Source organism: Halobacillus sp. ABR2_026, from assembly GCF_056158545.1.
Genome location: NZ_JBSWTM010000001.1, coordinates 2099455 through 2157125 on the forward strand (window position 1 = coordinate 2099455; position 57671 = coordinate 2157125).

At 45.6% G+C, this 57671-nt stretch carries 53 protein-coding genes, 2 pseudogenes and 1 riboswitch (2 of these 56 only partly in view); of the genes and pseudogenes, 20 read left to right on the forward strand and 35 right to left on the reverse strand.

The annotated features are described in order from the left end of the window. The 3 genes from ACXADE_RS10870 to ACXADE_RS10880 all read left to right on the forward strand — a co-directional run. Nucleotides 1–869: the 3' portion of a glycosyltransferase family 4 protein gene (locus ACXADE_RS10870; protein WP_474980488.1), read on the forward strand. It extends 277 nt beyond the left edge of the window; only the last 869 of its 1146 coding nucleotides appear in the window; its start codon lies off the left edge, out of view; the stop codon is at nucleotides 867–869. An 18-nt stretch (nucleotides 870–887) separates the two neighbouring features. Continuing rightward, the gene (locus ACXADE_RS10875; RefSeq protein WP_474980489.1) at nucleotides 888–2180 is read left to right on the forward strand and encodes a UDP-glucose dehydrogenase family protein; all 1293 of its coding nucleotides are present in this window, start codon (nucleotides 888–890) and stop codon (nucleotides 2178–2180) included. Between the two features lie 624 nt (nucleotides 2181–2804). Further along, entirely contained in the window at nucleotides 2805–4250 is a 1446-nt protein-coding gene (locus tag ACXADE_RS10880) for a DHA2 family efflux MFS transporter permease subunit (RefSeq protein WP_474980490.1), read from the forward strand. A gap of 100 nt (nucleotides 4251–4350) precedes the next feature. Here the strand turns inward: ACXADE_RS10880 and ACXADE_RS10885 are convergent, their stop codons facing one another. After that, nucleotides 4351–5460 carry an NAD(P)/FAD-dependent oxidoreductase gene (locus ACXADE_RS10885; RefSeq protein WP_474980491.1) on the reverse strand — a complete coding sequence of 370 codons (1110 nt, stop codon included), beginning with the start codon at nucleotides 5458–5460 and terminating at the stop codon, nucleotides 4351–4353. A gap of 72 nt (nucleotides 5461–5532) precedes the next feature. Continuing rightward, complete coding sequence (locus tag ACXADE_RS10890) at nucleotides 5533–6840, reverse strand: cytochrome P450 (RefSeq protein WP_474980492.1); 1308 nt, start codon at nucleotides 6838–6840, stop codon at nucleotides 5533–5535. A 1531-nt stretch (nucleotides 6841–8371) separates the two neighbouring features. Here ACXADE_RS10890 and ACXADE_RS10895 point away from each other — a divergent pair. Further along, entirely contained in the window at nucleotides 8372–8560 is a 189-nt protein-coding gene (locus ACXADE_RS10895; RefSeq protein WP_474980493.1) for a hypothetical protein, read from the forward strand. Between the two features lie 54 nt (nucleotides 8561–8614). On the opposite strand, the gene ACXADE_RS10900 is transcribed toward ACXADE_RS10895, so the two are convergent. The 3 genes from ACXADE_RS10900 to ACXADE_RS10910 all read right to left on the reverse strand — a co-directional run bounded on the left by ACXADE_RS10900 (nucleotide 8615) and on the right by ACXADE_RS10910 (nucleotide 11104). Further along, nucleotides 8615–10093, reverse strand: coding sequence for a UDP-N-acetylmuramoyl-L-alanyl-D-glutamate--2,6-diaminopimelate ligase (locus ACXADE_RS10900; RefSeq protein WP_474980494.1), 1479 nt, complete (start codon nucleotides 10091–10093; stop codon nucleotides 8615–8617). A gap of 245 nt (nucleotides 10094–10338) precedes the next feature. Next, nucleotides 10339–10644, reverse strand: a complete 306-nt coding sequence (locus ACXADE_RS10905; protein WP_474980495.1) for a hypothetical protein — start codon at nucleotides 10642–10644, stop codon at nucleotides 10339–10341. A 19-nt stretch (nucleotides 10645–10663) separates the two neighbouring features. Then, nucleotides 10664–11104 carry a hypothetical protein gene (locus ACXADE_RS10910; RefSeq protein WP_474980496.1) on the reverse strand — a complete coding sequence of 147 codons (441 nt, stop codon included), beginning with the start codon at nucleotides 11102–11104 and terminating at the stop codon, nucleotides 10664–10666. 114 nt (nucleotides 11105–11218) lie between these two features. On the opposite strand from ACXADE_RS10910, the gene ACXADE_RS10915 reads away from it, so the two are divergent. From ACXADE_RS10915 to ACXADE_RS10940, 6 genes are all read left to right on the forward strand, one after another. After that, entirely contained in the window at nucleotides 11219–11668 is a 450-nt protein-coding gene (locus ACXADE_RS10915; protein WP_474980497.1) for an ASCH domain-containing protein, read from the forward strand. Nucleotides 11669–11932: 264 nt separating this feature from the next. Continuing rightward, nucleotides 11933–12931, forward strand: a complete 999-nt coding sequence (gene sppA / locus ACXADE_RS10920; RefSeq protein ID WP_474980498.1) for a signal peptide peptidase SppA — start codon at nucleotides 11933–11935, stop codon at nucleotides 12929–12931. 12 nt (nucleotides 12932–12943) lie between these two features. After that, the gene (locus ACXADE_RS10925; RefSeq protein WP_474980499.1) at nucleotides 12944–13486 is read left to right on the forward strand and encodes an RDD family protein; all 543 of its coding nucleotides are present in this window, start codon (nucleotides 12944–12946) and stop codon (nucleotides 13484–13486) included. Between the two features lie 368 nt (nucleotides 13487–13854). Beyond that, nucleotides 13855–15237, forward strand: a complete 1383-nt coding sequence (locus ACXADE_RS10930; protein WP_474980500.1) for a spore germination protein — start codon at nucleotides 13855–13857, stop codon at nucleotides 15235–15237. Continuing rightward, a complete protein-coding gene (locus ACXADE_RS10935; protein WP_474980501.1) occupies nucleotides 15230–16324 on the forward strand; it encodes a GerAB/ArcD/ProY family transporter in 1095 nt (364 codons plus the stop codon). The genes ACXADE_RS10930 and ACXADE_RS10935 overlap by 8 nt, the downstream gene beginning before the upstream one ends. Further along, a complete protein-coding gene (locus ACXADE_RS10940) occupies nucleotides 16314–17462 on the forward strand; it encodes a Ger(x)C family spore germination protein (RefSeq protein ID WP_474980502.1) in 1149 nt (382 codons plus the stop codon). The genes ACXADE_RS10935 and ACXADE_RS10940 overlap by 11 nt, the downstream gene beginning before the upstream one ends. Nucleotides 17463–17509: 47 nt before the next feature. On the opposite strand, the gene ACXADE_RS10945 is transcribed toward ACXADE_RS10940, so the two are convergent. Further along, on the reverse strand, nucleotides 17510–17809 hold the full coding sequence (locus tag ACXADE_RS10945; RefSeq protein ID WP_474980503.1) for a hypothetical protein: 300 nt from the start codon (nucleotides 17807–17809) through the stop codon (nucleotides 17510–17512). A gap of 120 nt (nucleotides 17810–17929) precedes the next feature. On the opposite strand from ACXADE_RS10945, the gene ACXADE_RS10950 reads away from it, so the two are divergent. Then, nucleotides 17930–18652 (forward strand): 3-ketoacyl-ACP reductase, encoded by a 723-nt coding sequence (locus ACXADE_RS10950; RefSeq protein ID WP_474980504.1) that lies wholly within the window; start codon nucleotides 17930–17932, stop codon nucleotides 18650–18652. A gap of 303 nt (nucleotides 18653–18955) precedes the next feature. On the opposite strand, the gene ACXADE_RS10955 is transcribed toward ACXADE_RS10950, so the two are convergent. After that, on the reverse strand, nucleotides 18956–20287 hold the full coding sequence (locus tag ACXADE_RS10955; protein WP_474980505.1) for an NAD(FAD)-utilizing dehydrogenase: 1332 nt from the start codon (nucleotides 20285–20287) through the stop codon (nucleotides 18956–18958). A 4-nt stretch (nucleotides 20288–20291) separates the two neighbouring features. After that, nucleotides 20292–20864: a GNAT family N-acetyltransferase gene (locus ACXADE_RS10960; protein WP_474980506.1), complete on the reverse strand. Its 573-nt coding sequence runs from the start codon at nucleotides 20862–20864 to the stop codon at nucleotides 20292–20294. 127 nt (nucleotides 20865–20991) lie between these two features. Between ACXADE_RS10960 and ACXADE_RS10965 the strand changes: the two genes are divergently transcribed. Together ACXADE_RS10965 and ACXADE_RS10970 are read left to right on the forward strand one after the other, a co-directional pair. Next, nucleotides 20992–21900, forward strand: coding sequence for a DMT family transporter (locus ACXADE_RS10965; RefSeq protein WP_474980507.1), 909 nt, complete (start codon nucleotides 20992–20994; stop codon nucleotides 21898–21900). A 57-nt stretch (nucleotides 21901–21957) separates the two neighbouring features. Further along, entirely contained in the window at nucleotides 21958–22269 is a 312-nt protein-coding gene (locus tag ACXADE_RS10970) for a hypothetical protein (RefSeq protein ID WP_474980508.1), read from the forward strand. 30 nt (nucleotides 22270–22299) lie between these two features. Here the strand turns inward: ACXADE_RS10970 and ACXADE_RS10975 are convergent, their stop codons facing one another. Next, nucleotides 22300–22866 (reverse strand): hypothetical protein, encoded by a 567-nt coding sequence (locus tag ACXADE_RS10975; protein WP_474980509.1) that lies wholly within the window; start codon nucleotides 22864–22866, stop codon nucleotides 22300–22302. Further along, on the reverse strand, nucleotides 22866–23747 hold the full coding sequence (locus tag ACXADE_RS10980) for a hypothetical protein (RefSeq protein WP_474980510.1): 882 nt from the start codon (nucleotides 23745–23747) through the stop codon (nucleotides 22866–22868). The genes ACXADE_RS10975 and ACXADE_RS10980 overlap by 1 nt, the downstream gene beginning before the upstream one ends. 129 nt (nucleotides 23748–23876) lie before the next feature. Here ACXADE_RS10980 and ACXADE_RS10985 point away from each other — a divergent pair, with 129 nt between their 5' ends. Then, nucleotides 23877–24449, forward strand: coding sequence for a hypothetical protein (locus tag ACXADE_RS10985; protein ID WP_474980511.1), 573 nt, complete (start codon nucleotides 23877–23879; stop codon nucleotides 24447–24449). Nucleotides 24450–24456: 7 nt separating this feature from the next. On the opposite strand, the gene ACXADE_RS10990 is transcribed toward ACXADE_RS10985, so the two are convergent. The 8 genes from ACXADE_RS10990 to ACXADE_RS11025 all read right to left on the reverse strand — a co-directional run bounded on the left by ACXADE_RS10990 (nucleotide 24457) and on the right by ACXADE_RS11025 (nucleotide 29999). Next, nucleotides 24457–24681, reverse strand: a complete 225-nt coding sequence (locus ACXADE_RS10990; protein ID WP_474980512.1) for a hypothetical protein — start codon at nucleotides 24679–24681, stop codon at nucleotides 24457–24459. Beyond that, complete coding sequence (locus tag ACXADE_RS10995) at nucleotides 24678–25136, reverse strand: hypothetical protein (RefSeq protein ID WP_474980513.1); 459 nt, start codon at nucleotides 25134–25136, stop codon at nucleotides 24678–24680. Before ACXADE_RS10995 ends, ACXADE_RS10990 begins: the two co-directional genes overlap by 4 nt. 22 nt (nucleotides 25137–25158) lie before the next feature. Then, nucleotides 25159–25410 carry a hypothetical protein gene (locus tag ACXADE_RS11000; protein ID WP_474980514.1) on the reverse strand — a complete coding sequence of 84 codons (252 nt, stop codon included), beginning with the start codon at nucleotides 25408–25410 and terminating at the stop codon, nucleotides 25159–25161. Between the two features lie 82 nt (nucleotides 25411–25492). Next, nucleotides 25493–25879, reverse strand: a complete 387-nt coding sequence (locus ACXADE_RS11005) for an ectoine synthase (protein ID WP_474980515.1) — start codon at nucleotides 25877–25879, stop codon at nucleotides 25493–25495. Nucleotides 25880–26220: 341 nt separating this feature from the next. Then, the gene (locus ACXADE_RS11010) at nucleotides 26221–27054 is read right to left on the reverse strand and encodes a GGDEF domain-containing protein (protein ID WP_474980516.1); all 834 of its coding nucleotides are present in this window, start codon (nucleotides 27052–27054) and stop codon (nucleotides 26221–26223) included. 118 nt (nucleotides 27055–27172) lie between these two features. Further along, nucleotides 27173–28084, reverse strand: a complete 912-nt coding sequence (locus ACXADE_RS11015; protein ID WP_474980517.1) for a methyl-accepting chemotaxis protein — start codon at nucleotides 28082–28084, stop codon at nucleotides 27173–27175. A 161-nt stretch (nucleotides 28085–28245) separates the two neighbouring features. Beyond that, nucleotides 28246–28764 (reverse strand): N-acetyltransferase family protein, encoded by a 519-nt coding sequence (locus ACXADE_RS11020; protein WP_474980518.1) that lies wholly within the window; start codon nucleotides 28762–28764, stop codon nucleotides 28246–28248. Nucleotides 28765–28784: 20 nt separating this feature from the next. Then, nucleotides 28785–29999 (reverse strand): EAL domain-containing protein, encoded by a 1215-nt coding sequence (locus tag ACXADE_RS11025; RefSeq protein ID WP_474980519.1) that lies wholly within the window; start codon nucleotides 29997–29999, stop codon nucleotides 28785–28787. A gap of 201 nt (nucleotides 30000–30200) precedes the next feature. Between ACXADE_RS11025 and ACXADE_RS11030 the strand changes: the two genes are divergently transcribed. Then, on the forward strand, nucleotides 30201–31892 hold the full coding sequence (locus ACXADE_RS11030) for an N-acetylmuramoyl-L-alanine amidase (protein ID WP_474980520.1): 1692 nt from the start codon (nucleotides 30201–30203) through the stop codon (nucleotides 31890–31892). A gap of 1325 nt (nucleotides 31893–33217) precedes the next feature. Continuing rightward, nucleotides 33218–34219, forward strand: a complete 1002-nt coding sequence (locus ACXADE_RS11035) for a tRNA dihydrouridine synthase (protein WP_474980521.1) — start codon at nucleotides 33218–33220, stop codon at nucleotides 34217–34219. Nucleotides 34220–34625: 406 nt separating this feature from the next. On the opposite strand, the gene ACXADE_RS11040 is transcribed toward ACXADE_RS11035, so the two are convergent. The 3 genes from ACXADE_RS11040 to ACXADE_RS11050 all read right to left on the reverse strand — a co-directional run bounded on the left by ACXADE_RS11040 (nucleotide 34626) and on the right by ACXADE_RS11050 (nucleotide 36217). Further along, a complete protein-coding gene (locus ACXADE_RS11040; protein WP_474980522.1) occupies nucleotides 34626–34892 on the reverse strand; it encodes a hypothetical protein in 267 nt (88 codons plus the stop codon). Between the two features lie 203 nt (nucleotides 34893–35095). Then, nucleotides 35096–35857 (reverse strand): aminoglycoside adenylyltransferase domain-containing protein, encoded by a 762-nt coding sequence (locus ACXADE_RS11045; protein ID WP_474980523.1) that lies wholly within the window; start codon nucleotides 35855–35857, stop codon nucleotides 35096–35098. A gap of 12 nt (nucleotides 35858–35869) precedes the next feature. Further along, the gene (locus ACXADE_RS11050; protein ID WP_474980524.1) at nucleotides 35870–36217 is read right to left on the reverse strand and encodes a DUF4260 domain-containing protein; all 348 of its coding nucleotides are present in this window, start codon (nucleotides 36215–36217) and stop codon (nucleotides 35870–35872) included. 1221 nt (nucleotides 36218–37438) lie between these two features. Between ACXADE_RS11050 and ACXADE_RS11055 the strand changes: the two genes are divergently transcribed. Next, nucleotides 37439–38290 (forward strand): hypothetical protein, encoded by an 852-nt coding sequence (locus ACXADE_RS11055; RefSeq protein WP_474980525.1) that lies wholly within the window; start codon nucleotides 37439–37441, stop codon nucleotides 38288–38290. Nucleotides 38291–38335: 45 nt separating this feature from the next. Then, entirely contained in the window at nucleotides 38336–39463 is a 1128-nt protein-coding gene (locus ACXADE_RS11060) for a toxic anion resistance protein (protein ID WP_474980526.1), read from the forward strand. A 66-nt stretch (nucleotides 39464–39529) separates the two neighbouring features. Here the strand turns inward: ACXADE_RS11060 and ACXADE_RS11065 are convergent, their stop codons facing one another. The 13 genes and pseudogenes from ACXADE_RS11065 to ACXADE_RS11125 all read right to left on the reverse strand — a co-directional run bounded on the left by ACXADE_RS11065 (nucleotide 39530) and on the right by ACXADE_RS11125 (nucleotide 51551). Beyond that, a complete protein-coding gene (locus ACXADE_RS11065) occupies nucleotides 39530–40522 on the reverse strand; it encodes an Ltp family lipoprotein (protein WP_474980527.1) in 993 nt (330 codons plus the stop codon). A gap of 175 nt (nucleotides 40523–40697) precedes the next feature. Further along, nucleotides 40698–41717, reverse strand: coding sequence for a thiazole biosynthesis adenylyltransferase ThiF (locus ACXADE_RS11070; protein ID WP_474980528.1), 1020 nt, complete (start codon nucleotides 41715–41717; stop codon nucleotides 40698–40700). Continuing rightward, on the reverse strand, nucleotides 41714–42481 hold the full coding sequence (locus ACXADE_RS11075; protein WP_474980529.1) for a thiazole synthase: 768 nt from the start codon (nucleotides 42479–42481) through the stop codon (nucleotides 41714–41716). The genes ACXADE_RS11070 and ACXADE_RS11075 overlap by 4 nt, the downstream gene beginning before the upstream one ends. A 1-nt stretch (nucleotide 42482) precedes the next feature. Further along, nucleotides 42483–42686, reverse strand: a complete 204-nt coding sequence (thiS, locus tag ACXADE_RS11080; RefSeq protein ID WP_474980530.1) for a sulfur carrier protein ThiS — start codon at nucleotides 42684–42686, stop codon at nucleotides 42483–42485. Continuing rightward, nucleotides 42683–43810 carry a glycine oxidase ThiO gene (gene thiO, locus ACXADE_RS11085; RefSeq protein WP_474980531.1) on the reverse strand — a complete coding sequence of 376 codons (1128 nt, stop codon included), beginning with the start codon at nucleotides 43808–43810 and terminating at the stop codon, nucleotides 42683–42685. Before thiO ends, thiS begins: the two co-directional genes overlap by 4 nt. Continuing rightward, nucleotides 43807–44421: a thiamine phosphate synthase gene (locus ACXADE_RS11090; protein WP_474980532.1), complete on the reverse strand. Its 615-nt coding sequence runs from the start codon at nucleotides 44419–44421 to the stop codon at nucleotides 43807–43809. The genes thiO and ACXADE_RS11090 overlap by 4 nt, the downstream gene beginning before the upstream one ends. 3 nt (nucleotides 44422–44424) lie before the next feature. Further along, the gene (gene tenA, locus ACXADE_RS11095) at nucleotides 44425–45123 is read right to left on the reverse strand and encodes a thiaminase II (RefSeq protein ID WP_474980533.1); all 699 of its coding nucleotides are present in this window, start codon (nucleotides 45121–45123) and stop codon (nucleotides 44425–44427) included. Between the two features lie 156 nt (nucleotides 45124–45279). After that, nucleotides 45280–45388: riboswitch (TPP riboswitch) on the reverse strand. 190 nt (nucleotides 45389–45578) lie between these two features. Beyond that, nucleotides 45579–46646: a PQQ-dependent sugar dehydrogenase gene (locus ACXADE_RS11100; protein WP_474980534.1), complete on the reverse strand. Its 1068-nt coding sequence runs from the start codon at nucleotides 46644–46646 to the stop codon at nucleotides 45579–45581. 70 nt (nucleotides 46647–46716) lie between these two features. Next, entirely contained in the window at nucleotides 46717–48051 is a 1335-nt protein-coding gene (locus ACXADE_RS11105; protein WP_474980535.1) for a D-serine ammonia-lyase, read from the reverse strand. A gap of 798 nt (nucleotides 48052–48849) precedes the next feature. Further along, nucleotides 48850–49059, reverse strand: coding sequence for a hypothetical protein (locus ACXADE_RS11110; RefSeq protein ID WP_474980536.1), 210 nt, complete (start codon nucleotides 49057–49059; stop codon nucleotides 48850–48852). 203 nt (nucleotides 49060–49262) lie between these two features. Continuing rightward, a pseudogene (locus ACXADE_RS11115) lies at nucleotides 49263–49500 on the reverse strand (thiaminase II/PqqC family protein); the annotation flags it as partial. 222 nt (nucleotides 49501–49722) lie between these two features. Beyond that, nucleotides 49723–50460, reverse strand: a complete 738-nt coding sequence (locus ACXADE_RS11120) for an HNH endonuclease family protein (protein ID WP_474980537.1) — start codon at nucleotides 50458–50460, stop codon at nucleotides 49723–49725. A 665-nt stretch (nucleotides 50461–51125) separates the two neighbouring features. After that, complete coding sequence (locus ACXADE_RS11125) at nucleotides 51126–51551, reverse strand: DUF262 domain-containing protein (RefSeq protein ID WP_474980538.1); 426 nt, start codon at nucleotides 51549–51551, stop codon at nucleotides 51126–51128. A 654-nt stretch (nucleotides 51552–52205) separates the two neighbouring features. On the opposite strand from ACXADE_RS11125, the pseudogene istA reads away from it, so the two are divergent. Further along, nucleotides 52206–53438, forward strand: a pseudogene (istA, locus tag ACXADE_RS11130) (IS21 family transposase). Next, the gene (gene istB, locus ACXADE_RS11135) at nucleotides 53435–54196 is read left to right on the forward strand and encodes an IS21-like element helper ATPase IstB (RefSeq protein ID WP_474980539.1); all 762 of its coding nucleotides are present in this window, start codon (nucleotides 53435–53437) and stop codon (nucleotides 54194–54196) included. The pseudogene istA and the gene istB overlap by 4 nt, the downstream one beginning before the upstream one ends. Nucleotides 54197–54431: 235 nt before the next feature. Here istB and dptH read toward each other — a convergent pair whose 3' ends face one another. After that, nucleotides 54432–57671, reverse strand: partial view of a DNA phosphorothioation-dependent restriction protein DptH gene (gene dptH, locus ACXADE_RS11140; protein ID WP_474980540.1) — the 3' portion only. 720 nt of this gene lie beyond the right edge of the window; 3240 of the gene's 3960 nt are visible here — the last part of the coding sequence; its start codon lies off the right edge, out of view — the gene reads right to left on this strand; the stop codon is at nucleotides 54432–54434.

Consider the following 57671-nt stretch of genomic DNA (forward strand, 5'->3'; position numbering starts at 1 on the left):
CCCCCTTCAACATTGGACTTGCGGGCCATTATTTCGGAAAAAAGATGGACATTCCACTGGTGGGTTCTTATCATACGCACTTCGATCAGTATTTAGACTATTACAAACTCTCTTTCCTCTCCCCTTTCATCTGGAAATTCATGCAGTGGTTTCATGAACCATTTAAAAAAACACTGGTCCCCTCTCTCCATACGAAACGCGAACTGGAACTCCACGGCCTCCGTAACATCGGTTTATGGCAAAGAGGCGTCGATCATCAGCTCTTTTCCCCCGGACAGATCGATCATGACTTAAAAAAGCGGTACGCGATTAAAACTCGTTATCTATTAACCTATGTCGGTAGGCTCGCACCTGAAAAAGGGCTGCACACATTGATGAATACAGCCCAGAGCCTCCCCCCTTCTCTTCAGAAGGAGGTTCACTGGCTTATCGTCGGGGACGGGCCTTTGCGAAACGACCTGGAAAGTAGGGCTCCTGCGAATATGACCTTTACAGGATATAAAGAAGGCATCGACCTTGCAGCCGTTTACGCCACTTCCACGTTATTCATTTTCCCTTCTGCGACAGAAACATTCGGAAACGTCGTACTCGAGTCCTTATCTTCAGGTACTCCTGTAGTAGCAGCTAATGCAGGAGGCGTGAAAGAAATCGTGACACATGGAAAAACAGGCGTGTTATGTAATCCCCATGATCATCATTCTTTCGCAAAAAACATTACAGATCTACTGACGGACACAGCGAAACGTGAAGAGATGAGAATGCAGGCCAGGGAGGAAGCACTCCAGAGGTCCTGGGAGGCTATCTTTGAACAGCTCCTCCAAGATTATAAAGAAGCGATCGGTGAACTTGAATTCGCCTCCTTCGCTTAGGGACGGGAGAGAATATATATGAAAAAAATCGCAATTATCGGCACAGGGTATGTCGGTCTTGTCACTGGCACTTGCCTTTCCGATATTGGTCATGAAGTCACATGTGTTGATATCAATGAAAAAAGAATCTCCCTACTGCAGGATGGACACTGCCCTCTCCATGAGCCTGGACTTTCAGCCATCATCGAATCCAATATGGAGGAAAAGAGGCTGCGATTCACGTCAGACGTAAAAGAAGCGGTCCGGACGGCTGATGCCATCTTCATCGCGGTCGGTACTCCAGAAAAAAATGACGGTTCCGCAGATCTCACCTATTTGAAAGCAGCTGTCATAAGCCTTTCAGAATCGATCAAAGATGGAGCGTTGGTCATTATTAAAAGTACCGTTCCTCCAGGCACGAACCGGAAAGTGCGGGAATGGCTATTGTCAGAAACGGAGTCTTCTTTCCATGTGTTATCCAATCCGGAATTCCTGAGAGAAGGATCGGCCGTCAATGATTTCTTTTATGGCGACCGAATTGTGATTGGCGGGACACATGCAGAAGCCTCGCAGAAGCTTGAACAGATATACAGCAGCCTTCACGTCCCCGTCCTCCACACCGATCCAGTCAGTGCAGAAATGATCAAATACGCATCCAATGCCTTTCTGGCGACCAAGATCAGTTTCATCAATGAAATCGCAGGTGTATGTGAAAGGTTAGGTGCAGACATCACTCAAGTCTCTCAAGGGATGGGGATGGATAAACGGATCGGAGAACAATTTCTTCGCGCAGGTATGGGATTTGGCGGGTCCTGTTTCCCGAAAGATTCGAAAGCATTGATCCAAGTTGCCACCGACGCGGGATTACCCTTCCCCCTTGTTTCAACGGTCCTGGATGTGAATGAAAGGCAAAAACGAATGCTTGTGGAAAAGGCTAAGCAGCGTTTCGGAACGTTGGAAGGAAAAAAGGTGGCGGTGCTCGGGCTCGCCTTCAAGCCGAATACCGATGATATCCGGGAATCACCGGCGGTCGCCGTCATCCAACAGCTCTTACAGGAAGGGGCTGTGCCGGTCGCCTATGACCCCGTCATCAAGCATTCGCCGTTCGGTCCGGTTACCGATTCAATCCGTGATGCGTTGTCTGGTGCAGATGCAGCGATGATCTGTACCGAATGGCCCTCGATCAGTGAGCTGCCTCTCGATGTTTACGCCACATGGATGAAAGAACCGATCGTTTTCGATGGACGGAATTGTTACAGCAGGAATGATTGGGAAGGGAAAAAACTCGAATACCATTCGATCGGTCGGGAGACCTACCGGGGATGTCTTTAGAAAGCAGGAGGTGATGAACCCATCACCTCCTGTTTTTGGCAATGGTAACGTTTGTTGTTGATTTTAAAACGAGACAAGTGCCTTTTATTTATTGGCTCTGTTAAAGTTTAGTGTTGATATTTGCATCAACGGATGGAAGGGACAATGAATGATAGGTTGGTAAAAAGGGATATATTCCCAAGTGATGAAACCTTTAGATACTCTACTTTCACGATCCAACCCTTGAATCTTGTTGAATTATGATTTCGAAACGGAATTTTTAGCTAAATGGCAGGATGTTGAAGACTTGATTTCGAGATGTTTTTTGAGTGGATGGGGCTGCGCGGAATCGCTCGCTTTCCGCGGAAGCGCGGTGAGACTCCTATGGGAGGAGGCTCACCGCCCGCCCCATGGAAAGCGAACCTTTTCCTGGAGCCCCCAGAATCACACAAACATCTCGAAGCTGAGTCTTCAAAAAAAGGGAGTTTTAGTGAAACTGCTATTTCGGAATGTGTCTTTGTTGTTCCAACAACGACAGTTTGAGTTTACATAATATATTTATAGATAACTGAGTTGGATGAGTTGTCCTCTATTGAAAAGGAAGCGTATAATATGAAATTAGTTGATTCATAGGAGGACGAAGACGTGACATCCCAAGTTCCAAACAAAGTTTTAATTGCCGCCCTGCTCCTTGCCGGTTCTTTTATTACGATTTTGAATCAGACACTGATGATCACCGCGATTCCTCCGATTATGGATGAGATGAATGTGACAGCCAATTCAGCTCAGTGGCTGACCACTGTATTCATGCTCGTCAACGGTGTCATGATCCCGATCAGTGCGTTTTTGATTGAACGATTTACGACGCGTCAACTCTTCATCTCTGCGATGAGCATCTTCGCTGTAGGGACTGTCATCGGAGGCCTTGCCCTCAACTTCCCCCTTCTATTATTAGGCAGGGTCGTTCAGTCGGCCGGCGCCGGAGTGATGCTCCCATTGATGCAGACGGTGTTCCTGATGATTTTTCCTGTCAACAAACGGGGGGCCGCCATGGGCTATATCGGTTTGGTCATTTCCTTCGCTCCAGCCATCGGCCCGGCGCTCAGCGGATATATTACTTCCGCCTTTTCGTGGAGATACTTATTCTGGATGATTCTTCCATTGGCGATTATGATCATCATTCTTGCTTCCTTCATCCTGAAAAATGTGACCGAACTCTCCTATCCGAAAGTGGATCCGGTATCCATCATCTTATCTTCCATCGGATTTGGCGGCCTGCTGTACGGCTTCACCTTAGCCGGGAATGAAGGATGGACAAGCATAGACACGATAACCGTCCTTTCGATCGGTGCGATCACTCTCACCTTGTTCATTTTGAGGCAGTTACGGATGCGCCATCCGATGCTCGAATTCCGCGTTTTCAAATATCCTGTGTTTGCCATTACGACCGTCATCGCCATGATCACTTTTCTCGGGTTGATTGGTGCGGAAACGCTCATTCCTTTATACATGCAGGATATGAGGGAATTCACCGCTTTTGAATCAGGGCTTGCGCTCCTCCCAGGGGCTGTGATTACAGCGTTCATGTCCCCGATTACCGGAAGGATTTTTGATAAAATCGGTGCCCGGCTGCTCGCCATCACCGGGCTTTCTATTATCACGGGGGCATCGCTCGCCTTTTCCTTTTTGGATATTGAAACGACATTTACGACCATCACTGTTCTTTATGCCATCCGGATGTTCGGCTTATCCATGGTCATGATGCCGGTGACGACGGCCGGTCTGAACCAATTGCCGAAGAAACTCATCCCACATGGAGCGGCTATGAGCAATACGATGAGGATGGTTGCTGCATCTGTTGGAACTGCGATCCTCGTTACTGTGATGACGACGACGGCTCAAACCGCTCAAAACGATCCATCGGTCGATTATCCTTCCATTCATGGAGTGAACATCGCCTTCTTCATCGTCACAGCATTATCACTGGCCGGCCTTTTCCTCGCCTTCTTCGTCAAGCGGACGTATCCGCCGGATGAAGTGGCTGAAGACTCGGAGGAACCTTGGGAGCAGCAACAAGCGGAAAACCAATAATGATAGAGCTAAACGAAAAAGCGTCCCTCACACCGATGGTGAGGGACGCTTTTTCTTTTGTTTTAGATCGTATTCCCTGCTACATCCCTGTTAAGGTTTGTTACATACGGAATAAAGGGTCGGCTTTATAATTCGAAAAGTCCAGTTCGGTTTCCTGTCCCAGCAATTCATTGGCAAGCTGCGCGCCTACGTATGGACCGCTCGTCAATCCAGAGGCACCTAATCCATTGGCAACCACTACATGATCCATCCCGGGGACGGAGCCGATGACCGGTGTGCCGCCCGGAGTGAAGGGGCGAAAGCCTACGTTTGTCTTTACATAAGTAGCATCCGAGAGCCCGGGAGCTACACGGAGAGCCTTGTCCATCAATTGATGAACAGATCCTATCGTCACCCTGGCATCTGGTTGTTTCTCTTTAGTGGCGCCAATGACGATGCGTCCGTTTCCGAAGGTGAGGATGTAGTGATTGAAAGGCGGAAGCATGACCGGCCAGCGATCCGTATCGTAGTTCTTCATATCTACGTGGATGATTTGGGCTTTTTCGAAAGTGATGTCCGGTTTCATTCCGATCTTTTGGAACAACGGCTTCGTCCATGCTCCGTTCGCAACGACGACCCGATCCGCATACAGCTTTTCTCCATTTACCCAGACCCCTTCTACCTTTCCGTTCTCATATAAAAGTTCTGCGTCTCCACCGATGAAAGCCGCCCCGTACTTTTCGGCCGCACGGAGGAGAGATGAAGTCACATCCCTCCCCTTCACGCGGGCACCGCCTGCTATATGAAGCGCACGGTAATGGTCGGCTACCGGGGGAAAGAGCTTCTTCGTCTCCTGTGGAGTAAGACTTGAGATTTCTCCCATTTCGGGAGCGTGCTGTTTCCTTTCAAGAGCGACTTTCCGTTTCTTCTCCAATTTTTCTTCCGTGTCGAAAATATTGATGGCCCCCACCCGTTTGTAGCCGGTTTCTTTTTCTCCCAAATCCGCCAGCTCTTCCATCAGCTGCGGATAGTATTTGGCACCACCTGTCACTAATGGATACCAGATCTTATTGGTCCGATTCGTCAACCAGGGACAGATAATCCCTGCTGCATTCCTCGTCGCCTGACCAGGGTCATTCCTGTCAATGATGACGACTTCCCCGCCTTTTTTGGCAAGATGGTAGGCTGTTGAAGTTCCTAAGATTCCCGCTCCGATTACGATCGTTTTCATATGAACACCTGCATTTCCTGTCATTTCTACTGTTGTCATTGTACACGATTGCAGGTAGTGGGTATACGGTCCCTACTGTTTTTTCGACAAGCGTACGTTCCATCCGTGTTTCATCCGAAGGGTAATCAATGGGTTCGGGACCACTGGTGAAGGATAAGGAACGTTTTTAATCCTGAAATTTTTAATGATGGAAGAAAGGATGACGAGCATCTCCAGCATCGCGAAATGCTGCCCGATGCAAACGCGGGACCCGCCGCCGAAAGGCAGATACAAGTAGTCCGGGGCTCCGATTAACCGTCCATCTTCGAACCGCTCCGGAAGAAACTCTTCTGGAAAATCAATGTACCTGCGGTGCCGGTGCATGACATATGGACTGATTAAAACCGTGGATCCTTTTTTGATGAACGTCGAACCTAGGTTTACGTCTTCACTGGCCCGGCGCCCGAACATCCATGCGGGCGGATAGAGACGCATACTCTCAAGGATGACCTTTTTTGTGTACGACAAATATCCGCTTTCTTCCAGAGATGGCGTATCACTTGTAAGAACCTGTTCCACTTCACTTTCTACTTTTTGATAACAATCAGGATGGGAGATCAGCAAATAGAGGGTCCACAAAAGCGCGGCTGCAGTTGTTTCATGACCGGCCAGAAAGATAGTCATCACTTCATCTCGAAGCTGACGGTGGTCCATTTTCCTGCCAGAGGCATCTTCGGCATCGTTCAGGACGCCGAGAAGATGGTCGCCTCCTTGCTGTTGTTCGATGATGGAATAGACGACCTCATCAAGTTTTGTGACCGCATCATCAAACAGCCGATTCCGGACGGTTTTCAGGGACCGGGGCGATTTTGCGAAACTGCGGATTCTTTGGGTTGCGATTTCCATAGCCGTATCCAACTGTTGGCCGACCACATCATGATCACTCTGCCGTTCTGTACCGAACATTGTTTCTGTAATGATATGGAGCGTCAAACTCCTCAGATCCTCTGTAAAAAGACGTTCGCCATCCTTCCATTGATCCTGGTGGTGCCTGACGACCGATCTCATCGTCTCACAATAGCGGTTGATGTGTGATGGTGTGAAGAACGGCTGAATGTTCTTCCGCTGCTGTTTATGAAAGTCTCCTTCACTTAATAACAACCCTTTACCGAGAAGCGGCGACAACTCTTGAAAAGGCTTGGATTTATAAAAAGAATCCGCTTTACGTACGAGTGCTTCCTGGATCAAAGCGGGATGCATGAGCAGATAAACAGGCTTATGGGCAAACCTGAACTTCGTGACTGGTTTTTGTGTCGCTTCCATTTCCATGAGAAATGCGAGTGGATCCTTTTTGAATGCCGGTAACTGTCCCAGCGGTGAATGACTCTTCCATTTTTGCATAAGGTACCCCCTTCCCTTTCTATTAGAGGGTACTAGTTTCAAGAAGAATTTATTCGTTCGATCTTATATAGAAGGCTCTGTTGAGGTGTCGCATTGATCTTTGTCACATAAAACTCATTTCGAGATGTTTGAAGCTCCACGTCAGGATTCGCTTCCCACGGGCCAGGCCCTGACCCTCTTCGGGATCCACCTTCCAGGGTGTCCCCTTTTTCCTCTGCCCTTCACTATACTGGACCCTTGAAAACGACTGCTTTTGTATGGAAGACTTCATCTTGATTAGCGGGGAAGAATGAATCTCTATGCCAAGTGTAACTGCCTACTAAAAACACTGTTTTTAGAACGGGGCCATCTACGAAAATTCCTCTTGCGGGGTCACGCAGAAGCAGGTGATGCACAGCCCTAAACCTTTCGAACTAACACTTGTACAACTTTGTCTTTGGCTCTGTTAAAGTTTAATGTTAATAGTACTGCAAAAAAGGAACTTCGAATTTTATGGAGGTTCTTCATTTTAATAATTATCTTATTCAACTAAAGCTCCCATTTCTTGAAGACTCAGCTTCGAGATGTTTGTGTGGGAGTTAGGGGCTGCGGGCGATGACTCGCTTTCCGCGGGAGCGCGGTGAGCCTCCTCAGGCTTACGCCTTGCGGGGTCTCACCCAACACTCTTTTCCTCGTAGATATCCGGTTTCTGCGCCTAGCGGCTAGTGAGACTTCCCTCGCTTCTGTACTAGGCGCCTGCACACTTAAGATAGGAGTCTCGCCATCCCCCTCCGCCCCTTGACTAGATCAGGTTCTCGAAGCCCCTTCATGAATCATCAGCTATTCTAGTTGGTGAGAGGATAAGGATTATACGCCCAAACCGAGATGATCGAACCTTGAAATCTTGATACATAGCGTTTTATGCTTACAACAACCGGGGTAATGGAAGACCATCCAACGTTGGTAAAGGGGTTCGTTTTTCGCATGATCGAATGGGGTGGTTGGGAAGCTGCGAGACTCCCGTGGGAGAAAGGAGATCGGCGAGATCCCGCAGGGCGATAAGCCCGAGGAAGCTCGCCACTCCCCCACAGGAAAGCGAGTAGCTTCCCAGTCACCCCTGGCACTCAACACAATAACGAACCCCGAATCCTCTCGAAACGGAGTCTTAAACAATCCTGCCATGTAGCGAAAGGCTCCGTTTCGAAATCATAATCCAACAAGATTCTAATGGTTACATCGTGAAAGGAGATCATCTAAAGGTTTTGATACTTTGAAATTAATCCACTTTCACCTTTCCTATCATTCATTGTCCCTTCCATCCGTTGATGCAAATATCAACACCGAACTTTAACAGAGCCTTGTCTTTAATAAGACAAGCTCAGGATTCCGTTTGAAAATCAACAACATACGTTAACAAAGGTTTATAGACATCCATAGCTCTTCTATGGATCAAAAGGAAGAGCGTTTCATCATCCCCCGCTCCCCCCTTAGTACATGAACGTATGACGGGTAGTGTGTTAGTCTAGTAGAGATAGAAAAGGAGGTCTTTGATATGAATGAAGAAATGAAGACAGGCATAGCCTTGATCGGAAGTTTTATCATCCTGATGGTCGGATGTTTCCGGTTGTTTACAGCACAGCTCGAAGATATCCCTCTCATCGTCGCTTACATACTGGCTGCTTCAGGGTTGGTGGGAGTCATTACGAACGGCTGGAAATGGAAAAAACGGGAAAACAGATAATTCCTTTATTCCCCCTTAAAATCAGACGAAAAAAGAACCTGTTAAGAAACAGGTTCATGCAAGAATGTCAGTTTTCATAACTTCTTCTTTTTTCTGCTGTACATGCTGGACCAGGTCTTTGTCGGAATCAAAAGGGTGATGATAGGTCTGCTGATAGGATTCATGGCCTTTGCCGGTAATGACGACCCAGTCTCCCGGTCCGCTTCGTTCGATAGCTTCTGTGATGGCAAGGGTACGATCGGGGATGATCGTGCCTGATCGTGCGCCATACGACTCCTGAAGCGTTCCGAGATCATCGACCATGGTTTCATACGGAACGGAGTTCAAATCATCAAGCGTCAAAATATAGGCATCCGTACGCCTGGCGGAAGCAGCCAACATTTCTGCCCGCTTCGACTCATCACGATCTCCCCGGAAACCGAACACGTGGGTCAAGGATACCGCCCCCTGCTGTCTGGCGGTATCGAGAACGTGTCCGATGCTGTCTGCCGTATGCGCATAATCAATGACCACCTGTGGGCCATTCGGAATGGCTAATCTTTCAAAACGACCGCGAATGCCGGACAGATTCTGGATGGAATCAATCATATTCGAAAAAGTCAATCCGATTTTCCTGCCCACGAGGAACGCCTGCATCGTGTTATACACATTGTGAGTCCCTTGAAGTGGAGAAGAAATATTCCACGCTTCTCCCTCATAATAAAGGCTCCCGGTAAAGTTGCGGGTATCAATATCCTGAATTTCCCCATCATTTCTTTTGTGCTTCCCAATATTGGTAACAGGGATGCTTTTTTCTTTCAACAAACAGGAAAGTTTCTCCCCCCACGCATCGTCCGTATTGACAATCGCTTCTCCTCCAGGTTTTAGCATATGGAATAACTTGGCTTTCGCTTGAAAGTAGGACTCCATGGAATCATGGTAGTCCAAATGATCTTTATATAAGTTCGTGAAGACGGCATAGTCAAACGTCACTCCTTCAAGACGGTACTGATCGAGGCCATGGGAGGATACTTCCATGACGATGACCTTATCAGAGCTTTCCGATAGGAGTTTTTGCAGCATTGGGGCACCTGGAGTCGTCTGAGTTCCAGGAACAGCGGTGCCGTTCACACTATAATCGATGGTGCCTAATAGGCCGCATGACCAGCCGTTTTCCTCACACAAATGCTTAATCATATGAGTCGTCGTCGTTTTTCCGTTCGTTCCTGTTACGCCGATGACGATTTTATCTGCAGAGGGGTGTCCATAAAAAGCACTGGCAATCTGGCCAAGCGCCCGGCGGGTATTCTCCGTCTGAAGAAAGACCACTCCCTCGTAGTCCCCGGCCTCTTCAGATACAATGACGGATGCTCCCTTGCTGATGGCTTCCTGGATGAATTCATGGCCGTCCGCATGATAACCTTTCACAGCAACGAATACGTTCCCCTCCTCCACTTGGCGGGAATCGTCGGTGACACCGGTGATAAGTTGATGGTGATCGATGTGTGTTTTCTGATCTTGTTGAAGTAGTTGTATGAGCTGTTGTACATTCATCGTCAGGCTCTCCTTTGAGATAGGTTACACGTTTCACGACCTATTCTAATAGAAAAGACCGTGGACTTGGCGGAATGTCGATGAGATGTAAATGAATTTTAATACTACAGCCATTTACTTGGAAATCTCCTCCTATTTCTCTTTCCTCTTATTCTCCTGCCAGCACCAGCTGCAAATCAATATCTTCCGCTTTCTCTGTTTGAAGAAGCAACGTATAGCTTCCTTTTTTCATCGTCATACGCAGCTCACTCTCTTCGTTTCCACCTAAACGATGTTCTTTGAACGTCCCCCCCGTTTTTTTCAATAATCAATGTGACATCTCCTTCTCCAATTTCAGAAGCATAGGGAACAGCCACTTCCTTCTCTTCATCCATCGTATATGTATCTATTTCATAACGGCCTTTTAAGGAACGGATGTTGAGAGATAATTCTCCGTCCTTATAAACCCGACTGGTTCCAACGGCTGCATTCCCTTCTTTCAAAATGAAAGCAAACGCGCCACCGATGATAAAGATAGACAGGAGAATGCCGCTCCACATCCATTTTTTCATATCCACACCTCCAAAACGATCAAGCTGAACGTTCTTCTTTTCGTTTCTTTCCTTCAAAAACCGCCCGGTAATTTTTACGTTCTTCCAAATGGACCTGGTTTTCCTCAGCAAACCGCTCGACATCTGAAAGGAGTGCTACAGAATGGTAGTTCACAAGCCGCACATTCCACCCATTTATTCTCTTAATGGTTCCAGCAGGCTCTCCCCATCCTCCAACTCGTAAAATGATCGTTTTGATATCAGATGGGGCGAACTTCCTCTTGTAAACCGTAAATTTGAACCAGCGAATTTCATATGTGATAAACGTCCCCACCGTCATTTGGAAAGAAACAGCAAAAAACAGAAAAGCAGTAACGGGCGGAATCAGCGCCCACAAGCTCGTCTCAGATATACTTAACGATCCCAAAAAAAGAGGGGCGAATAGCGAAAAGATCCAGCGTGGCGGTTTAGCTTGATACACAGAATTCCTCCTTCCCTCCCCGTTTATGTAATCCTCGCGTGCATGGATTTCATTATAACATCCCATAATGAGAGTAGAGACCATCCGAAAACGGATAAAAAGGAGTGTATGTTCATGAATGAGTCAGCGGAAGCATATTGGAATCTTTATTGGCAGGGAAAAGATAAACCTACGAAGGTCAAAGCATGGGCTTTCGGCACAGCACCTGATAGAATGGCACGGTTAGTGATGGATGGAATGAAAACAGCCACCTGCTCCGCGCGTCAGGCGTATGAGATTGAGAACGAACCTCTTCCGGAAGTCGGAGAATACAACATCATTCTGAATGGGGAATACGAACCTGCAGCCATCATTCAAACGACAGAAGTGGACGTGATTCCTTTCAATAAAGTCGACGAAGACTTTGCCCGCGCCGAAGGAGAAGGCGACCTGTCTTATAACCACTGGCTAAAGGTCCATCAGGAGTTTTATCAGAAAGAAGCAGATGAACTCGGTTATGAATACAAGGAAGACATGGACCTCGTGTGCGAAAGGTTCCAACTGGTCCATGTGAACCCAGATTAAAGGACGGAACACCCTTCCGTCCTTTAGTCATTTTCCAAAACAAAGGCCTGCCGACTTCCTCTGGAGGACTCTGTTCTTTGTCATGGGCAGTCATGCGCAGGAAAGTACAAATTCAAAATAAAAAAACTTTCCAAAACTTGAAACTTCTATCCCCTTCCCCTCGTAAAACAGAGGTCAGAACGATAAAAGGGTTCTTCAGTATTTGAAACGACCATACATATGGTATGGTTGAAATCTGAGTAAAGGAAGGAAAGGAGCTTACATATGAGTAAAAGAGTTACAGCCAGCATCATTGCTGTCGTCATTTTAATTCTTGCCCTCGTCACGCAGCTGATCGGAACGGTCTTCGAAAGTGATGAAGCCGAGAATGAAGCCATGGGACTATTCACAAACAGCGAGAAATTGGAAGAGAAAGTCATCGAACGAGGATCTGGGAGCCAGAGAATTGTTGAGTTAAGCTTAGAAGGAGCGATCATCGATAACCCAAGCTCCAATACGAATCCATTCAGTGGTGGCGGCTACCAGCATGATCGATTCCTGAAGAAGCTGGAGACGATCAAAGAAGACGCATCGATCAAAGGCGTTCACCTATACGTCAACTCACCGGGTGGAGGCGTTTATGAAAGTGCGGAAATCCATGACAAATTGCTGGAAGTGAAAGAAGCCGGCAAAAAGATTTACGTCTCTATGGGGAATATGGCTGCTTCCGGCGGTTATTATGTATCCACGCCTGCGGACCGCATTTTCGCGAGTAATGACACGTTCACAGGTTCGCTTGGTGTCATTATGGAAAGCGTCAATTATCAGGAATTGGCCAATGAATATGGTGTGAAATTCAATACGATCAAAAGTGGCGAATTCAAAGACATCATGAGCCCGACCAAAGAGATGACCGAAGCGGACCGTGAGATTCTGCAAACGATCGTCGATGAATCGTATCAACAATTCGTCAATGTCATCGTCGAAGGCCGCGACATGTCTGAAAGCCGCGTGAAAGAGCTTGCTGACGGGCGGATCTATTCAGGTAAACAAGCCGTCGAAAATGGATTAGTGGACGACATCGGTTTCCGTGAAGATACGTTGAAGGCCTTGAAAGAAGAAATCGGCGGCGATCCACAAGTGTTCCAATACAAAAATACAATGGCATCCTTCTTCAACCTGCCGCTTGCTGAAAGTTTAATGCCGAACAGTGAAATCCGTTACATCGAACAATTGATCAGCCAGCGTCAAGGTCCGCGGATGATGTACATGTACACAGACTAAGGAGGGATATGTATGGATCACATCAATCATAAGGAAAGCGAAGAACCTTTGTCTTCACTGCTCCATGAGCAGAAAAAAGACCTCCAAAAGCTGTTGTACGCAGGTTTCGGATCCCGTTTCCTCGCCTACATCATCGACCTCATTGTGATTTGGAGCGTCAATACCATCGTGACCCGACCGTTACTGAGGCTTCTGAACCTTGAGAATGCTGAGCTTTGGGTTCCATTGTTCAGTGCGGTGAATATTACAACGTCTTTGATCTTCTTCGCTTATTTCATCCTGATGACGAAATATTTCCGTTCCACATTAGGAAAAATGATTCTCGGGTTGTCGGTCGTTTCCTTGAAAGGCGACACCTTGACGACTGGTCAAATCATCTTCCGTGAGTGTATCGGACGTTATATCAGCATGGCTGTATTCGGTATCCCTTATCTTGTCGTTGCGTTCACTAGACGCCACCAGGGGATCCACGATCTGTTTGCGGATACGTCCGTCATCAAAAACAAATTCAAAACACTGAATGATACGATCGAACACCCGCCGCAAACGGTGTAAGCGAGAATAGAAACGCCTGACTCTTAGGAGGTCAGGCGTTTTTTCATATTATCGGGTTGGATCTTGTTTGCCCGTACCGTTTTTCTCCCCTTTTTCACGACGGAGAGCATTCAAATCTTTTTTACTTTTGTTCTTCGCTTTTTCACCCATCCATGATACCTCCCTTCTCCTCTATTGTGTGAAAGAAGGAAACATTCCATGTAATGGACTGCTTTCAATTTCATCATAGGTGAGAAAGAAGTGACAGTCAGATGTGAAGCCCCTCATTCGAACGATCTAAATCCATGCTCCTTGGTATGTCTTCCTCCGAGTAATCCCCATGCAACTGCACATACTAGGCCTAAACGATCAATGAACGGAGGGAGACCATGGATCAACCGTTGAATATTGAGCAGATCCTTCTTGATAAACGAAAAAATCACCACGTGACCATCAAGGAACTGGACCTTGCTGAACATACGGTCCATGTCCTCTACATACCAGCAATCACGGATATCAAACAAATACAGGACGCGATTCTCCTGCCTCTTCAGGAATGGAAAGGAAAGGAGTCGACCGTCCTCCTTCATGCTTTTTCAGCGGACCCGCTGCTTGAACTGCAGAACCAAGATGACGTCGATCAATATCTGCTTGATGGGTATACGTTGTTGATCGAACAGGAGACAGTGTATGCCATCGACACCGCTCAGTTCGCCTATCGGTCGATTCAGGAACCCGTTTCTGAAATGACGCTGCGCGGATCGCGCGATGGATTCATTGAATGTTTGGAACAGAACATCGCTCTTCTGCGCGTCCATTTGAGAACAACCGATTTAAAATTTGAAGAATTCACGATCGGCACCCGTTCGTTCACCAACGTATCGATCGCCTACATCGATCAATCGGTCAATGCCTCCCTGCTTGATGATGTTCGTTCAAGGATTCTCGCCGTCCAGGAAGATTACATTCCTGATGGTGGGGTTTTGGAGCAGTTGATTGAGAAAAACAATTATTCTCTCTTTCCGGAAATTCAGGAAACAGAAAGACCGACAAAAGTATCAAGTGCCCTCGTCGAAGGGAAAGTCGCGATTTTCATCGATGGGTCTCCTTCTGTCCTGCTCTGCCCGACGACTTTAAACAGCTTGTTCCAACAGGCGGACGACTACAACTTCAAGTGGATCCCCGCGTCTCTTATCCGGTTGATGCGGTATATGGCTGCACTGATGTCCGTTATGCTTCCGTCGATCTACATATCTCTGATCTCTTATCACCATGGATTGATCCCGACGGACCTTGCCATTTCCATTTCAAAAACGAGAGAAGGCGTTCCCATTCCATCATTCATGGAAGCACTAATCATGCAGGTCACCATTGAAACTCTGAGAGAAGCAGGCATCCGGCTGCCGAAACCCATTGGTCCTGCCGTCAGTATCGTTGGAGCGATCGTGCTTGGCGAAGCAGCTGTAACGGCCGGAATCGTCAGTCCACTGATGGTCATCGTCGTTTCATTCGCTGCCATCTGTTCGTTCACGATCGCTGACTATGCGCTGAGTCTGGCATTCAGGACGATCAGCTTCGTCATGCTGTTTGCAGCAGCGTTTCTCGGCATTTATGGACTGATTCTGGCCATCTTTATAGTCAGCATACATCTTATCCACCTGCAAAGTTTCTCGGTCCCTTACTTGGAGCCGTTCGCTCCTTTCTATCCGAAACGCTGGAAGGATTCATTGATCCGCTTCAAATTGAAAAAAGGAGGAGGACGCGTTGAGTGATTTGAAACAACTGACAATCCTGCAATTGATCGTCGTCTTCATTTCTTCGATGATCGGCATCGGGATCATTCTCATGCCTCGTGATCTCGCTAAGGCCGTCGATTCTCCGGATTTATGGTTGAGCATCATTTTTGGAGCGCTTGCGGTATCAGTCATCTCCTGTATTTACGTAGCACTTGCCATCCGTTATCCCGGTCTGACCTTCTATGAAATGAGTTCACAGATCATGGGAAAATTCATAGGTTTTTTGTTCAACTTCCTTTTCACGGCTTACAGCCTGATTACAGCAGCTTATATTCTGCGGGTCACAGCCGGAATCATCAACAATTACCTGCTGGATACGACCCCGCTGTATGTTGTCATTGGAACCTTTCTGCTTGTGAGCATGTACTTGATCTACAATGGAGCAGGTGACATCGTCCGCTTTTTCCAACTTTATTTTCCGATCATGATGTTCATGTTCATCGTCCTTTGTTTATTAAGTATTAAGAACTTTGACCTCAATAACGTACGGCCCATTTTACGAAGCAATGTATGGACTACGGTCACCGCTGCCCAGGTCACTTTTTTTTCCTATCTCGGCATGGAACTCCTGTTGATTTTCTCCAAATTGATAAAAAAGAAGAAAGCCAAGGATCTGCTCATCACCATGTGGACGAGTATCGGCGTGACAGCGATTATTTATGTTGTCTTCCATATGATTTCGATTGGTGTGTTAGGTGTCGGAGAGCTGAAGGAAATCACCTTTCCGACGATTGAAATGGCCAAAAGCATTGAATTCCAAGGATTCTTTTTTGAACGGTTTGAACTCGTCTTCCTTTTCGGATGGCTGACGACTGCATTCACATCGTTCACGGCTTACATGTACACGATGACGCTCGGCCTTAAAAATATGTTCTCGACAAGCCGGTGGTTTTTACTTGTCGCTGCTGTTCTGATTTATATATTGACGTTAGTTCCTAAAGGTCTGACGGAAGTGTTCAGCTATTCCGTTCATATCCAATTGATATCTGTAGCAGCGATTGTCGTCCTTCCCGCTCTGCTGCTTACCGTATCTTTAATCAGGGGGAATACGTATGCCGCTTAAACGACTCTTCCTACTCCTGTGCACTCTGCTGATGCTCTCGGGATGCTGGGACATCAAGGAGATCGAGGATGTCGGGATCATCACGGGCCTCGGGTTGGATGTCAATGAAGATAACGATGATTTGACGATGATCAACCAGTACGTCGTTCCTGGAAAAATCCCTACCCAGCAGGACAGTTCACCGCAGAGCGTCCCTTTTCAGAACATCTCCCAATCCGGAAAGACATTTTTTGAAATCATCCGCAATAACTCTTTGGAAAGCAATCGACCGCCGAACTACACTCATTTGAAATCGATTCTAGCCTCTACAACACTTCTTGAAAAGGAGCGCGTGGATCAGGTCATCGATTTATTCATCAGAGATCATGAATTCAGACGGACGACCCTTGTTTTCATGACAAGAGAACCCGTCCTCGATGTTCTCAACACGGAACCGGAGAAAGAGCTCTTCCCTGCCATCCAGATTAAATCGCTCAGTGAAAATTATCAGAAGAACAACGCCAATCCGAAAAACTTATCCATCGGCGATATGAGCCAGTTCATTTCTGAACAAAAAAGCTTCATCATCCCGGGCATCACGTTAAACGAAGGAAAAATCAAATCATCCGGGGCAGGCATCATTGAGGCGAAAAGCTCGAACTATGTAGGGTGGATCGAGGTCGAGGATATGGAAGGCGTCCGTTATATGCACAATACCGTCCTTGGAGGCTTTATTTATCTAGATGAAGATGACATTGAAGATGGTCCAATCATTCTTGAAATCAAAGGATCGAAAACGAAGTTCAAAACAAAAACAACCAACGATCAATTGGAAATGACCGTCCAGATCAAAACCTCCACGGTGCTTGCAGAGGATTGGAGTACGGGAAGAGATGTCTATAAGAAAGGCTGGAAACAGGAGATTGAAAAAGCGGCAGACGAAGCCATCAAGAAGAAAGTCCAGCGTGTGCTAGAGCTTGCTCAAAAAGAATACAAGATCGATTTTCTGAATGTTTCCCAATGGGTGCAGATCCATGAACCCCGCTACTGGAAGAAACATGAGAATGAATGGAGCGAAGAATTTCCTAATGTCCCCTTTACCATCGAAGTCGATGTGGATATTACGGATTTCGGAACTCAGAATTTCAATACCGAATGAACAGGAGGACCTTCAAGAGGTCCTCACATTCTTGCTCTCCTATCCATTCACGAATCCGTGGGACGTGCAGGTTTGAAGCAGTAGATCAGAACATTCAGCAGACTGACCGGGAACAACGCCAGATAAAGATAAAAGGACATGGGGTCTCCACCCATAGCGAACTCATCGACGATGGATCCACTCGCATAGAGACAGACGCTCCCGATCGTGAGAATTGTCGCTGTCATGATAAAAACGGTCCATCCGTTCACTTTTTCTCTTTTCAGGATGACCAGTGATAAGGAGAATATAGCCGAAGCAACTATCAATACCATGAATACAGGCCTTAAATGAATGAACGTTTCCATATCACCCCTCCTCTCTCGTTAGTGTATCAAAAGAAAAGTTTACCATGTAGAGGCTTTCTTTTTGATTTCAAACGAGCAAACCCGTACACTTTGAACTAACAGTGAAAAGGAGTGGTATTCATGGGTCAGGAAATCAGTGGAAAGATCGCCTACATCACAGGCGCCGGGCGCGGAATCGGACGATCAACCGCCTTGCAGCTTGCAAAAGAAGGGGTTCATGTCGGGTTAATCGCCAGGACTGAAAGCAAGCTTGAACAAGTGGCGGAAGAAGCAAAATCTTACGGAGTCCAGGCATCCATCGCCCCTGCAGACATTTCCAATCTTGAGGAAGTGGAAGCGGCCATTCAACATCTGCAGGAAGATCTTGGAGATGCCGATATCCTCATTAACAACGCAGGCATCGGGGTGTACGGAAAGTTTTTAGAACTCGAACCGGAAGAGTGGAAACGCACGTTTGAAGTGAACGTATATGGTACATACCACGTCACTCGTACGGTGCTCCCGTCGATGATCAAGAAAAATCAAGGGGACATCATCAACATTTCTTCGAGCAGTGGTTTGAAAGGGACAGCGGGATCCACCGCTTACAGTGGATCGAAGTTCGCGATCCAAGGCATGACGGAAGCGCTCATGCAGGAAGTGCGCAAAGAAAATATCCGTGTGTTCACTTTGAACCCGAGCCTTGTCGCGACAGAGCTTGCATTCGGGGAAGATATGGATGGTCAGAATGAAGAGAAATACATGCAGCCGGAAGACCTCGCGGAATACATGGTGTCCCAACTCAAACTTCACCCGCGGATCTTCATCAAACAGTCTCTCCAATGGGCTACCAATCCTTTTTAAAAAGGGGCTCTTACTTAATAGGAATGATCCTCTTTAAGGGCGCGGAAGCCCACTCTTCCTGCCTCAGGATTTGCGGGAATTGATCGGTGGAATGATCTGCTTTCCATAAGATGCTCTCTACATCCCATAGGAGTCTTGCCATGCCCCCGGTAACCTTAGTTTTATTGGAGAACCGGAAAGACGTCACATAGATGATGATTTTGTGCTTTGATGAGCGAGCATTTTTTGCTCCCGGCTTCTTCCTTATGTGGCCAAAAGACTAAGAGGATCATGAATCAGAACAAAAGCGTAACCTCCTTGAGGTTACGCTTTTATTTGCCGGGCGAGATAGATGCCGCTGGCGGCGGCTTGAGATAAGGAATGGGTCTCACCGGAGCAGTCTCCAACGAGATACAAGCCGGGAACGTCCGTTTCGAATCGCACATCCGTCATGAACTTAGGTTCGTAAAACTTGCTGTCAAGACCATAGAGGACCGTATCCATATCAACACGCTCGCCAATCAGTCCTTCCAACGCTTCTATAAACTCCATCAGCGCATCCACATAAAATGCGGGCACTTCTTTACGCAGGTCCCCGGCATCCGCCTCCAAGGAAGGAACGACTTTTCCTCGGGAAAGATCGCTGGTCGCTTTTCCTTCCAGCAGATCCCCGTAGGTTTGGGCGACGACCTTGTCTTTTCCACCATTGATAGACCCGATTGTCTTTTTCGCTTCAGTCATCGCCTCGTGTTGGCTGTCAAAATATTTCGGTATGAAAAGGGTGAAGTTCAAATTGCTGCTCGGGGACTGCTCGTTCTGATTCTGTCCGTCCGCCATCACCAATCCGTGTTGATATTTGCGAATGACTCTCCCGTTCGGGTTCATGCAATACGTCGTTGCTGAAAAGTGATCGGTCCGGTAATGGAGCTTCGTTTCAAAGGTTTCCTGAAGGATGCTGTCCAATTGATCGCCCTTCATTTCCACCCGGATGCCTAAGTCTAGCCGCGTACGTCCTGGGACAAGTCCCATGGACGCCGCCACCGGTTTCAGCCAGTCACTGCCGCTCATCCCTGTAGCGATAACGACATTCCGGCTCCTGAACTCCCCTTTATTCGTCTCGATGGAAAAGGAGTGATCCACTTTCGAAATCCTTTGGACTTCTGCTCCGAATGTAAAGGTCATTTGCTCATGCATGCGATCATACATTTGTTGAAAGATTTTACGGGCAAGCCGAGAGCCTAAATGGCGAACCTCTGTGGAGAACACTCGCAAACCGTAAACTTCCGCCTTGTTTGATAAGCTCTCATTTTTTGTGCTGTATTTTTCAACGGTTCGGGCGCCGTAGGAACAAAGAAGGGCATCGACCTCTTCCATCAGCCCGAGCGCCTTTTCCTCCCCGATTTTTTCACCGAGAACACCGCCGAAATCATTCGTATAGTTGAATTTCCCTTCCGATTTCCCTAAACCGGCAAAACCTATGTAACGATCGCAGGGTCCCACACAGGAACACCCCTCATCTTCCTCCCCGCAGGTTCTCTCCGCAAGAGGTTTTCCTTTATCAAGGACATGTATCTTCAGGTCGGGACGTTCTTCCGCTAATGTATGCGCAAGGAATACGCCGCTGACACCCGCGCCGATAATCGTCATATCATTCAATCGATCACTCCCTTTTGTCACGGACTTTAGCGTAAATGCAAGTATCCGTCAAACGCTTTCCATCCACCGACAAGTCTTCATTGCGGAGAATCCCCTCCAGCTCAAACCCGAGAGACTCAGGGATTTTCCTGCTTCGACTGTTTTCCGATTCACAGCGGATTTCCACGCGGGCCGCTCCCAAGTCGTCCAGGGCATACCGGGTGAGCGCATCGACCGCTTCCCGCATATATCCTTTCCCAATGTAGGTCGTATCCATCCAGTACCCTATTTCAAATTTAGGCACGTCCCAGTCCATCCGGTGGAAACCTGTGGAACCGACGAACGTTTCGTCATCTTTCAAGTAGACGAGGTACCTCAAGTTCTGACGGAGCAGAAATTTGGCATGCGCTTCCCTCGCATTCGCCTCCGTATCCTCTACAGTCGGTGTTTCCTGGACGAACCCGAGCCATGGTTTCAGCTCATTCATCGACCGCCGGATGGACGCATTGACAGCTTCTCCGACACCGGGCTCCGGCATTTTCAGGACGAGTCGTTCGGTTTCGATACGTGTTTGGATCTCTTGCATGACTGGATTCATTTCTCTTCCCCCTGTCTGTGGCTTATCCTCTATCAAACAAGATTTTCTATTTTTTTGCAAGACCTATATTCAAACCTTTCCGAATTTTTGTATAATGGATGGATATTGTACAAGGAGGTGGGATCTTATGACGAGAAACCGTGCGTTTTTCATGATATTCCTCGGGGCTTCCCTTTGGGGGATCATCGGACTGTTTGTCAATGAGCTGTACGCCTATGGATTCAGTCCGATCCAGGTCGTCGCCTTACGCGTGACAGCCGCGATGTTCCTGTTATTCTTTTATCTGGTGACCGCTCGCCCGGTTCTATTCACCATCCGACCGGTGGATACGCGGTATTTCATCGGGACCGGGGTGATCAGCATCGCTTTATTCAACTGGTGCCTGTTCAGTGCGATCGAGACAGCCTCGATGTCGATTGCCTTTGTACTGCTCTATACGGCTCCTGCCTTCGTAACCATTTTCTCGAGAGTGTTTTTCAAAGAACCATGGACCGGAAGAAAGCTGTCCGCTCTCGTCGCGACACTGATCGGTTGTGCACTCGTCATCGGGCTGCTGCCACAATTCCAAGCGTCTTTATCCTGGGCGGGTCTCTTTTTCGGACTCGGGTCCGGACTTTTTTATGCGTTGTACAGCATTTTCGGAAAAGTCGTCCTGAAAAAGTACCGCTCTTTGACCGTCACCTTCTACACGTTCGTCTTCGCCTCGGTCGCGGTCGTCCCTTTCAGCGGCCTCTGGCAGGATTGGAAGATGCTTCTTGATGTGCGCGTCGGTCTGTTAATCCTTGGACTTGGCCTGATCTCCACTGTTCTTCCATTCCTTTTGTATACGAAAGGGTTGGAGCATGTCGAGTCGAGCCGGGCTTCCATCGTCGCTACCGTCGAACCTGTCGTTGCGACCCTCGTCGGGTACTTCGTCTATGCAGAGATGATGACGGTTTACCAATATGCAGGCGTTGTGATCGTTCTGTTATCAGTCGTCATCGTCCAGGATACGAACAAGAAACCCACCCCACAAAAGGAGCAGTCCGCATCCTGACGGCGTTCTAAAAGAGCCAGCTTCATAATACATTGAAGAAGAAGCGGAGGTGATCGTATGTCAGCTGCCCGCGTACTCATGTGGGTGACAGCGGCTTTTGAAGCGTTTTTAGGCGTTCCGTTTGTCGGCGGGACGTTCGTCCTCTCTTTATTATGGACACCCCTCGCCGTGATGCTCATCCTCCATATCATCACCCTCATCCTTTCGACGCAAAAAGGTCGGGAAACGAGAGGAAGTGTCCTTGGAATCGTCACTTCCTGCGTCGGCTGGGTGCCGTTCGTCGGTATGGTCATGCACATTTTGACGGCAATTTTCCTGTTCATCGATGCCGTGGAACAAGATCCTGCAGAGGAAAAACTGCCCGCATAGAAAAAAGCGCCTCAGGACGAGGCGCTTTTCTCATTCGATGGTGATTTTATATCGCTCATGATGGTAGGTCCGGAACAGGACGAGCAAGGTGGTCTCCATGATTAATACAAAAGCGAGCGCAAGGAAGTAAAGCGGATAGACCACCTGGTCATTCATATTCATCGTAAACGGAAGGAACGTGTAATAGATGAGATGACCGGTGATATAAATGATGAACACTTTGTTCGTCCGCTTCATCAGCTCCTCGAATCCTTTTTTACCGGCCCAGTCAAGGAGCATCCGGAAAAGATAGTAAGATAGGATGACCTTCAAAAGTCCGAGCGCCTGATGATAAACCATGACGGGATCGCCATACAGCTGCCAGCTGCCCGGATTCCCGGCCGCCTGACCGAGGAACATCTGTGGAAGAGCGGCCATGGTGAGCATCAACGCCAGCAGGCGGGCGCTCTTTATGCCTGCCAAGTGGTCCTCCAACCCTTTTAGTCCGTACAGGATAAGGAGGTAGCCGGCAAAATCAGGCAGAACTTCAATACTCCCGAGGTGAATATCAATCAGAATGAGAAGCAGTCCTGTAAGAATGCGTTGAAAGGGATGCATCAATCCCCCCTCCTTTCAATCAGCAGGTCCATCTGCTCAGGAGTGAACTGCGGATGATTCGCGACGAGAATATAGTGTGTGAACGGTTGCCCGTTCCCTGTCTCTCCTTTTACAATCATAGGATAGGAATACGAATAGAGCACATCCGGCTTTTCATGAGTCACAACCCTCAGCCGTTCCCCACGCTCCATGGAGAAAGGAAATGGGATCTGTTCAAGGCTCCCTGCGACTTTCTCATCAGATTCATCCTTAATGACACTCTTCCCTTCCTGATGGTTGCCGGGTCTTTGCAGGGAAGGACTATACCATTTCATTTCAAAAGCTTGCTGTGCTTCAGGAAAAGCCGGTGTGATCGACTGGATCGTCACATCCTCCTTAACGGAGACGGTTTTTGCTGACCGGCCGTTACTGCTTCCTGAACTGCTCTGAAAATGGAAGAGGCTGTCCTTCTTCCTCTCAAGGCCACCCTTCACTTTGCCAATATCTGCAGTGAAGGTTTTCCCATCATTAAAATGAATGATGGCTTCCCCTTCATGATTGACTCCACGTACTTGTAATTGCTGCTCATGGAATCTAACCATCTTCAATAAATGATGATTCGAGCGGCTTTGGACATTTGACGCATAGGCAGGATCTCCAGCTGGGAATTGATCATAAGCACCATCAGGATGCAGCTTCGTCCCATCACTGAGCTCGACGCTTACTACCCGGGAAGAGTCGTCCCGGTTCGCTACATAATAGAGATTGAACACACCGCCCCCTCCGTAATAATGTTTAAGAAATATCGGTTCTTCCAATTGATTCGATTGATAGAACCATAGATTGCCGCCCCAGCTGATCGCAATGATCCCCAGGGCGATGATCAAGTATCTGCCATTCATATGTAATCTTCCTAACGTCTATACAATTTGTAGTCCGCCCTCTACCTTCATAATCTTTGAGAAAAATTGAAACCTCTCCCCCAGTTGTCCGTACAGGAGGGAATACCAAAAAATGAAAGGAGAACGATTATGTTATGGACTTCTGATTCTTACACGCTGCAAACTGAAACGATACATACCCATCAAAGCAAACAGTACCGGATCACCGATGCGGGGAGCCGGAAGGTCGCCTCATTTGAAGAAGATGCTTCCACTTCGAAAGATTGGTTGAACCATGTGCTCAAGACCTTCAACCTTCGTTCGTTTTCAAGTTTACATATCAAATTGTTGTCAAAGAGACAGGAGGTCATCGCCACCATCCATCGAAAAAAAGGATTCTCTGATGATGCCATGATCACAACCGGTGATACTACCTACATGCTCTGCTTCAAAGGAACGATGTCCCAGCGGATTACTGTCAAACAGAATGGAACCCTCCAGTTTGTGGTCAAAGGCAAAAATATGGCCGCCGACTTCCTCGCCCAAACATCCGACCAGGAAATTGGAGGCATCAAAAAAAGATCGATTCCAGTCCCTTCCACGAAAGAAACCCTTGTTGCCGGTGACCTCTACCATGTCAACGGAAGCTGCTGTAAGAAAGAACAGCTGACTTTGCTCTTATGTATAGCCCTGTTGATTGATGTGACGTACCACCAGCGGTGATGCCGTGCTACACAATCATCAGCATATGAACAAGCGCGAGGAAAAAATACAGGGCTGCATACTTTTTCCGATTTTCATACCAGTCATCGATGCCAAGCAACATAAACATGACCAGGAGGAAGGCCGAGTTGATCTCCACGGAAGGATTGAACCCGCCATGGAACAGGCTCGCTGTAAGCCATACAAACGTAAAAGCTCCATACGTGACTTGGATGATTCTGAATACCTTCATGCAGCCATCCCTCTCGCTTCCATGTATTCCTGGTAGTAATGTTCTTTCGCTTTCCACTTCTTCTGTCCATTCCGGAAACCTACTCCGAGGGCAATGGCCATGAAGACGATGAAAAACGTCCAGGACACATTGGACCCGATAATTGCCGGGAACAGGTTCCCCACGCTGTTGGAGACAGCTTCACGCACCTGGAACAGCGTCCTCCGCTCCCGCCAGCGTTCCTCCCAAAGTCTCCATAATTCTTCGTTCGATTTTCTGCTCATATACGTTTCATAGAGAAACGCACCGTACATAATGACTGTACCTAAATAGAAGAGTCCCAGCAGTTTTTCAAAGAAAAGCTGGGAGAATCCGACGCACAGGACCATCAAAAGGAACAGGTGCCACGTCGAACGACGCGACTTGTCCCTCACCAGACGTTGATCGATGCTCTCTTTTTCCAATTCATCTTCCATACGAACCCCTCACAATGCACATCTATTCTACAATCAAAATCGCGACAGAAAGACAAAAAATCAACAGAGACATAGCGATCATCACAACCGGTCCCGCTTTCTTCCCTGTCTCCCTCATGTCGAGGACACGTACGATGATGACAGAAGGTGCCAGAAAAATCCAGACCCACTCTGTTGGGACGGTAAGATCCGTCATGAACTTCAAAACTATCAATACGACCCCTGCCGCGAATAAAAGGCGGCTGGACCACCGGAGTCCTTTCAGCAATTCCATCCCCCTCTCTCTACACGTCCCCCATTGTAACAAAAATTTCCGTAATTATGGAAAAAAATTACCCTTCCTGTAAAAGGAAAGGTCAGGATTTATCGGGTGGATAAACGCCGTTTTCATCATGGACTTCATCGCCGCTGATTGGCGGATTAAATACGCAGATCATCCGCATATCAGTTTCCGCGCGTAGCACGTGTTCATCATTTTCATCAAGGGCATACAAGACCCCCGCCTCGATCGGCCATGTTTTCTGATCTTTGAGGGTGACGACTTCCCCTTTCCCTTCTATACAGTACACAGACTCCAGGTGGTGCTTGTACCACATCCGGGTTTCCGTTCCCTTCCTGATGATCGTGTCGTGGACTGAGTAACCCATGCCATCATCCTTTACGATGAGCCGGCGGCTGTTCCACGTGCCACCATCCACATCCTGATTCGTTCCGATAATGTCTTTTAACGTGACGGTTTTCATCCCATCCCCTCCTTTCTTTCCAATCTATTCCCTTTTTTCGGGAGTAGAACGCCCCTTCTATGTAAAGCCTCTGACTATAGTAAATATACAAACCAGAGCGCGCACCGCCTAAGGGAAGTCACCCTTCCTCTTCAGAAAGGGCATCATAGGAAACAGGAGCTGTGGTCCAAACGGACGAGTTACTCTGAGAGGGGGATGGGTGATTGGATGAACGAATCGCATGCCCCGTGACCATACACGCAATCTCTATGCAGATCCCGAAAGTCTTTTCTCGTGAAAAGAGACACTCTGCACCCTCTACACACAAAGAGACCGCCTGGACAGAGTCCAGACGGTCTTTTCTAGCATGGATTCACTTTTTCACTTTCTATGCGGAGTATCCGTTCATTTTTCATCCGGTACATGTCCTGATCCGCTTCATCTAAAATCTCAATCAAATCTTTCTCTCCAAAGCGGAAAGGATGACTACCGATACTGACACTGATCGTAATGAGATCATCTTCATTACGGAAAGGAACAGCGAACGCCTGATGTATCCGGTGGTACACCGATTCAAGCGCGTCCTCCCCTCTCCAATCGTTCACTACGATGAATTCATCTCCGCTGAGACGATAGACCTGCCCGCCGTCTGAAACGGTTTCCTGCAGAATTCGCGCAATATATCTCAGTGTCTCATCCCCCGCCACATGTCCGAATGTATCGTTGATTTCTTTAAAATCATTCACATCGATGAATAGCAGAACATAGCGGCCATGCCCTTCCTTGTTCAAAAAGAATTGCTGGAGAGCATACCTGTTCGGAATACCCGTCAAATCATCGTGGATGACCGAATTTTGTGAGCGTTCCAGATTGGCGAGCGTTTTATTAATGTTCGCATTCAATTCCCCGACGATTCCTCCGGTATGGAATTCTGACCTGGCACTCAAGTCCCCGCTCCGAACTGCACCCAGCACCCGGTTGAAGTGACGGATGAACATCCGGGTGAACAAGCGGTAGACGAAATAGTTGATGGACCCCAATAACAAACCCGCCAGAACGGAAGCGATCAGGAAAAGTTGAAACAAGTCCTGTGGAATCGGGATGACCAAATTAAGAAGTAGTGAAAATCCGACGCCCATTAAAGCGCCCAGGGTTAAATAGATCGCGAGCATCCATTGGAAGTAGTTGGTTTTCATAGAATGACGACCTTTCCAAGCGTGTTGGGTAGAAGATAACACTTAGATCATTAGACCTACACCCATTTACCCTCTGTTACAAATACCCCTCCCACTACTTTTGAAACCTAAGGAATGTTCAAATGATGCCGGACAGGGCATCCGCTTCCCGCTTCAGTGTCTCCGCCGATTGGACGACTTCCTTGTACCCGGCAGAAGCCTCGTAAATCTGCGCCCGTCCATTTTCAACATCTTTCCTGATCTGTTCGGTTCCTGTCGTGATTTTCGAGATTTCCTTAGTGATGTTCTCGATATTTTCCCGGACTTCACCGATCGACTCTTCCACTTTGGTCGACAGCTTACGGACTTCCTTCGCTACAACATCAAACCCGCGCCCGTGCTCGCCTGCCCGTGCTGCTTCAATGGCCGCATTCAGGGAGAGCAGATTCGTCTGTGCCGCGATATCGCGGATCGTTTTCACAACGCCCTGAATCTCTTCCGCCTGGGCACGCAGATCGATGAGCGTTTCGGTGTTCTCCTTCGATGTAACCGATATTTCATGGATTTTCTCGTTCAGGATTTCATGCTGCCGAACCCCTTCTTCGGCCCTCGTATTCAATGTATGGGACATCTCTTTCAAGTTGCCCACCACTTCATTGATCTCCATCTGCCTGTTCGTAATATTTGTCGCCACTTTCATGACACCGACAATTTCAGCCCCGTCATAGACAGGCATATAAGTCGCCTCCAGCCAAACCCGGCGGCCATTGGCATCTTTGCGTTCAATTTTATCCTGATAACTGCGTCCGCGCAGCAGATCGTTCCAAAAAACATCATACTCTCTACTTTGAGCAAACTCATCAAAACAGAAATTTTTATGATGAAGACCAATCATCTCCTCGGTTGACCTGAACTGCATCGCCGAAGAAAAGATCTCATTCACATACGCCACTCTCCGGTCCGTATCGAACTGGATCATCGCGAGATTCTTCTCCGCTGTTTCGAACAACAAATCCTTCCTGACATCTACCTTCTTGACATTATGTAACATTCGCCAGTCATCTCCCCTCTCATCACCCTATAAACCTATCTTTCTATCTGTATATTCAACATTATACCTAGTGGTCAGATGACTATCAACCTAAACCGTTCGGACTTACCAGAATTTTTCGAATAAAAAAAAGCCCCGGCACATCCTTGCCAGGGCTCCCCTCATCTTTTAACCATCGTTATGAACGGACACACATCCGTCTCGAAATCATCCTGCTTTTCAAAGCCGAGATTTTCATAGAGACGGATTGCCCGCTTGTTGAAGGTGGCTACTGACAGGCGGATCGGCATCCCTTCATGATCATGCACGATCTGGGAGACGATCGCACGTCCGAAATGGTGCCCGGTCCCTTTGCCAGTCAATTCAGGCTTCAAGCCGAGACCCATGTCGATTGCAGCTTCTTCATAGACGCCATCGTTCTCCCCGGCCGGTACCTTCGCACTTTGTCCCGTGCAATAGAAACCGATGAGCATTCCGTCGTCATCGACGACGGCTTGATAGGTTCCATCCAAACGTTCCGACAGCGTTTCATCATTCAGTTCTACGTTGTAAAAATCATAGGGTGGATCATACACCCAGCGGAGAGACGCGACCGCATCCTCCCGCGTCATCGTTTTCACAGATAAGTTCAACATCCTCTTCCTCTCTCCCTGCAGGAACGTACGAAACCTTTTGAACATACGCGCCGCTCCCATTTTAATCAAGCTAATAGACATTCGTGTTCATAAAGATACGCATACCTCAAGTCAATGAAAAGGAAATGCTGCTCGGTCAATGGAAAACTGAACGTCCGTACCATTTCCTTCGTTTCAATGTCGGAATACAAATCAGATAGCAGCCCAATATTGAGGACTTTCATGTTCATGACGTTTTCAAGAAAATAGGGACGGAACGCCCAGTTGGATCCGCGTTTATGAGGTTCAAGCTCCCACGTGTCAGTCTTTTTCCTGAAGTTTGCGGACACCTGCTGGCCGTCGATGTGACAGACAAACATCCGGAAACTTTCTTCATCGAACTCTTCGGTCACCTCTTCAATGAAGGCGTCCACCTTTTTCGGACCTTCCCAGCGCGGAAGCAGCCCGGTCACCTTCTTCTCCCATGTTTTCACGAAGCCGTGCCGTCGTTCGAGGAGGCCCTTTTCCCGCTGGACGTATCCGGCCATCTTCTCACCGAGATCGACCGCAAGAGACTCACGATCGACCGGCTGGAACGCCGGGTAACCGAGATAGAAGCCTTGATAGTAACGGCTTCCATGTTTCCAGGCGAAATACAGCTGGTAATCATCTTCTATGTTTTCAAAAAGCAGGGCCGCTCCGATCCGGTGGGCAAGCATCGACAGAGAGTACATGATGTCATGGAATGTATCGCCGTTCTGCTGTCGGATGATGCCTGTATCGATCTTAAGGATATGCGGTTCCAGCTGACGGATCCGGTCGATGTTCGAACTTTTCGCCCCGACATGATCGACTGCAATCTGAATCCCGTACGTCTTATAATAAAGGAGCAGATGATTCAAAGACTCGAAATCTTCATCAAAGTCGTGCTCGGTCACTTCGATGACGATACGGCTCATATCAAGCCCTTCCTTTTCATAGGCGAGCAGCGACTGCAGCAGATCTTCCCCGTCGTTGATCATGAGCTGTTTGGCATTACGGTTGATGAATAACAAACCTGGCGTCCCTTTTTCAAGAATCTGTTCGACCGCGAGACCGAGCACATGCTGGTCGACTTCCACTTTGAACTCTTCCGGAACTTCCGGGTCATGGAAGAACGGGCCGAGGGTGTGCCATTTCCCTCCCTCGTCGTAACGGGACAGGACTTCATGCCCGATCACCCCTTGGTTGATGGCACTGACGACCGGCTGGAAGACCGGTCTGATGTTATGTAAGTTGCTCAAAATATCCAGTGGATCCATGTCTCCCCCTCCTCCAATTCTCTATCGGATTCAATTATACATGAAAACTCCCATCCTACCTAAAAGTTCTGTTCAGCACAACAACTAGGAACATTCTACCATTTTTCCCAAACGAAGGGTGAAGACCCCTTATATGCGACCGTACCTTTCGTCTGATATATTCATATACTAGCAGGAAGTCTAGAAAGGAGACTGACTACTATGAAAACCATTGTCATAGATGCAGGACATGGAGGGTCTGATCCAGGTGCCACTTACCGGGGCTACCAGGAGAAGACCTTCAATTTGTCCATTGCTTTGAACGTCCAACGGATCCTTTCCCAGCAATATCAAGTCAACATCATCATGACTCGGAGTACGGACGTAACCTTGTCCCTCGATGCCCGCACCCGTCTTGCGAACAAGGCAAGGGCGGATTTTTTCCTGTCGATTCACAATAACGCAGCCGGAGGAAGTGGATATGAGACGTATATTTACAATGGATCCCTCAATTCGAATACCCGTACGTATCAGAATATCATTCACGACACGACGTACCGGGCGATCCGGAAATATAATGTACGTGACCGCGGCAAAAAACGCGCCAATCTGCACGTGACGAGAGAGACGGATATGAGTTCCTTGCTCATCGAAGTGCTGTTCGTCGATAATGCCGGCGATCTAGCCCTGCTTAGAAATTCCACATTCATCAACGATGTGAGCCAGGGGATCGCAGATGGTGTAGCGGATGCTTTGAACCTGCCGAAAAAAACCACACCAAAACCGACACCTCCGACCACCCCGCCTGCTACGGATGATCTGTTCCGTGTCATCGCCGGGTCGTTCCTGGAGCGGAAAAATGCTGATGAGCGTATAGAATCGCTATCAGCCAAAGGATTCCCAGGGTTCGTCATTCCGACGACGATCGGCGGCAAAACCTATTACCGTGTGCAGACCGGCGCCTTTTCCAAAGAAGCGAATGCCAAAGAACAAGTAGAAAGCCTGAAACGAATCGGCATTTCGACCGCATTCATCGTAAAAGGAGAAGAAGCCCCTTCCCAACCGGAACCCGAACAGCCGGATGACGGCCTGTTCCGTGTCATCGCAGGGTCATTCCGTAACCGTGATAATGCAGAAGAAAGAGTCGAAAGCCTTTCCCAGAAAGGCATCGACGGTTTCATCGTCCAAGTGGAGATCTCCGGAGTAACCTATTACCGCGTCCAAACCGGAGCCTATACCGAAAAAGAAAACGCAGAAACCCAGGTCGAGCGCCTCAAATCTGTCGGCATCGCAGACGCCTTCATCCTTGGAGGAGAAGCCGCTCCACCGACTGAACCAGAGCCAGAGCCAGAACCAGAGCCGCCGACAGATGATGGGTACACCATTCTCGGATCCATGAATTTGACCGCCTGCCAGCTCAATGCTTACGTGAAGACCGTCAACCCAAACGCCCCGGATCTCGGCCGCTTCTATATCCAGTACGGAAAGGCTTACGGCATCCGCGGCGACGTCGCTTTCGCCCAGGCCCTCAACGAAACGAATTACTTCCGTTTCACCGGTGACGTCAAAGCTGATCAGAACAACTACGCCGGTATCGGCGCGACCGGAGGCGGAGCCCAGGGAGCCACGTTCCAAACACCGGAAGAAGGCGTCCATGCTCACATTCAGCATTTGTACGCCTACGCATCCAAACAGCCGATCCCGAACGGTTTGGAAAAAGTCGACCCGCGCTTCGACCTCGTCTCCCGCGGCATCGCAACTTCCTGGACCGGTTTGAACGGCCGTTGGGCTGTTCCCGGTGACACGTACGGGCAGCTGATTTTGCAGCTTCACGAGCGGAACATCAACCATGCGCTGCAGGAGATGGAGAAACAGAAAATGGGACTGAATGAAGTCCTAGATGAGATCAAGTAATAAGAAGCCAGGGCTCCTGTAAGATGGAGACTGGCTTCTTATTTATTGGCTTTTCTTGAAAGGATCTGTTGAAGGTCAGTGCTGATATTTGCATCAACGGATGGAAGTGACCATAAATGATAGGATGGTAAAAGAGAATTCATTCCAAGTATCGAAACCTTTAGGTGATCTCCTTTCACGATGTAACCATTGAGTCTTGTTGGATTATGATTTCGGAACTGAATTTTTAGCTAAATGGCAGGATTGTTGAAGACTTGATTTCGAGACTTCTGTGTGGTGGATAGGGCTGCGGGGAATGACTCGCTTTCCGCGGGAGCGCGGTGAGCCTCCTCGGACTACGTCCTGCGGGGTCTCACCAAGCACTCTCTTCCTCGTAGATATCCGGTTTCTGCGCCTAGCGGCTAGTGAGACTTCCCTCGCTTCTGTACGATAAGTCAACATCGAATCCCTTCGTTCTTCGTGTTTCCTTTATCTCCTCCAGCTCAGTCCAGTCCATACGCCGCTGAACGAGGCGCCTGCACACTTAAGATAGGAGTCTCGCCATTCCCCTCCGCCCCTTTGCCATATAAGTGTCTTGAAACCACTACTTAAAAAATCAGCTTGTATGGGTAAGAGAAGGGAATGATATCAACTCTACCCCATGAACGTTTAGCATACGCAAATGCATAATACTACGTATGATCTGCCCTCCTAGGGGAGAAGAATGGGAAACTTACGAATCCATACAGATGTTCGAACCTCAACCATTCAAGCTCACCCTTTTTAAAGTGGCTTCGAGACACTTATCGAGACACTTATAAGGGAAAGGGGGCGGAGGGAAACGGTGAGACTCCTATGGGACGTGTGGGACAGGTGAGACCCCGGAAGGCGTAGCCTGAGGAGGCTCACCGCCCGCCCCATGGAAAGCGAACCTTTTCCCGGAGCCCCTAGCATCACACAAACATCTCGAAGCTGAGTCTTCCACAAACGGGAGCTTTCGTTGAATAAGCCGAATATAAAAATGAGAAACTTCCATAAAATTGGTAGTTCTTTTTTTGCAGTAATAGCAACATTAAACTTTAACAGAGCCTTTCGAAAAGCAATCCTACTTACTGAAAGCTCCCTTTCGAGAGGTTTTGAGTGGTGATGACTCGCTCCCTTAAACACACATCCCCCTCACATAACAAGACCTTCTCCAAAAAAGACGAGCCCTACCCTTGCACTTTTCTTCATACACTATTAAAGTATATAATGGTTCAAATCCTGCCGAAATGGTAATGGATAAGAGAAAAGCATCAATAAAAGAGCCATCCAACGATTTTCTTAAAGAAAGGGTTCCGATATATATGAAAGAAAATTTCTGGCACGAGTTGCCGAAACCGTTTTTTGTCCTGGCACCGATGGAAGCTGTGACTGACGTCGTGTTCCGTCACGTCGTGAGTGAAGCGGCAAGGCCTGACGTGTTTTTCACAGAGTTCACGAATACGGAAAGCTACTGCCATCCGGATGGAAAAAGCAGTGTCCGTGGCCGTCTGACCTTCACGGAGGATGAACAGCCGATTGTCGCCCATATTTGGGGAGACAAACCCGAGAACTTCCGTCAGATGAGTATCGGGATGGCCGAAATGGGCTACAAGGGGATCGATATCAATATGGGCTGCCCGGCTCCGAACGTGGCAACGAAAGGAAAAGGATGCGGACTGATTCGCCGTCCGGATGTAGCTGCGGAAATCATCCAGGCATCGAAAGCCGGCGGCCTGCCCGTCAGCGTGAAGACCCGCCTCGGCTATACGGAAGTGGACGAATGGCGCACGTGGCTCAAACACCTTCTGGAACAGGATATCGTCAACCTTTCCATCCACCTTCGTACGAAGAAGGAAATGAGTAACGTGGATGCACACTGGGAGCTGATCCCTGAGATCAAGAAACTCCGTGACGAAATTGCGCCAGACACCCTTCTCACAATCAACGGAGACATTCCTGACCGTCAAAAAGGTCTGGAGCTCGTCGAGAAATACGGCGTAGACGGTGTAATGATCGGACGTGGGGTCTTCCACAACCCGTTCTGCTTCGAAACCGAGAAGAAAGAGCATACGAGTGAAGAACTACTCGACCTTCTGCGTCTGCAGCTCGATCTTCACGATAAGTATTCTGCGGAACTTGAACCGCGTCTTTTCAAACCGCTCCGCCGCTTCTTCAAGATTTATGTACGCGGATTCCGCGGTGCCGGTGAGCTCAGAAACCAGCTGATGAACACAGAATCGACTGACGAAGTCCGTGCCCTGCTTGATGAGTTCACGGAAAATGCTGGCGTGCATGAAGAGAAAAGTTTTTCCATTACTAAATAACATTTTTCAAGGAGAGAAAAGCCTCGACGCTTTTCTCTCTTTTTTATTTAGCTCTTTTAAAGTAATGTACTGTTAATGTTTGTTGTTGATTTTCTATATACCGGATACAGATATAATTAATATGATAGTTCGTTACTTAAATAAGTCATTTCGAAAGACTGATTAAGCAAGGGCGGAGGGAAACAGTGAGACTCCTAAGGGACGAGTGGGACAGGTGAGACCCCGGAAGGCGGATCCTGAGGAGGCACAGCGCCCGCCCCATGGAAAGCGAACCTTTTCCTGGAGCCCTAAACCTATACAGACATCTCGAATTGATTTTCATATTGAAGATAATAACAATAAACGTTCACAGAGCCTATGATAAAAAATAAAAGCATGGATCCCATCCATGCTTTTCCCTGCAGTATTAAGCTTCGAGCCCTGTGTATTGCACATCTCCATACACACGCCCCAATGATGTATGTAGACGCTTGGAAATACTCTCCGCCTTTTCCAACGACGTGTCGGTTTTAACGACGATCGTTTGGAAGTTTTTCTTCATACTTTTATTCGGCCATACGTTTACGAATACGTCATATAACGAGTCGTCTTCCTCGGTCGCCTGCAAGTAAGAGATTGTGATGTAGTTCCCGCCGATTTCTTCTATTTTTTGTTTAATTTGATTGTAGTCCATAGGTTTCACCTCTCATAATAATTAATCTTTTGCTTAAGAAGCCAAAGAACGCCATACCTACTATACATGAAATTGAGATAGGAAGATAGTAAGTTTTTGACCTATTATAGGAAGTTATCCTAAGACAAATGCTTTCGCCTTCTCTTTCCGTCCCGTTCCTGCCGGGGATGACACAGGCTACAGACGAACTCCAATATTTATGATCATTTAATTTTTGTTTTCTTCGCATGGAGGAAAGCTTCAATTTTCTCCTGGTAATGGCGTTTGAATGATGAAAGTTCCTCAGCAGTTATCGAAACGTCATCCCCCCGTCTCCGTTTCAATACTTTTTCCACCGTTTTTGAGAAAGGGGAACTCAACGCCCACTGCCCGGCTTCATCCTTTGAGTAGATGCGTTCGTCCTCCATATAATAATAGACCCGGAGGATGTTCAACACACCATAAACCGGGTCGTTCTCTATATGTTCCAGACAATCCTCATAATCACCAATAATCGAATCCACATAGTCCCGCTTCGGAACAACTGGGAATACTTCACCGACCGGCTTTCCGAACAACACGCACCCGCTGTGATGGATGATGGTCACATGAGCAGCTAAGTCTGGATCTTTCCGTACTTCCCCGTTGGAAAAGGAAGATTCGCCGGCGAGGAAACGATTTCTCCATTCTTCGCTATAGTGGTAATCGAACGGGCACGGGTGCTGCCATTCGTCGATTACGCGGCGGTTCAGTACAGAAATTTCAATCGGATAAGGAGAGTCCGACCGCTCGAGCAGAAAGTCGGTCAGTTGGACAGCATCCAGCCGGGACATCGGCCTTTCCGTCACGACAATCAAATCGACATCACTTTTTTCGGGAACGAACCCGCCTAATACAAGTGAACCATGCAGGTACACGCCTGTTAAATTTTCACCGAATATTTCATAAAACTTCTCCGTACATCCTACGAGAAAAGAATCGACCATAAATCCACCCTCCTATACCCTTTGAAGATGAGTGTTTTTGAAACCGGTCGGATATTTCAACCCATATCCGATCATCCTGTCCATCCCGTTATGCGCCATCCAGATCAAGCTGATCATTAAGAGCCCATCCACCGATGTCAGGAGGGCAGTCAAAATGAGCAATAACGGCAGCACATAACTATGTGAAAGGTTATAGATAACCGCTCCTGCTTTTTCATTGACGAGGTATCCGAGCATGGAAATGTCGAAAACCAATAACAGGAATACGAAAGCGAGCCAGCTGAAGTCATTTTGCTGGTAGAAATATAGACTTCCGATGAATACTACGGCCCCTTCCAAGTGAAGGAAAATCCTCGTCACTTCAATCCCTCCCATTTACGACAAACGATACCAATCATCGATTTGCATCCTTTTTTTAAGGCTCTGTTAAAGTTTAGTGTTGATAGTACTGCAATAAGGAAATTCCAATTTTATATTTGGCTTATTCAACGAAAGCTCCCTTTTCTTGAAGACTCTGCTTAGAGATGTTTGTGTGATTCTAGGGGCTCCGGGAAAAGGTTCGCTTTCCATGGGGCGGGCGGTGAGCCTCCTCAGGCTACGCCTTCCGGGGTCTCACCTGTCCCACACGTCCCATAGGAGTCTCACCGTTTCCCTCCGCCCCCTTTCCCTTATAAGTGTCTCGAAGCCACTTTAAAAAGGGTGAGCTTCAATGGTTGAGGTTCGAACATCTGTATGGATTCGTAAGTTTCCAATTCTTCTCCCATAGGCGGGCAGATCGTGCGTAGTATCAAGCATTTGCGTATGCTAAACGTTCATGTGGTAGAGATTATATCATTCCCTTCTCTTACCCATACAAGCTGATTTTTTAAGTAGTGGTTTCGAGACACTTATATGGCAAAGGGGCGGAGGGGAATGGCGAGACTCCTGCGGGAAGAGAGTGCTTGGTGAGACCCCACAGGACGTAGGCCGAGGAGGCTCACCGCGCTTCCGCGGAAAGCGAGCTATTCCCCATAGCCCCCCATCCACTCAACAAAAGTCTCGAAACGGAGTCTTCAACAATCCTGCCCTATGGTTACATCGTGAAAGGAGATCATCTAAAGGTTTCGACACTTGGAAATAAATTCCTTTGTACCATCCTATCATTCATTGTCACTTCGATCCGTTGATGCAAATATCAACACAGAACTTTAACAGAGCCTTTTTTAAAAAACTTGTATATCCAACATATCATTTTTTATCGGTCAAAAGTTCAAATATTAAAAAAACTTAACAAAATGTTTAGGTTTATGCTTTTGTTTCATCATCAAGAATCCTTCGATCGAATGGTTCGAATCCCTTATTAAAGATAACCATTCCTATCTAACTTCCGTACAGACTTTGAAGAGGGTTATGGAGAAACGTGAAACTTTAAGGCTTTTCTATACGTATGTTCATAGTAAATGAAAGCTGAATTCCCTTCCTCGGCAGTGGGAGGTTATGTAGGCATTTCTTAGTCTCCACCCCCATTTTGTGGTATTCTTGAAGTAGTCATAAAATCAGTTGTCATGGGAAATGGAAAGATGAAAAAGGGGCTGAAGAAGCATGGAAAACCTCTACTCTTCTACGCTTGAAAACTTAGAACGCACATTCATGCCACATACCGCTGAATATCAGCGCTACATCGATTTCCAGACGATGAGGGATATGAAACAGGTCATCAAAGGGAAACGCCCCGTCTATTTCGATTTGGATATCAAGCAGTTGGGCGAGATGGACATGCGATACATTCTGGATGGATACTGGCACGGCGTCTTTTTCACCGCCATCCTTCCTAAATCCTCTACGTTCCGGGGCACGATTGAAATGTACGGGAAGCCGCCGCAAGTACTCATCGGCCGGTTTGAACTCGGAAAAGGACAAGTGTTCTACCCGACGTATTTGAAAGATGAGTTTACGAGACGAAAAGGCCTCGGTGACACGCTGCGAACGTTTTCGAAGCTCCTCTTCACCCATCTCGATACGTATGTCGAGCATATGGAAGTGTCCGTGAAGGCACTGACCTTCGAAACTTCTCAGCAAGAGATTTTCGAAAGCTGGGACTTCCCTTATCTCGCACACCATCCGGATCTCCATAAGCAATGGACGTCTCTGATGAAGCGTACCGAGGTCCAATTCCTGCGGATGGAAGAACTCGACATCGAAGAACAGTACGCCCTTGAGACGATGGTGGAAAAGGACGTCCCCGGCTATATCGAATCCTTCCAGCAGTTGTCGGATGAAAATAAAGAAATCCGGAAAGATGAACTGCTCGAAACGATGCATGACCTGGACCAGTTCATTGAAAGACTCGAGCAGAAAGAAGAAGAAACCCGCACGCAGAATTACGCGAGAAGCAAAGGCATCATCGCCTCGAAGTATAATAAAGAAGACGAGAACTACCTGCTCCGCAAGTAAAACAACGTTGCCATTCCGCACCAATGGCAGACAGGAGGTATGAACATGACCCATCATTCTTTACCGAAAGACAAGGAAGCTGAAATGAACCACCAGGACCTGCGAGAAGCCATGACCCTCATCGAGAAAGAAGACATCGACCGCCTCAACGAAGAGGCGGAAGTCTATGCCGGGAGGTTTGATGCAACTAAGGACGACTCTCTTTCTGAAGTGATGAAAGAACTCGGCGACCTCGGGGAAAAAGAACAACGCTCCGCCGGCGAGACGATGGAAACACTCAAACGTCCGGTCAATGACCTGATGAGCAAAGGCAACAACGACATCCCAGATACACTGAAAGAACTCGAAACGATCGTCTCGGACCTCGATCCGAAACGGACCGAAGGCAACGGCGTGCAGCGATTTTTCTATAAATTGAGCAAAAAACAGCCGATCGACCGCTACATGAAAAAGTACGAAACCGTCGACTCGAAGATTGAAACCGTCGTCCGCAGCCTGCTGGCAGGGAAAGACCGCCTCGAAGAAGACAGCGTCGAACTGCAGCTTATCAAAGAGAACGCCCGGAAACGTATTTACGATCTGGACAAGCAGATCTACCTTGGCAAGAAGCTGTTCGAACTGCTGAAAGAAAAAGAAGCGACAGGCGAATACGACCTGGCGCTCCTGACCGAAGGAAAAGAGAAGATCATCACACGAACGAGAAACATGACGCAAATGAAAAGCGTCATGCACCAAAGCATCGCATCTGTCGATATCATCAAGAAAAACAACGAAAAGCTGAAAGAATCCATCCGCAATGCAGTCACCCTTACCAAAAACATCATCACCGTCTCCGCTTCGATCCAGCTCGCTTTGAATAATCAGCGGAAAGTGATCGATACGGTGAACGGCGTCAATAAAGCGACCGAAGAGATGCTGCTGTCGAACTCAAGAAACCTGAAGCAGAATGCTGAAGAAACGACAGAAATGATGGAGAACCCGGCCATCAGTATGGAAGCCCTTCAAGAATCGTTTGATAACGTGTTTGAAGCCTTGAAAACGACAGAAGAATCATCGGAGCGGATCATCACTTCGAGTGAACAGTTCATTGAAGAGATGGATACGTTGAATGAAAATGTCCGCAAGAAGTTATCACAGACGGGTAGTTATAAACAAAGAGCGCTTCGTGACTGAAGCGCTCCTTTTTTATGTGGTGATCTCCATGTGACGTACAGACTCTCATTATCCTACCCCAGCCCATCACAACCCCACTTGACTAGCTGCGTATGCTGCATGTTCTTTGCTAAACCCTTCGAAAATCAATTGATCAATCAGGCCCTGTCTTGAAAACGCCATGAAATCAAGGTATTCCTCCGCCTTGATCACCGCCTGTTCCTGCCAATCCACCGAAATATTTTCTGTACCATAAGTGGCGTCTTCTGTGCTGAATCCCTCAAACTCCAATTGATCGATCAAACCGGATTTAGAGAATGCCATGAAATTAATATAATGCTCAGCCATAGCAACCGCCTGTTTTTGAGAACCGGTTACGCTGTCTTCTTCGGCTTTACGCTCTGCCTCTTCCTTTGCTTTCCGTTCGGCTTCCTCTTCAGCCTTTCGCTCCTCTTCTTCTTTCTTCTTCTGTTCCTCAGCCTCTTTGGCTTCCTGTTCTTTTTGCGCTTGTTCTTTAGCTTCCCGTTCCTCTTGTTCTTTCTGTGCTTGTTCTTGTGCTTCTCGTTCTTCCTCATCTTTCTGCGCTTGTTCCTTCGCTTCCTGTTCTTCCTTTTCTTTTTCTGCTTGTTCCCTAGCCTCTCGCTCTTGATCTTCCTCTTTCTGTTTTGCCGTTGCTTCAGCTTCTTGTTCCTCTACGGAGGCATTAGCTTTCGCCTCGTCCGTACCCGTGTCATCCTCACTGATCGTTCCCACGATAATGGCAAAGAGTAGCAAGGCGACAAAACAGCCCCCTGATTTCAGGAAGTTATGCAGCCTGTTCCCCTTCCCTTTCACGAAGGCGAGAATGAAAAAGGCGACCATCCCAAATAAAGCTGTAACCATTAAAATACCCAGGAAAGTAAGTAAAGCTCCATCCTCAGAGCCAAAAATCGCAGCAAGGACTAAAAGGGCATACAGACATCCTCCTGCTTTTAGAAAGTTCCTGCTCCTGTAATCCTTTCCTTTTACAAAGGCAAAAACAAAAAAGACGATCATCCCGGCTAAGGCGGCTGACATTAAAATCAGTAAAAATGCGTCCACAGATAACCTCCTCGGATTTTTTATCACATCTCCTTCAAGTATATTAATAATATAGTGATACTTTCCTTTTTCATTTGGGTTATGTGAACGTTTGTATTGGGACCCCATTTCATAAGCTGAACCAAAACAAAGAGCGCTTCATCATTGAAGCGCTCTTTTATACATTTGAAGGCACTCAGCCGAAGTACCGGTGATAAAGCGTCTTTGCTTCTGCCTCATCCTGCGTCCCATGGATCAACGCACGCCCGTCCTTAAAGAGAACCATCCGCCTGTCTTCCGTTGCAAAGGAAACGAGGTATGGGTTCTGCTCCACAACGCCCTCCTGCCTGGATAGCGTAGCAGCGACCTCTTCTAAGTTCCACTCCCTGTTCAAGGGCGGACGGATTTGGACGGAATCACGCCCGCACAAAACGGCTGTTTTCATCTGATGACTGTAGGCTAAAAATGGATAAGAAGGCGTCTCTCCACATGACGCGCAGTTTTCCTTTTTCATCTTTGATACGTTGATGGATGTATGTTGATTCTGCCACAGGTCAAAAGAAACGAGCTTCCGGCTGACGGCCGGCCAATCTTCTACGAGTATTTTCATCGCCTCCACCGTCTGATACGCGACGACCATCTGCACCGCTGGACTGATAATCCCAGCCGTATCACAGGTCACTCCGCCACGAGGTACTTGGTCAAGCAGACAATTCAAACAGGGAGTCTCTCCTGGGAGGATGGTATAGCTGATGCCATAACTGCTCACGCATGCCCCGTAAATCCACGGAATCTGATATTTTTGCGAAAGGTCGTTCATCATCATTCTCGCATCAAAGTTATCAGTCGCATCGATCATGAGATCGACGTCATTCAGCAAAGGCTCCAGTTCTTCAGGAGTCGCGTCCATGACGTAGGCATCGACTTGTACTTCCCGGTTCACGTCAGACAAGCGTTGTTTCGCAGCGACTGCTTTCGGTAGACGTTCTTCGGCCTCCCGTTCCGTGTACAATTGCTGTCTTTGAAGATTGCTCCACTCCACATAGTCGCGGTCGATCAGCGTTAACCGTCCGATGCCTGCCCGCACGAGTGCTTCAGCATTGCCTGTCCCAAGAGCGCCTGCTCCGAGAAGCAGCACATGCTTAGCTCTAATTTTCTTCTGGCCATCATCTCCAATGGGAGTAAAAAGCGTTTGTCTGGAATAGCGTTCCTTCATGTCCGGCTCATTCCCTCCACCGGGCTGCTTGCTGTAGCATAGCGCTTCTTCGGAATTCTGCCTGCTTCATACCCGAGGCGTCCAGCTTCAATCGCCAGCTTCATCGCTCCGGCCATTTTCACCGGGTCTTCTGCCGCTGAGACAGCGGTATTCAATAACACACCATCGGCGCCAAGCTCCATCGCCTTGGCAGCATCTGCCGGTGATCCGATCCCGGCATCGACAATCACAGGTACGCGTGCCTGCTCGATAATGAACCGAAGATTCTCAGGGTTGATGATTCCTTGCCCGGAACCGATCGGAGATGCTCCCGGCATGACCGCGTGGGCCCCGAGCTCTTCCAGCCGGCGGGCAAGCACGACATCATCGGACGTATAAGGGAGGACCGTGAACCCTTCTCTTAACAGTTCTTCTGTTGCCTTCAGCGTTTCCACAGGGTCCGGCAGCAACGTCTTGTCACAGCCGATCACCTCGACTTTGATCATGTCGCAAAGCCCTGAAGCTCTCGCAAGTTTCGCATGCCTGACCGCTTCTTCTGCCGTTTTCGCCCCTGCCGTATTCGGAAGGAGCGTATATTTCTCGACATCCAGCTGTTCCAGAAAATTCGGCTGACTCGGTTCGAATATATTCATCCGCCTGACGGTAAAGGTCAGAATATCCGTTTCGGATACCTCCACGGCCTGTTTTTGTATATCAAAATTCGGATACTTCCCTGTCCCTAACAGTAAACGAGAGTGAAATGCCTGGGTACCGATCTTCAACATCTTATCCGCCTCCTACAAATTGTACAATTTCTATCGTATCTCCATCCTGGATCTCACAACCGGCTCGTGATTCTTTCTCGAGGATGTTGTCGTTCTGTTCAACGATCACTACTCTTTGATCGATTTGAAAATGAACCAGAAGCTCTCCGATCGTAGCGACCGTTTCCGGAACGGCCAGCCATTCCCCATTGATTCGCAGTTTCATAGGTTCACTCCTTTACGTGTTCGATTTCCAGTGGTCAGCCATTCTCCAGGAACGGGATGGCCTTCGATCAGGTCTGCCATCACTTTCCCTGTAATCGGTGACAATAAAATGCCATTGCGGTAATGGCCGGCCGCGATAAAAAGTCCGGGAAATTCCGGGTGCGGTCCCAAATAAGGCATCCCCGCTGCTGTTTGAGGGCGCAGACCGCTCCACGCTGTCTCCCATTCCGCCAAAGCGATTTCAGGCACGAGCTGGACCGCCTCTTTCAACAAGGGAAGTAACCCGCCCAAGGTTACCGTTTCATCAAAGGTGCCAGGCTTTTCGGTCGCTCCGACCACCAGACGACCTCCTGCTTTCGGAACGATGTAACACCCTTTGGAAAAGAGCGTCCCTTGAATGAGCCGGCGCTTCGTTTTCACGGAAAAGCATTCCCCTTTAACCGGATACATCTCCATCCCGGATGCCTCATCTCCAAGCAGATCCTCACTCCAGGCCCCGCAGGCGACGACGACATGATCAGCGTTCATGTCCCCGCGGGTTGTTCTCACGCCTGTGACCTGCTCTCCCTTTTTGATCAAGCTGTGAACATCGGTGTACTCGAAAAGTTCTGCCCCTCGTTCGACCGCTGACAAAGCAAGAGCCTTCGATAAATCGGGGGCGGACACTTGACCGTCATGCGGAAGAAGCAACGCGCCACTCAGCTGGGAAGACACCGCCGGCTCTTCCCTTTGCCATTCTTCAGGCTCCATCCATACCGCTTCTTCCCCGCGCCTTCTTTGAACTTCCCCAAACGCGATCAGCTCTTCTTTTTCCTCGTCGTTGAGAGCCACTTTATAAATGCCGTTCTGCTGGTAGCCAATATCCATACCGCTATACGCTTTTAATTCTTCAGAAAGCTCCGGGAACATCTTTCTGCTTGCTGTAGCAAAGGAATCCAACGAATCGTTCCCGTCTTTCCATTCCGACTGAGCCCCAAGCATGCCAGCGGCCGCTGAAGAAGCTTTGCCGGCGACCGTCCCGCGATCGAGAAGAAGCACACGGCGCCCGCGCTTGGCCAAATGATAGGCAATGCTGCTGCCGATCACGCCAGCACCGACAACGATCGTTTCATAATGCGTATTCATAACATCCTCCCTCCATCGATTTCTTTTCGATAAGCTCGTACCGTTTTCACAGGGTCCTCCGCCTGCAATATGCCTGACATCACGGCGATGCCCCGAGCTCCCGTACGAATGACATCACCGGCCCGCTCGGGGGTGATCCCGCCGATGCCGATGACCGGACCTTTCACATGCCGAATGATTTCACGGAGCGACTCCAACCCTTCCCCTGCTTTTCCCGGCTTTGACGAAGTAGGATAGAGATTCCCATAAAGAAGGAAATCCGCGCCTTCTTCGTCTGCCTCCATGGCCTCTGGTAAAGAATGAACGGATTTTCCGACTTTCAATGCTGGAAAATGGTGCTTCACTTCCGATACAGGCAGGCTATGACCAGTCAACTGAACCCAGGCACTTTTTGAAGCCTTGGCTACATCCACCCGGTCATTGATGATGATGCGATCCAACGGAAATCCGGCATCCGTCAACTGCTGAACGCCAGTGAAAACTTCCGCAGCGGAGCGGTGCTTTTCCCGAATGTGGAGAAAATCGACCTCCTGCTGGACCACCGTCACCTTCTCCGTCAGCTCAGCAAACGACTGCCTTCCTGTTGAAATCAAGTGAATGGAAGGTCTCACGGTTTATTCGCCCTGGCCTGCCACAATAGAAGCTCTCATATCAAACGGCCATTCTTCCATGACATAAGCCATCTCCCAAAACATGTATTCATACTGACTGCTGATCACGAACAACTCCTTCATCCGCTCACGGTCCGCTTCCGATTTCATTTCCGCGAGATCATCCAACCGATCGATCTGCTCTTCTACAAGCGTCCGAAACCAATCTCCGCCATAGGTGACAATCCACTCCTGATAAATCGGTTCCTCCGGCTGATGATCTTTCAAGTGCTCCCCAACTTCATAATAAAGCCAGTAGCATGGAAGAATCGTAGCGATGATCTCTCCCAAGTCCCCGTGGTAGGCGCCGCGGTACATATGGGAGGCGTACGCATACGCCGTTGGAGAAGGCGTGAACTGCTTCCGTTCCTCGTCTGTGATCCCAAGTCTTTCAGAAAAGTTCTCATGAAGCTCCATCTCCGCTTCATACGTCCCTTGAGCATGAGAAGCCATACTGGCCATCGTCTTCATGTCTTCGGATTTAGCTGCCCCCATCGCCTGCACTCTCGAAAAATGGGATAGATAATACGAATCCTGAAGCACGTAGTAGTGGAACTGGTCGAGGGATAACGTCCCGTCTCCGATCCCTTTGACGAACGGATGGTTGAAACTCGCTTCCCAAATCGGATCCACCGCTTTACGAATCTCCTGTGAAAATTTCATGATCATTCTCTCCTTTTCCCGACGATCCACGGGCAAGGAAACAAGAAATAAGACGCACACACTCTCTGCCTCTATTTCCAGCCATTAAAAAAACCCCTTTCTTTATGGACGTAAAGAAAGGGGTTTCAGGTGTAATATTGATATGTAGCTTAAGATACACGCTAACCGCCACTTCCCTACGCTGGTCTCAACCAGATCAGGTTCCAAGAGTCTTAAAGCTACACTTTAATCTCAGCCTTATGAGAAGGCACCCCTAGTGGATCGTCTATGATTTTTTGATTTCAATGATATCGTAACATGTTCTAGATCAATGTCAAAACATTCCTCGATAACTATGAAACTATCGATGTAACGTTTTTGAGTATCTAACCTTTCATAGAAAAGATGGTAAAGAGCGCTTCGTGACTGAAGCGCTCTATTGTATGGACCGATTTTGAAAGGTTACTATACGGTAGTTAATCCAGACCTGAAAGTGAAATTCTATACAGCTTGTCATCATTCTCCTGTGGATTTCCACGACCATCTGTATTATTACTAATGAAATAAAGATTGTTATCCTCAATCTGTACATCCCGAATCCTTCCAAGACCAGTGATCACTTCACGATATTCACCTGTTTCGAGATTAAATTCTAACACGGCAGACCCTCTTAATGCTGCAACATAAAGTTTTCCTTCATAATTGTCCATTCCAGATGGTGCCCAGGTGGAGTTATCACCAGAAGTGAATAGAGGCGAAACCATTCCCTCTTGTTCTTCAGAGCCTTCGATGACCGGCCAACCGTAATTTTGACCCGCTTCAATCAAATTAATCTCATCGTTTGCATGATCCCCATGTTCACTTGCATACATCGTACCATCCGATAACCAAGTCATCCCTTGAGGGTTACGGTGTCCAAGGCTATAAACATAGGAATCCTCAAATGGATTATCATCCGGGATCGTTCCATCTACGTTCATTCTTAAAATTTTCCCACCTAATGAATCCAGGTCTTGGGCTATTTCAGGATCAGAAGCATCCCCAGCCGTAGCGTAGAGTTTTTCATCAGGACCGATTTTAAGTCTTCCTCCATGATGGTACGTACCGCTGGGGATTCCATCAAGAAGCAGATCCTCTTCTCTCCATCCACGATCTTCCAACCGAAGCGTTACGATCCGATTCAATTGTTCTTCACCATCTTCATAGGTGTAATAGGCATAGGCAAGGTTCGATTCGGAAAAGTCAGGAGAAAGAACAAAGCCAAGCAACCCTGCCTCGGAAGCTGTGGATACCTCTTCTTCAAGCTCTACGCTCTGCCTCTCTACTTCACCATCTTCTACTTTGACAATGTTCCCTGATCTTTCTGTTAAATAAAAAGTGTCTTCCATTTTTTCGATGGACCATGGGACTTTCAGATTATCTGCTATAACTTCTAAACCTTCAGCAGGTCGTGGCGATTCTTCCTGTTTATTACCATCCGAATTATCAGAGCAACCTGTTATTAAAAAGAAGGCCGTAATTGATAACGCTAAGAGTTTTTTCAACTTTAAATATTCCTCCTTTTTCAATCTTCTTGGAAGCAATAAATCACGAGGAGCGCACTGGTGAGATTCTCTATTCCTTCTGACGTAAAAGTGATGTTCCTTTGGAAACAAAACCTTCCATAATATCATCTGGAACCAAACTGCCCCCTGTTGCCCAAACCAGATGGGTAGCCTGACTCAAACTTGAGCCATACATGTGTTCTAACTGTTGTTGAATATCAATGGAAGCAGGCCCGTACATGCCTGCAAGTGCCGATGGCTCGAGAGAAATACCTTCTGAATCATGCAAAAGGGCTAATAGCTTGTACAAGTTTTCATCGTTGATCGTATATATGCCGTTCACCATATTTTTTACCAGCCGGCCAGCCAAAGCTGATGGTCGTCCAACAGCTAATCCATCCGCTTCCGTCTTATTATCAAGCCCGATATCCTGAACAGAAATGTTCTCATGTTTTCCTGTAGCTAAACCAAGCATCATGCAAGGAGAGTTGGTCGGCTCTGCAAAATAACAGTGCACATGATCCCCGAAAACATACTTCAGTCCATAAGTGATCCCCGCAGGGCCTCCGCCTACCCCGCAAGGTAAATAAACCACCAGGGGGTTGTCCGCATCAACCGTAATATTCTCCTGTTTTAATTGCTCATTAAGGCTCAAAGCAGCCACGGCATAGCCTAAAAATAAATCCTTGGAATTTTCGTCATCTATAAAATAACAGTTCTTTTGCTCCTGGCATTGTCTCCGTCCTTCGTTTACGGCAAAAGAAAAATCCTCATCATGCTCCACCACCACTACACCTTTATCCCTGAGTAACTCTTTCTTCCATTCTTTCGCGTCCAAGGACATATGAACCGTTACCTGAAAACCTAAAGCAGCACTCATTATGCCTATACTTAGAGCCAGATTACCTGTGGATCCTACAGCTATTGAAAAGTTGGAATAAAATTGTTTAAATTCAGGATTGGCTAATTTAGAATAGTCGTCATCTTTTGTAAGCTTTCCATGTTTTATCGCCAGCCCTTCCGCGTATTTTAATACTTCATAAATACCTCCACGCGCTTTTATGGACCCAGCTATCGGAAGATCATGATCGCACTTTACATACAAATGGCCAGGAATAGATTGGTGAAATCGCTTTTCCAATTTCTGTTTCATAGAAGGGAGGCCGCGAATGGGAGATTCAATGATTCCGTTCATGTTGTTGGTTTCTGGAAATACTTTAGCTAAATATGGAGCAAACCTTTGAAGGAGAATTTCTGCTTCGTGAATGTCTTCAGTGGGGATAGGCAGATCTTTTTCCACCGTGTAATAAGGTTTAAGTGATTCATTCGACCAAAACGTTTCTTTCTTGTTTTTTAACTGCTCAAACAATTCTTCTTTGCTCCTATAAGTACTTTCAGGACTCATAAAATCCTCCTTTAGTTCATTTATAATCAAGGTAACATATAGAGAATATTTAACATGCTTAACTATTAAATGCTGTTCATGAAATTAAATTATAACTGGGTCAAAAGAGCGGGTACTATATCTTCTCCAATTCCTAATGTTCATACGAACCCCAACAATTGTCTGACTTCTCCGCCGACTATGTATGGAAAAAATCCTGTAATTTCCAGCAAGCAAACTAATATGGCCAGCAACTTTATAGCTAGAACGAAACTTTTAGCGTGGTGCATCGTTTTCTTTAGTTAATGTGTATCTTTTCTTTCTTCTTCTCCATCTTCTTCCACTGGTAGTGTTGTATGAATCATAGCTACGATAAGCGCACAAGCAATAGATAAACCGAGAAACAAGAAAGGGCCTCCCTCATTCAGAAACATTTGTCTCACCTCAAATCCTTTATTCACAATATATATGTCACATGCCATTTGCATTTGAAGGTATTCCTACTCGCGACTTTTCTCATTAGTCAGGTGAAGAGTTGAAGTGAAAGTTTTAGGACAGGCAATATGATGTAACAGTGGAAGCTCCCTTAGAAGTAGCTCTAGCAATCCCAACTCTTCTCCTCTTTTACATAACATTACAAGAGTTATAAAAAAAGTGCCTGTCCCCATCAAGTTACTACTTTAGCGCAGTGGGGCAGACAACCTCATTTATATCCTATTAAAAACTATCCAAAAATGAATCCAACTCATCCTCCGTTTTAAACTTAATTGAATAACCGTACTGAATGAGATTAGCTCCCTTATTCTGTTATTTGGAAAATTATGTAAAATCTGTACTATGTAGTTTCCTATTACTTCTCAAAATCGCTTTTTTCTCTACGATGTTTGGATTTAAAATAATATTAATTTCTTTATTCGGTACCAGGTATATCACTTCACTGGTGTCTTTATTTTGAAATTCATCTGCTTTACTTGTTTTCTTTGTAAGATTGAAATTGTTTTTAGTAAAAATACTACGAATGTTGTCCATCAGACTCTTCTCCCTTATTTTTCATTTATATATTTCTGAACATTTTTTATATTCGGTACTTATTCTAACATTATGACGAGGGTTCACATTCTATCATTATTTTTATCTATGTAAGTAAGAAGACTATCATCTACCTAAAGGACCTGACCTCCGCTATTGTCAGCGCACCCCCAAATCTCGCGGTGGGATCAGGGACCTCATCCGATCATTTCCTGATAAATCGGTTCTTCCGGCTGATAATCTTCCAAGTGCTCCCCGACTTCATAATCAAGCCAATAGCACGGAAGAATTGTGGCGATGATTTCTCCAAAAATCCCCATGATAGGCGCCACGGTGCTTATGGGACGCGTATGTATAATCCGTCAGAGAAGAAGTGAACTGGTTATGCCCCTCCTCGGTGATCCCAAGCTGTTTGGAAAAGTTCTCATGAAGCTCCATCTCTCCTATCCTTGAGCATGAGGAGCCATTTTAAATATAATTGGCAAAAAAAATCCTAGGAACTATAAATTAATGACTGGTAACTTTGAGCAAATTGCAACTGGGGTCAATAATACACAAATGATGAAACATTTTATGCAGACATGCTTCCCCTCATATAATAAAATTTTCATATGCAATGGGAGGGTACCCATAGCTTTATTGAATTTTTCAAAACCAGACATATTACTCCGAATAGTTCCATACTTGTAATGAATCTTGAGACATTTGTTTTTGTCTCTTCTCGATAGACTCGAAATCCCATTCATCTAATTTAATAATTTTTGATGGATAGTATAAACCTGATTCCTTGTAAACCTCTTTTTTTGTACTAAAATCATAATTTTTCGCTCTTTGGTTCAATTTTCTCTCTAGAATCAATAAATTTCCAACCCTATACTTAAAGTCGTTATAATCCTCAGAATTACGAACACTACTCCATTCATGCATTCTATTTTGTGCTTTAGATGGCCTTTTTGGCATTATATGTTCAATATGCTGATTAGGTCCATGGTTTAATGGCCTTATCCCGCTCCTTTTTTGCTTTTCAAGTTCATTTAAGATATAAAATCTGAGAGTATTATTTCTGGTAGAAAATAATTCAAAATTATTAACAAAAGTTAAATCCGGAGTAAGTCGACACATATAGTCAATCACATCTTGCAAATTTTGAATCGTCTTTACTTCCTCATCATTTTCACTAATATCCTCTAGAGGTACCGGGTTAAGTAGATATTTAGACATTAAACCAATTTCTTTTTCGAGGTCAGCTACAGTTCTATTTCCAATAGTAAAATAACGGAAACAAAATGTTATTAGAGAATCTAGCAACCTTTCAAATGAATAATGATCACCTTCGCCATATCTTATAGCCCCTGTAAGTAGTAAAGGATTATAGTATGTAATGTCTATCTTTTTAAACACTTGCAGTTTCTCTGATATTTCATTACTCCAAAATTGTGTTCCAATAAAGTTGATTCTCTCATACCATTCAGCTTCGCTTTCTTATTGAGTAAGGTACTCCAGTGGGGCCACTGAACCTTCTGCAGATATATAATCTGTAATTGTTTTAAATAAATCTATTGGTTTAACACTTCCATTTACTGAAGCATATTGAAATCTTATGTACTCAGTTAAGTTTTCATTTTCAATAGTATTTATTATGCTATCCTATTTAACCTTTATTTGTGACCTTCTATCCTCGTAACTTTCTCTTTTAAACAACTCATTCTTTATTAAGTCCAGACCCTGATAGATCCTTTCCCCTTTTATTTAGAGAACCAAAAATCACATAGGCCATTCCTCTATCCTCTACAATTATCTTCAAGAAAGACATATATCTATTTAGAACGGTCGCAAATCCAGTAAGTTTATTAACAAGATCATCTTGTTCCATCTTCTCAGGAAATTCCTTTTGTAGTTGATTTGATAAATAAACATAAGCATTACTTATTAGTCTTGCAGGCCTTCTAGTAGGAGGGTTGCTTGAGTAATATTGTTCTCTTTCTAATCTAGAATTGCAATGAAATAGATAGTATTAAAAAAAGGATCAATCTCACTATCGAGATGAAGGTATGGTTCAAATCCACTTAATCCATCTCCATATGAATATATGAATAAATACGACTTAAAGCATTAATTAAACTTACTTTTCTGTGCACATCTGTAATTCGATGCGCAATATCTACAAAGGCCCTCGAAAAAATTGTGATTGTTGTAATTCTTTGCTGACCATCTATAATTTCATAATCTCGGTCTTTATTAGTTAGTACAATGCGCCCTAAAAAATATGGTCTAAGGTTTGGACGCTCGACATAATCATTATTTTCATCTAAAGTATCTTTAACTACATTCTTAAAATCCACCCATAAGTCTTCAAGTTCAGCTTCTTCCCATGCGTAATTCCTTTGGTGATCAGGAAGAAATAATTTTCTATTCTCACCTATACCAAAGAATTCACTTACACGTACTGCATGAGGATCAAAGAAGTCTGTAATTCTAAATGTTCCACTCATATTTGCACTTCCCTTTCTGGGAATATATTTACTAATTATAAAAAGGTGAATGACTTTCATACTACAATATATAAAGCATCTATTCCTTCTAAATTAGTAAATTCAGTAAATTATGAGCAAAAGAGAGCTAATTTCACTTTATTCATGACATATACCAAAAAAAACACCCACTGTCTATGTTGATAAGCGTGGAGTTCCTAACTCAAATAAACTTGCTCCTATCGTTACGTTCGGTCATATAACATTCGCAATTTTTGCAGAAAACATTGAGGCAACCGAATATAAAAATGCACAGCCAATCTAAACGGAAATTATCATATTCATTAATTTAACAGCTAAATTAACAGAAGGAAATCCCCCTTTGGAACAATAGGGATTTATTTCCATTAGATATCTCTCTTTTTCCTCTATATCCCCATACATACGAAGACTGAAAACCCTCATTAATTACCATAGAAAGACGCTTATATGCTGAATGTCGATACCCACTCATTATTAATAGACCGATATAGAAGCAGAGTTTCTTCCACTTTGTGATAAAGGGATACCAGTGTAAGCAACGGTGCTAAAATCCCTAATAACGACGGTTTCAAATTCCCCAATAATAACAGATAATCATTTCTATACTAGATAAAGATTTGGAGTGTAGAAGTGATGATCAAGATTGGGGAATTCATAATGATTAGAGAATTATTTAAAAAAGGATGGTCAATCACAGCTATCTCTAACGAGACTGGCTTTGATCCAAAAACTATTAGGAAGTACATAAAATCTGAAGAATTACCAAGGATGAAAAAAGTACCTAGTAAAGGTAGTAAGCTAGATCCCTTCAAAGATTACTTAGAGAAACGCATGAAGGAAGGTACAACGAACTGCACCGTATTATTAGATGAGATTACATCTATGGGGTACGAGGGCAAAATGACAATCCTTCGGGATTTCATTCGGCCATATAGGGTTCGACCTAAAAAGCAAGCTACCATAAGGTACGAGACTCCTCCTGGTAAACAAGCTCAAATGGATTGGGGACACATTGGTAGGTTCACCGTTGATGGTGAAATTAAGGATATTTATGCTTTTGTGATTTTACTAAGTTATTCGCGGCTTAAATATGTAGAGTTTACAGACAGTATGGATTTAGAAACGTTAATGAAGTGCCATATGAACGCTTTCGCTTATTTCAATGGAGTCCCTGAGCAAATTTTATATGACAATATGAAAACTGCTGTTATCAGGCATAGCCCAGTCGAAATAAGATTCAATCGGAAGTTTGAAGAATTTTTAGCTTACTATGGAATTGTTCCAAAGGCATGTAAACCACACCGACCACAAACAAAGGGAAAAGTAGAAAATGTTGTTGGATACTTAAAGAAGAACTTTCTGCAACGCAAGCATGAACCTACGTTAAAAGCATTAAATGAAGATGTAAGAGTGTGGTTAGATCAAGTAGCAAACCGTAAGGTTCATTAGACAACGCTCGAATCACCTCATACTCGTTTCCAGCATGAACAAAAACATTTAATGACTTCAAATACGAAACCATTATTCCCTATTCATCATTGGGAAATTAGAAAAGTGAGTAAGGATTGCTTTGTTTCTTATCTCGGTAAGAGGTATTCAGTACCCTTTCGGTACGTTGGACAAGAATTGAAGATAAAAGAAACATTAGATCATCATTTAGAAATTTATGACCATTATGAATGTGTAGCTAAACACCCTATTATGACTGGAAAGGTAAGAGATCATATAAATCTTGAACATTATAAAGGACTGCAAACGACTACTGATGGTTTGCCGACCCACAGCCGTTTACAGTCCCCTGATATTGAAGTAGAACAACGTTCCCTTCAAATTTATGAGCAACTAGAAGGAGGTGATCAATCATGACCACAGACCTTTTAGTTGAACGCTTAGAAGAAATCGGTTGGCATTACACCGCCGATCAAATAGATGGTCTGCTTGAAGACGCATCTAAAAATAATGTACCATATTCGGACTTCTTAATCACGCTATTATCCCAGGAAATTGAACAAAAGGAAAAGGCAGCTTTAGATAAGCGTCTAAAGAAAGCGAAGCTTCCTTACATCAAGAGTATTCATGACTTCGACTTCAGTTTTCAACCTAGTATTGACGAACGAAGAGTGAAAGAAGTCTTATCGGGTAGATACATCCATAATGGAGATAACATCCTACTTCTAGGACCACCAGGAGTAGGGAAAACACATTTAGCCATTTCCATGGCTTTTGAAGCTATCACGAATGGACACCAAGCACTTTTTATCACAGCCAATGATTTTATAGCTGAGTGTCAAAAGGCAGAGAAACAAGGGTTAATCCAACGGATTATTAAAAGATATAGTCGACCAGAATTACTAATTATTGATGAATTAGGTTACTTCAGTTTCGATGAGCTAAGCGCGCGCGCACTTTTCCAAATCATATCAAGAAGATACGAACATGGAGCGATGATTATCACTTCAAATAAATCGTACGTTGAATGGGGTAAGATCTTTGGAGATGAAGTTTTAGCAACGGCCATACTGGATCGTCTAATCCATCATTCCACGACCTTTAATATTAAAGGAGACTCTTATCGTTTGAGGGAAAAGAAAAAGGCTGGCATACAGCCAGCCAAAATCCGCTGATAATAGGGAATTTGTTTCCGTTGAAAACAGGGAATTTTAAACCGTTGTTGACACCAGTTAAAAACAGTACATTACCACTTACATTTAATCGTCAAGTATTTTTAAATTAAACAATTCTAACTGAATACTTACTTCTATGGTGGGGCCTATGGATGTGGAGACCTTCTGAACGATGATGGACAAGGAACGTCCCTCTAGCTGAGCGAGCAGGTCGAAATCCTTTTAACCTTTTATATTAATCATTTAACAACTTCATAATTTTCTCTTTAGTAGAAGTAGTATGTGGGTTTACAACACCATCAGGTTGATAACAATACTTTAAAATAGTCTCAGGATTAAAATCACTGTTCTCGTTTGTTAACCACGTTTCCAACTCTGAAACTTCATTTATTATACAAGGTTTTAGATCCTCCTCTTTAGGCATTTCAATGAGTAAAACATCATCAACAAGTTCATTAGAACGCATGTACACACTCTTTTTATAAGAGAATATTGCTCCTTTTCCTATATAGCGATTTAAATAATCTACAAATTCATATTGCCCTTTTTTTAGTGCTTCCATTGTAGTATTGGATAAGTGATAATCCTTTGACTTGAAAAAGCCTGTTTGACAAATTCTCTTTGAATTGGACGTAAATAGTTGTACAAAGAAATTACGATAAAATTCTTTCATGAAAGGTTGATCTTTTTCAATCGTTTGCGCTTCCAATAAATTGCTGGTTTTCGCTACTTGTTCTTTAGCTTTATTAATAACGTTACTCTCATTATTACCTATCTTAACTTCTATTGGATAAAGGTGAACCTTTAACCCTTCGTTTTCTTCAAGTCCTATTAATAGAACATCATCACTATGCTTTCCAGTCACACCTAAGTTTTTTGCGGTGAAAATACCCGTAGATTTACTTAAATTCACAGCACCGGCAACCCTTAAGACTTCCTCCAAGGAAATAGGTACCCAAGTAATTTTATTATGGTTAAAGTAGGCTAATGAAGCTTTTATGGCGGCAATAATACTTAATTTTTCCTCGGTATAATAACCTCGTGTACCTAAAATCTTTAAAAGCCATTCTCCATTTATTGTGTTAAATGCAGAAATTGTTCTTTCCACAGTTTTAGGGTTTTGGTCAGTGGAAAGCAGCAAAGAATCAAAAAATTCTTTTATAACTTCATAGTATTGGTTAGAACGGCTTGTTACTGTAACTGCATCATAACGACTGGATGAAGAATATTGGTCATTGTAATGGATCACCAATAAGTTGTCTATTGTGCTTTCAAAGAAATCCAATTCTACTCCAGGGTCTACAAACGTGACCCAATTAGAAGAATCGAGTACGTTATTGATCACATTAAGATCATCTAATGTTGTAAGAGCCACTATGCCTTCGCCCTTCATATAGGTATTGCTTGCATGATTAACCATGTTTGCAGCAAGCTCATTAGAATAATAGGCAGTTTGTAGTAGCAGATCATCTTTCTCAATCGAATAGTCATTAATCCCAAAGCCGCTTCGGTAGTCTTCTTCAAATTTCTTTGATGGGATTGTATTATACAATCCATCCATAGATACTCCACTTTCAAGATTGGCCATAGGTTGGGAGGCAAACTGTTTTTGAGCTTCCATCTTGTAAAAAGAGATATGAGCATAATCAAAAGTCCCTGTAGGAGAAGTTACGAAAAATTCAATGTTTCGATGTAGTTCTGAAAGTAAGTCTTCTGGGGATTCATTTTGATCCTTTGTTTTTAATTTCAAGTCGAATGTCTGCTCAAAATCCGCAACACTCGCCATTTCCGTAAATTGTTCGCAAAAACTATCGTCCTTGCTCTCTCTATAAACATTCACAACAATTTTTGGCATTTTAATAACAGAGTGCTTGTCCTTCTTTTCTAAATACCATTTGATAAGCCCTCTAATCACTTGGTAATCGTTGAGAATATTAATTACATTGACTTTAATTGGTGCATTAGAGTGATTCAAAAACAAATATGAAAAATGCTCTTCAAATTGATTCAGTTTATCCTTGACTACTTTATCTAAATAAAGATCAGCATCTACGACATTTGCTGTGTCAACTTTTTTATAGACCATCCATCCTGGGATATACTGCTGAGAGTCGGGATTATACACTTGGTCATCATCGTCTCTCAGAAATGGGAGTAACCCATCTGGCTTTAATCGATCTAGTATTCCAATTTCAATGTCTTCATCAGATAATTTATTTAGTTTCCTTAATTCAAAAGCAACATTTAGTGGGTGGAAAGGAGTGACCCAAAGCTCATCCCCAGTTGAATTGTAAATGAGACCTAACTTGAAAATATTTCTACACTTATTCCCCCCGGGATGATCATTTCCAAACTCGGTCACCGCGTTTATATAGGCTTTTACGTACTCTTTAGCCCTAGTTTGTATTTTTTCATCCCAATGTGTAAGAGAGGGTGCTTTTTTCAGGAAACTATTTACAAAACGATTATAGGCATCTTTTAATTCGAGTGGCAATTTAATGTCATCATTTCTAAAAAATTGGCCAGCGTTATAAGAGCCTGAATATGAAAGTTCTGAGAGCCATTCATATTCTATATTGATGTACTTCTTGTATTCAGAATAAATATAATACTCGTGGCCCTGTGTACTTGTAATTTTACTCCCCTTCAAAGTGAAGCTTGCTTGAGTTTCTCTTTTTAATTTTGCAAGACGGTTTGCTTTAATAGGTGTTGTTTCAGGTTTTTCACCTGCCAACTCCAAAAGTGTTTTAACATTCTTATATAGAACCGTGTACAACACTCTTTCTTCCCTATCAATAACTTCTTCAGGTACTTCATAGGCTGCCCCTTCTGGGTCTTCAACCTCAAGGATATCTTGCTCCTCAGAAATTCTTTGTGGAATCTTAGGCTCTACCCCTAATGTGATTTCGTTACTATCAAATGGTAGTTTTATCAGCCTATCTTTATAGTTGATTTCAAAAGATGTGTGATACTCCGAAAAGATCTTTTCTCTGAAAGGCAAGATGCAAATATTAAATTCTGAACCTAAGGAAGCTTTGTTATCATGTTTATAAACGAGACGTTGAAAACTAGCCTCTAGGTCACTTTTATCCAACGTAACATCGATGGTCCTTTTTCTAACTTTCACTTCTCCACTGCCATAATGTCTTAAAAACTCTTGCTGTAAACTATCTTTTTCACTATTACTTACATTGATATTTATGGAGAAACTTAGTATTTCAGGTTCATCAGTATAAACCAACATTTGAAATTTTCTTTTCGCTGCGCCTTTATCACCTAATGGTCGTATAAAATATTCACAACGAACATTGGAAGGAATTCTTACTTTATCAAACTCTACCTTCGTTCTTTTATTAGTTTCCGACCGTTTTTTGTTAGATTGAAAAACTAGTTTAAAATCCAATTCTCTCCAGTCATCTTTTTTTAATGCAGAAATGTCTTTATCCAAAAATAACTTTTCATACTCACTGTCATC

Excerpts from the sequence above, each read along its gene's own strand:
- ACXADE_RS10875 (WP_474980489.1), top strand. The coding sequence starts at position 888 with ATGAAAAAAATCGCAATTATCGGCACAGGGTATGTCGGTCTTGTCACT.
- ACXADE_RS10885 (WP_474980491.1), bottom strand. The coding sequence starts at position 5,460 with ATGAAAACGATCGTAATCGGAGCGGGAATCTTAGGAACTTCAACAGCC.
- ACXADE_RS10890 (WP_474980492.1), bottom strand. The coding sequence starts at position 6,840 with ATGCAAAAATGGAAGAGTCATTCACCGCTGGGACAGTTACCGGCATTC.
- ACXADE_RS10895 (WP_474980493.1), top strand. The coding sequence starts at position 8,372 with ATGAATGAAGAAATGAAGACAGGCATAGCCTTGATCGGAAGTTTTATC.
- ACXADE_RS10900 (WP_474980494.1), bottom strand. The coding sequence starts at position 10,093 with ATGAATGTACAACAGCTCATACAACTACTTCAACAAGATCAGAAAACA.
- ACXADE_RS10905 (WP_474980495.1), bottom strand. The coding sequence starts at position 10,644 with ATGAAAAAATGGATGTGGAGCGGCATTCTCCTGTCTATCTTTATCATC.
- ACXADE_RS10915 (WP_474980497.1), top strand. The coding sequence starts at position 11,219 with ATGAATGAGTCAGCGGAAGCATATTGGAATCTTTATTGGCAGGGAAAA.
- sppA (WP_474980498.1), top strand. The coding sequence starts at position 11,933 with ATGAGTAAAAGAGTTACAGCCAGCATCATTGCTGTCGTCATTTTAATT.
- ACXADE_RS10925 (WP_474980499.1), top strand. The coding sequence starts at position 12,944 with ATGGATCACATCAATCATAAGGAAAGCGAAGAACCTTTGTCTTCACTG.
- ACXADE_RS10930 (WP_474980500.1), top strand. The coding sequence starts at position 13,855 with ATGGATCAACCGTTGAATATTGAGCAGATCCTTCTTGATAAACGAAAA.
- ACXADE_RS10940 (WP_474980502.1), top strand. The coding sequence starts at position 16,314 with ATGCCGCTTAAACGACTCTTCCTACTCCTGTGCACTCTGCTGATGCTC.
- ACXADE_RS10945 (WP_474980503.1), bottom strand. The coding sequence starts at position 17,809 with ATGGAAACGTTCATTCATTTAAGGCCTGTATTCATGGTATTGATAGTT.
- ACXADE_RS10950 (WP_474980504.1), top strand. The coding sequence starts at position 17,930 with ATGGGTCAGGAAATCAGTGGAAAGATCGCCTACATCACAGGCGCCGGG.
- ACXADE_RS10960 (WP_474980506.1), bottom strand. The coding sequence starts at position 20,864 with ATGAATCCAGTCATGCAAGAGATCCAAACACGTATCGAAACCGAACGA.
- ACXADE_RS10965 (WP_474980507.1), top strand. The coding sequence starts at position 20,992 with ATGACGAGAAACCGTGCGTTTTTCATGATATTCCTCGGGGCTTCCCTT.
- ACXADE_RS10970 (WP_474980508.1), top strand. The coding sequence starts at position 21,958 with ATGTCAGCTGCCCGCGTACTCATGTGGGTGACAGCGGCTTTTGAAGCG.
- ACXADE_RS10975 (WP_474980509.1), bottom strand. The coding sequence starts at position 22,866 with ATGCATCCCTTTCAACGCATTCTTACAGGACTGCTTCTCATTCTGATT.
- ACXADE_RS10980 (WP_474980510.1), bottom strand. The coding sequence starts at position 23,747 with ATGAATGGCAGATACTTGATCATCGCCCTGGGGATCATTGCGATCAGC.
- ACXADE_RS10985 (WP_474980511.1), top strand. The coding sequence starts at position 23,877 with ATGTTATGGACTTCTGATTCTTACACGCTGCAAACTGAAACGATACAT.
- ACXADE_RS10990 (WP_474980512.1), bottom strand. The coding sequence starts at position 24,681 with ATGAAGGTATTCAGAATCATCCAAGTCACGTATGGAGCTTTTACGTTT.
- ACXADE_RS10995 (WP_474980513.1), bottom strand. The coding sequence starts at position 25,136 with ATGGAAGATGAATTGGAAAAAGAGAGCATCGATCAACGTCTGGTGAGG.
- ACXADE_RS11000 (WP_474980514.1), bottom strand. The coding sequence starts at position 25,410 with ATGGAATTGCTGAAAGGACTCCGGTGGTCCAGCCGCCTTTTATTCGCG.
- ACXADE_RS11005 (WP_474980515.1), bottom strand. The coding sequence starts at position 25,879 with ATGAAAACCGTCACGTTAAAAGACATTATCGGAACGAATCAGGATGTG.
- ACXADE_RS11010 (WP_474980516.1), bottom strand. The coding sequence starts at position 27,054 with ATGAAAACCAACTACTTCCAATGGATGCTCGCGATCTATTTAACCCTG.
- ACXADE_RS11015 (WP_474980517.1), bottom strand. The coding sequence starts at position 28,084 with ATGTTACATAATGTCAAGAAGGTAGATGTCAGGAAGGATTTGTTGTTC.
- ACXADE_RS11020 (WP_474980518.1), bottom strand. The coding sequence starts at position 28,764 with ATGTTCAAAAGGTTTCGTACGTTCCTGCAGGGAGAGAGGAAGAGGATG.
- ACXADE_RS11025 (WP_474980519.1), bottom strand. The coding sequence starts at position 29,999 with ATGGATCCACTGGATATTTTGAGCAACTTACATAACATCAGACCGGTC.
- ACXADE_RS11030 (WP_474980520.1), top strand. The coding sequence starts at position 30,201 with ATGAAAACCATTGTCATAGATGCAGGACATGGAGGGTCTGATCCAGGT.
- ACXADE_RS11035 (WP_474980521.1), top strand. The coding sequence starts at position 33,218 with ATGAAAGAAAATTTCTGGCACGAGTTGCCGAAACCGTTTTTTGTCCTG.
- ACXADE_RS11040 (WP_474980522.1), bottom strand. The coding sequence starts at position 34,892 with ATGGACTACAATCAAATTAAACAAAAAATAGAAGAAATCGGCGGGAAC.
- ACXADE_RS11045 (WP_474980523.1), bottom strand. The coding sequence starts at position 35,857 with ATGGTCGATTCTTTTCTCGTAGGATGTACGGAGAAGTTTTATGAAATA.
- ACXADE_RS11055 (WP_474980525.1), top strand. The coding sequence starts at position 37,439 with ATGGAAAACCTCTACTCTTCTACGCTTGAAAACTTAGAACGCACATTC.
- ACXADE_RS11060 (WP_474980526.1), top strand. The coding sequence starts at position 38,336 with ATGACCCATCATTCTTTACCGAAAGACAAGGAAGCTGAAATGAACCAC.
- ACXADE_RS11070 (WP_474980528.1), bottom strand. The coding sequence starts at position 41,717 with ATGAAGGAACGCTATTCCAGACAAACGCTTTTTACTCCCATTGGAGAT.
- ACXADE_RS11075 (WP_474980529.1), bottom strand. The coding sequence starts at position 42,481 with ATGTTGAAGATCGGTACCCAGGCATTTCACTCTCGTTTACTGTTAGGG.
- thiS (WP_474980530.1), bottom strand. The coding sequence starts at position 42,686 with ATGAAACTGCGAATCAATGGGGAATGGCTGGCCGTTCCGGAAACGGTC.
- thiO (WP_474980531.1), bottom strand. The coding sequence starts at position 43,810 with ATGAATACGCATTATGAAACGATCGTTGTCGGTGCTGGCGTGATCGGC.
- tenA (WP_474980533.1), bottom strand. The coding sequence starts at position 45,123 with ATGAAATTTTCACAGGAGATTCGTAAAGCGGTGGATCCGATTTGGGAA.
- ACXADE_RS11105 (WP_474980535.1), bottom strand. The coding sequence starts at position 48,051 with ATGAGTCCTGAAAGTACTTATAGGAGCAAAGAAGAATTGTTTGAGCAG.
- ACXADE_RS11110 (WP_474980536.1), bottom strand. The coding sequence starts at position 49,059 with ATGGACAACATTCGTAGTATTTTTACTAAAAACAATTTCAATCTTACA.
- ACXADE_RS11125 (WP_474980538.1), bottom strand. The coding sequence starts at position 51,551 with ATGAGTGGAACATTTAGAATTACAGACTTCTTTGATCCTCATGCAGTA.
- istB (WP_474980539.1), top strand. The coding sequence starts at position 53,435 with ATGACCACAGACCTTTTAGTTGAACGCTTAGAAGAAATCGGTTGGCAT.